This is a genomic window from Lysinibacillus sp. NPDC097214, assembly GCF_050277945.1.
Classification (GTDB): Bacteria; Bacillota; Bacilli; order Bacillales_A; family Planococcaceae; genus Lysinibacillus; species Lysinibacillus xylanilyticus_B.
The window spans coordinates 1-45,894 of sequence record NZ_JBNNSS010000007.1 but is presented as its reverse complement, the minus strand read 5'-3'; the positions used below and the strand labels follow the sequence as shown (position 1 = coordinate 45,894).

Sequence of the window (45,894 nt, the reverse complement as noted above, 5' to 3'; positions counted from 1 at the left end):
TGGCGATGAAATACCCGCGAAAGGGAGACGTATACCCGCGCTTGGCGATGAAATACCCGCGGAAGGAGTGAATACCCGCGCTCCGCGATGAAATACCCGTAGAAGCAGCGTAAATCCCTGCATTTCACTCACAAATACCGCGGCATTTTATAGGTAAGCTTGTAACTCAGTTGCTAAAAACGGCTTGGCATTTAGCAACTTTAAAAACGCATCATAGCTAGCGCGCTGTTCAGTGCTTGGCTTTTTACCAGTATGATAAGCTCTTATTAAAATGTTTTTTGGTGTATTTTCCATATCGATAAACTCCAGCAGTTGTGCCTCATAGCCCACAAGTGATAGAATTTCTGCTCGGATTGCGTCCGTTGCAAGCGCTGAAAAACGCTCGCGTACGAGACCGTGCTGAAGCATGATATCAAGAGCTGGTGTATTTAGCTGGCGATTTAGCTCATGCTGGCAACAAGGGACACTTAAAATAACGCTTGCTCCCCATTTTACGGCGCGGGCCAATGCCATATCAGTGGCAACATCACAAGCATGTAGCGTTACCACCATGTCCACAGCAGACTCATCATTATAATCATTAATATCTCCTACTAGAAATTCGAGTTGCTCATAGCCTAAATCCTGTGCGATTTGTGAGCAATCTTCAATGACTTCCTTCTTTAAATCCAAACCAGTGACACGAATGTCTAAACCTTTTTCGATTTTTAAATAATGGTATAAGGCGAATGTTAAATAGGATTTGCCTGAACCGAAATCTAAAATACGAACCTGACGATCCTTTGGTAAATATGTTAATGCATCATCAATAAATTCGATGAAGCGGTTGATTTGTTTGAATTTATCGTATTTTTGTTTTTTTATTTTTCCTTCTTCCGTTTGTACGCCAAGACGAATTAAAAACGGGTATGGCTTATCCTCTGCTAGTAAATAGTTTTTCTTGCGATTATGCGCTAAATTGACTTGCTTTTGTGTTGGGGATTTATCGGATTTCCATAGTACTTTGTTCTTTTTTGATAGCTGCACTTGTATTTTTTCATCAATAAAATCAATATGTGCTTGGCGGTAATCGTTCAAAAATGCTTCTAGCTTCTCAGGGAAATCTTCTAATAGAACATTTTCATGCTTTAAAATACGTTCAAATTGATATTCAACTTGTATATGGTAAGCATCCTTCAATAATAAAGGTTTTAGCTTTATACGTTTTACTTCGTTTGATTTCATACGTGGTTGACTGATTGTTGCAGTAACAAGTTGCTGTTGTAAAATCCGCTCTATAAGTTGGGTTTTCATTTCTTCAAATGTCATACATTTCGCCTTCTTTATCGTGTTATAGATGGCACTAGTTTAACATACTTTATGAATTGCATTGCTATTATAAATGTCAGAATGCGCTCTTTGAATGATTATAGGTTATTTTGTATATTTGTGTTATTTTAAATATAGAGAATTTTTAATAAAAGGATTGATAGGGAAACTAGGGGGAAAAATATGTCTGCAAACATGTATCAATTACTTGCGATTATTATTTATATGATCGCTATGCTAGGAATCGGTTGGTATGCATTTGTTAAAACAACGAATTTAACGGATTACATGCTTGGTGGGCGTTCGCTAGGCCCTGCTGTCACAGCGCTAAGTGCAGGTGCAGCAGATATGTCTGGCTGGCTGTTAATGGGTTTACCGGGTGCAATCTATTTATCTGGAATTGTTGAGGCCTGGATTGCTATTGGTTTAACGATTGGTGCCTATTTGAATTGGCTACTTGTAGCACCGAGACTACGTGCATATACACAAATTGCTAATGACTCAATTACTATTCCGAGTTATTTAGATAATCGTTTACATGACAGTACAAAGCTAATAAGAATTGCGTCGGGTATTATTATTTTAATCTTTTTTACATTTTATGTTTCTTCGGGAATGGTTGCAGGAGGCAAGTTTTTTGATAGTTCATTTGGCTATGAATACCATACTGGTTTATTGCTTGTATCTGCTGTTGTTGTTGCATACACATTGTTTGGAGGATTTTTAGCGGTTAGTTATACAGACTTTTTACAGGGGCTAATTATGTTTATAGCACTTATTTCTGTCCCGTTATTTGGATTATTTTTAACAGGTGGAATTGGAGACACAATAGCATCTATTAAAGCTGTAAATCCTGAACATCTGAGCTTATTACCTGCAACTGCAACTGCTGCGGCAATCATTTCATCACTTGCATGGGGACTAGGTTATTTTGGACAACCACATATTATCGTGCGCTTTATGGCAATAAGTTCAGTAAAAGAAACAAAGCAGGCACGTCGTATCGGTATTGGTTGGATGATGTTAAGTTTATTCGGAGCGATTGCGACAGCTTTGGTAGGTTTGGCTTATTATGAGCAAAATGCAGGTGAGTTAAAGGACGCTGAGACGGTATTTATTGTACTTGGCCAAATCCTATTCCATCCGTTTATTGCAGGTATAATGCTAGCTGCCATTTTAGCCGCGGTTATGAGTACAATTTCATCACAATTAATTGTTACTTCGTCAGCACTTGTAGAAGACATTTACAAAGCCTTATTTAATAAAACAGCAGATGATAAGCATTATGTTTTTATTGGCCGTGTCGCTGTTTTAGTTGTAGCTATTATCGCAGCAATTTTAGCGTGGAATCCAGATAGTTCTGTTTTAGACTTAGTGGGCTTTGCTTGGGCTGGCTTCGGTGCAGCATTCGGTCCAGTAATATTGCTGTCCCTATATTGGAGAAAATTAACGAATTACGGAGCTCTTAGTGGGATGGTAGCAGGTGCTGCAACCGCCTTTATTTGGGGGAAAATAAAATTCCTAGCTGATACATTATATGAGATTGTACCTGGCTTCGTAGTGTGCCTAATCGTAGCGGTTATTGTCAGCATTTTGACATATAGACCGAATAAAGATATTGAAGACGAGTTCAATCGTACTGAAGTATTGTTAAAAGAAGAACGTAAGTAAATAAATGAATGTAGTGCGCCTTTTGTATAGAAGGCGCATTTTTTTCTATATACATGTTAAACGACACGGTTTAGGACATTATATGGTAAGATGAAGAAAATTTGTCGTAGTAGCATCAAGGCATTGGTGGGAGGTTTTGTGGATGGATAGAATTAAAGAAGTAGATATATTGGTTGAAAAAGCTATTTTAGTTGGCGTAAATTTACGGAATGATGAGCATTTTGATTATTCAATGGAGGAGCTGGAAAATTTAGCTGAAGCTTTAAATGTTGAAGTTGCCGGCATTGTCACACAAAATTTAGAGCGAGTTACGCCATCTCATTATGTTGGAACAGGGAAAATTGAAGAAATAAAAAACTTTTATGATGAAGTACAAGCAAATTTAGTGATTTTTAACGATGAGTTATCACCTTCGCAAATCCGTAATTTAGAGCGCGATTTAGAGACAAAGGTTATTGATAGAACGATGTTGATTTTAGATATTTTTGGACGTCGTGCTAAAACAAGTGAAGCACAGATGCAAGTTGAGTTAGCACAATTGCAATATATGCTACCTCGTTTGGTTGGCTTGCACGCTTCTCTCAGTCGTCAAGGTGGTGGCACTGGTGGTGGCTTTAAAAACCGTGGTGCTGGTGAGACAAAGCTCGAGCTAGACCGTCGTAAAATTGAGGATCAGATTTCGAAAATAAAGAAGGACCTAGAGCATGTAAAGGAGCAACGAGAGACACAGCGTAAACAACGACGTAAAAATGCCGTCCCTGTCGTTTCCATTGTTGGCTATACGAACGCCGGTAAGTCAACCATTATGAATCAGCTACTTACGAAAATAGGGCAGGAAGATCATAAGCAAGTGTTTGAGAAGGATATGCTTTTTGCCACACTTGAAACATCTGTCCGTCAAATAGAATTACCTGATAAAAAGACGTTTTTATTAACAGATACAGTTGGTTTCGTTAGTAAATTACCGCATCATCTAGTAAAGGCATTCCGCTCGACTCTGGAAGAGGCTCGTGATGCCGACTTATTACTCCATGTTGTAGATGTTTCCAATTCTGAGCACGGCTTTATGATGGACGTAACAAATGAAACGCTTAAAGCAGTTGGCGTTGAAGGGATTCCAACAATTTATGTGTATAATAAAGCTGATATAGCAAGCGTTCCATACCCTGTTATCAGCGGTGATAACATTTGGATTTCAGCGAAGGAAGGAACTGGATTAGAGGAATTATTGCAAATGATACGTCAGCATATTTTCTCTGATTATATAACATGTAAAATGCTCATTCCGTATGAACAGGGAAATATCGTTTCTTATTTAAATGAACATGCCTCTGTCTATGAAACAGCGTATGAAGAAAATGGTACGCTGCTAACGCTAGAGTTGAAAGAAGCGGATTATGCAAAATTCCAACAATATGTAATGAAATAATCAATAACATCATTGTTTTAAAAGCATGCTAGAAGCACTTCGTGTTTCTAGCATGCTTTTTTATAATCGAAAAAGCGAATTTATATCGCTGTGAATGAAATTATAGATAATACTAGCTTTTTTGTTTAAAAAGTAAAAAATCTGACTATAAAATATTTTAGAATAATTTAATGGTGGTTTATAATTTAGTAGATATTAAAGAATCAGAAAACTTAGGAATATCAATAGGTTTGGTACAATTTTATGGAAATTAAACTGAATTTAAAGAAAAGGTGTAAAATTCCAACATTTTTTAAAACTCTTGAAAAAGTTTTTAAAACACTTTAGTATGATGAAATAAAGTTTTTATCTTTAATATTGGGTAATAATATTATTATTGAATAATGAAATCGGGAGAGGATATTTTTATGTCTACTAAAGATGAAATTGTAAAATCCGTCCCTCAAGATGGCTTTGTCGGACACCCTAAAGGGCTCTTTACATTATTTTTCACTGAATTTTGGGAACGTTTCTCATACTACGGTATGCGAGCAATTCTGATTTTCTTTATGTATTATGAATTGCATGAAGGCGGCTTAGGCCTAGATCGTGGACTAGCGAACTCAATTATGGCTATCTACGGATCATTGGTTTACATGTCAGGGATTATCGGTGGTTGGATTGCTGACCGAATACTAGGTACACGTAGGACTATTTTCTATGGTGGCGTGTTCATTATGATTGGACATTTCCTGCTAGCGTTACCTGGTGGCGCAAGCATGTTATTTGTTTCAATGTTCTTTATTGTTATTGGGACAGGTTTATTAAAACCGAACGTTTCAAGCATTGTCGGAGATATGTATGCTGATACAGATAGTCGTCGTGATGCAGGTTTTTCAATTTTCTATATGAGCATTAACATGGGATCATTCCTTGCACCATTAATTGTCGGAACAATTGGACAACAGTATAGTTTCCACCTAGGCTTTGGTATAGCAGGGGTAGGGATGTTAATTGGTTTAATAATTTTTAAATTAACAGGAAAAAAATATTTAGGGTTAGCAGGATTACAGGTAAACAACCCGTTATTGCCTGAAGAACGGAAAAAAGTCTTTACACGATTTGGGATTTTAGCGCTACTTATTATTATTGCTGGGGCAATTGGTATCAAAACTGGCGTACTAACAGTGAATGTTTTTGGTTTAATTATTACGGGGCTGGGTATTGTAATCCCAACGGTGTACTTTATTTATATGTATCGCAGTGAGAAAACAACGAAGGACGAGAAGTCTCGCGTGCTCGCTTATATTCCTTTGTTTTTATCGGCTGTAATGTTTTGGGCAATCCAAGAACAAGGGGCGACTATTTTAGCAACGTATGCAGATAGTCGTACACGATTGGATATTGGTGGTTTTCATATTCCATCTTCTTGGTTCCAATCATTAAACCCTTTATTCGTCGTTACGATGGCTCCGTTATTTGCCATGTTATGGATGAAGTGGGGAAATAAGCAACCATCTACACCGCGTAAATTCGCTTATGCATTATTCTTTGCAGGATTGTCATTCTTAGTGATGATGCTTCCAGCGTATTTATCTGGTGGTACAGATTTAGTAAGTCCATGGTGGCTAGTATTATCATTCTTTTTAGTTGTAGTTGGGGAGTTATTATTATCGCCAGTAGGGTTGTCAGTTACTACAAAATTGGCTCCGAAGGCTTTTGCTGCACAAACGATGTCACTTTGGTTTTTAACAAGTGCAGCTGCGCAAGCGATCAACGCACAACTTGTAAAAGTCTATGAAGTGGTAAGTGAATTCACATACTTCGGTTTCTTAGGCTCATTATCAATTGTTTTCGGGATCATCATATTAGCACTTTCGCCATTTATTTCAAAAGCAATGCGAGGTATTAATTAATCAAAAGATGCAAGTACAGTTATTCAAATAACTGTACTTGCATTTTTTTTGCATTAAGGTCATTTACAGTAAAGGTTGGCAACATTCGTGAAAGCTTCACATTGTGCCTCTAGAAACAAAAGTGATGGATAGAACTATTAAATGGAGATAGAATGTCATAAAGCATCCAATCATTATAATGAAGAACCGATTCTATGATCGATTTTTCTTATGATACTAAGTGTTATTTAATTGGCTCGCATCAAAAGTTAGGGATGACATTGTAAAAACCTATGCCGTGTAAATAGGTTGATTGGAGTGTAGGCTGGGCGACTCCTTGGGGATCAGCGATAGGGGAACGAAGGCTAAAACCATCACATCCTGTGATAACGCCTTCGTGACCAACATCCTGTTGGCCCGAGACCCTGGAGCGAGCAACGCGAGTGAAGCGGCTCATCGGACGCCTCCAGGAAAGCGCCCAGCCGGAACGGAAATCAACCACACGTTATGCGATGAGCCATTTATCTACTGTCCAAAAGCATTTGGTTTTATCATGTAGTTAATTTACTGAATGCGGGACGTTTCTGTCTAGAAAAGTTTTCATTTTCATTTATAATAATCTTAATAGTGTGAAAATTAAAAGGGGTTGGATGCTGTGAAGGAAGCTTTGAATCGATTGAGGCCAAGATTACTGGAGATTTTCACGTATTTGCACGCGAATCCAGAAATAAGCTGGCATGAGGTAGAAACAACAAATTATATTTACGATTTACTAACGCAGGAAGGTTATACACCAATACGCTTTAAAAACAGTACAGGGCTTTATGTAGATGTAGGAAATGGTCATCCTAAAGTAGGTTTACGTACAGACATAGATGCGTTATGGCAGGAAGTAGATGGTGAGTTTCGTGCGAATCACTCCTGTGGCCATGATGGACATATGACGATGGCAATCGGTACTCTCTTACTTTTGAAAGAGCTTGCTCCATCGTTCAACGGTACAATTCGTGTGATTTTTCAACCAGCTGAAGAGAAAGGGACAGGTGCTTTTTCCGTTTTAAAAGAAGGTGTCATTGATGATTTAAACTTTTTATTTGGTGTCCATGTAAGACCTGTCCATGAGCTTGAAGACGGTACATATTGTGCCGCGTTACATCATGGAGCCTCTCGATTGATAGAAGGGGAGATCATTGGAGAAGATGCCCACGCTGCAAGGCCACATCTCGGCGTGAATGCCATTGAAGTAGGAGCAACTATTATCGAAGATTTACGAACGATTCATACAGATCCGATGATTCCTGTATCAATTAAGATGACCAAATTCCATGCAGGAGGGGAATCTGGCAATATTATTCCTGGAAGTGCATCGTTCACCATTGATATACGAGCTCAACAAAATGATGTAATGGATGCACTTGCACAGGGAGTAAAGAGGGTTATTGATTCTTCCAAGATCTTGCATAAAGTGCAGATTGAATTATGTACAGTAGCGAATGTAGTAGCTGCTGAGGTAGATCCAACTGCTCAATATCTTATGGAGCAAGCAATCGTGCAAGCAACAGGGTTGTCGAATTTAAGAAAGCCCATTCGTACACCTGGAGGAGAAGATTTTCATCACTATGCTGTGCAACGCCCACATTTAAAATCAACGATGTTAGGTTTAGGCTGTGGACTAACACCAGGACTACATCATCCGAAGATGAAATTTAAGCAGGCGAGGCTGGTAACTGGAGTTGAAATCCTTACAAGAGCAGTATTGTTAGCATTGGAGTCAGGGAATACAAAGGAGGGATCAGCATAATGTTAGAGAGGGTACGTATTCAAAAAATAATGACCCCTACGGAGGTTGCAGAAGTACAAATTTTAAACGAAAGTATTTGGGGGAGTCAGGCTATTCCTTCTCATCAATTGTTAGCGGCTGTACAAAATGGTGGATTAGTGCTTGGGGCGTATTTAGACGAAAAGCTGATTGGCTTTAACTACTGCTTTGTTGGCTATGGTCATGGAAAAATGTATTTACACTCACACATGATTGGTGTAGAGAAAACATATCGTGAACAAGGTGTAGGTGAATTATTAAAGCATGCCCAGCAGGAATATGCCAAAGAACATGAGTTCCAACTTGTGATTTGGCTATTTGATCCACTAGAGGCATGTATGGCTAATTTATCGTTTTTGAAGCTCAATTCCTTTAGTTTTCAGTATGAAAATGATTATTATGGTCCGCTCAAGGACGATTTTAACGATGGGCTACCTTCAGATCGAATTGTCATAGAATGGTGGGTTGAACGCGATCGAGTGGAGGATTCCTTGGATGAACTGGAAGAGGGAGCCGAAGAAATTGTACCATGGTCGCTAACGGTAGATGGCTTACCAGTGCTCGATATTGATGGTGAATTTCAGCAAGAGCAATCCTTTTATAAGGACGCTTATTTATTGCCCATTCCTCAACATTTACAAAAGATGAAAGTGGAGAGTCCTAAGCTTGCAGAAGACTGGCGTTATAAAGTTCGTACCATTTTAACGACATTGTTTGAACAAAATTATGCAATCGTTCGAATGAAAAAGCACAAGGAATATGTCCATAGCTATCTATTAGTCAGACGCTCCTTATTAGCTTTATAATAAGGATAAGGAGTGAAATCTTGTGAAACTAGAACAGATTACAGTTAGACATATAAAAATGCCAATGAAATCACCGTTTACAACGAGTTTTGGCACAATTGATGAAAAGGAACTTCTACTTATAGAAGCGATAGATGAATCAGGAATTGTAGGATGGGGAGAAGCTGTTGCATTTGTAGCGCCTTGGTATACAGAGGAGACATTAAAAACAACATGGCATATGCTTGAAGACTTCTTGATTCCTATCTTGTTACATAAAGAGGTTGGGCATCCAGATGAAGTTAGTGCTTTGTTTTCCTCTATTCGTCGTAATTACATGGCGAAGTCCTCTATTGAAGGGGCTATATGGGATATTTATGCTCAACAAACGAAACAATCACTCGCTCAAGCGTTAGGTGGAGATAAGAAACAAATAGAGGTAGGTATTAGCGTAGGTATTCAATCTTCCACCGAAGCATTAATAGATCTATTAAAAAGTCATGTAAATAAAGGCTATAAACGAGTAAAAGTGAAAATTAAGCCTGGTCACGATGTAGAAGTAATTCGTGCTATACGAGCTGAAATGCCCGATCTGCCATTAATGGTAGATGCTAACTCGGCCTATACATTGAACGATATGGATGTATTGCAGCAACTTGATGCATTTAATCTATTAATGATTGAGCAACCTTTAGCTGTAGATGATATTGTCGATCATGCTAAGCTACAGCGAAAGATAAAAACGCCTATTTGCTTAGATGAAAGCATCACCTCTTATGAAGATGCTCGAAAGGCGATAGGGCTAGGTAGTTGTGGTGTTATCAATATTAAAATAGGACGTGTGGGCGGTTTAACAGAAGCAAGAAGAATTCATGATTTATGTAAGGAAAATAAGATTCCCGTTTGGTGTGGCGGCATGTTAGAGGCCGGAATCGGACGAGCGCATAATATTGCATTAACATCGCTCACTAATTTTATACTGCCGGGGGATACTGCGGGCTCTAGTCATTATTGGTATGAAGATATCATTACACCTGAAGTACTTGTAGAGGATGGTTATATTCGTGTGCCACAAACAATTGGTATTGGATATACCCCTAATATGAAGGTAATTGATAAGCTAACAATCAGCAGAAAGGTCTATCAATAATAGGTTCATCACCAAATGTTGTGAATGACTTTTGGTAAAACGTCTACTATGTAAATAAGTTGATCTTCGTTACGGCTGAGCGACTCCTTTGGGATTAGCAATAGAGGAACGAAGGCTAAAGTCATCACATCCTGTGATAACGCCTTCGTGACCAACATCCTGTTGCCCCGACGCCCCCAGGAAAGTGCCCAGTCGGAACGGAAATCAACCACACGTTTTGGTGATGATCCCGATAATAGGATAAACAGGGAGAGAACTGATTGAAAAAAAGTTTGCAAATCGGTGGTGCCTATGTAGGAATTATCGTCGGTGCGGGATTTGCATCAGGACAGGAAATCGTACTTTATTTTACGAGCTATGGCTTTCAAGGGATATATGGTGCTCTTATTGCCACATTTGGATTTGCTTTAGTAGGAATGTGCATTGCACAAATTAGCTCAAGGTTACGTACGACATCGCACAAGGATTTAATTTATCAAATTTCAGGTAATACTGTAGGTTTTGTGATGGATTATTTACTGTCCCTTTTCTTATTCGGTGTAGCAGTAATCATGTTTGCGGGGGCAGGTGCTACGTTTCATCAAATGTTTGGTCTGCCGGTTTGGCTAGGGAGCATTTGTATGATTGTACTGACTATAGCAACCGTTATGATGAATGTGAAGAGTATTATAAACATTATTGCTATTGCTACACCCTATCTGCTAGCAATTGTCTCGATAATAGCTGTCTATTCATTAGCTACGATGGATTTAACCTTTGTCGAACAAGCTGTTATCGCACAACAAGTACAAGTGAGTACTAAAAGCTGGTGGATTACAGCTTTACTGTATACGTCTTTTAATATCGGTGTATGTTTTTCGCTTTTAACTGTTATGTGTGGATCTATTCGCAATGAGAAGGTGGCTGGGATGGGAGGTATTATTGGTGGGATTTTGCTTGGAGCATTAATTCTTCTTATTAACCTATCCCTTCTTGCTAAAATGAATGTAATCGTTGGTATAGATATACCGATGCTAGCATTAGCAAATGAAATCCATCCTTTAATCGGTCTACTGATGTCCATTTCTTTATTAGGGATGATTTATAATACAGCAGTAGGGATGTTCTACTCATTCATGGTGAGATTTGCAAAACCGAATAAGGCTAGTTTTAAGATAACTGCCGTTTTTATAGGTGGTTTGGGCTTTTTAGCAAGTCTGGCTGGTTTTACGACGCTTGTAGCCAAGCTATATGCTGTGATGGGGTATGTCGGTTTTATATTAATCGTTTTAATTATTTTTGCGTGGCTTAAAGGCGTTCGACGAATAGCATAATTGATTAAATAAGGTGATTGAGAGCAAGTTAGTTTTTTATTCTCAATTACCTTTTTATTTGTGTTAGAAAAGTAGAGGTATTTAACTTTGAAGATCCAAAAAACGTAGGAATTCCGTTAAGAATGCTTGTTTTTTAAGCATTTTCAAATAAAACGAGAATAATTCTCAATTGAAGGTTGACTGAGAATGGAAACGAGCTTATAATGAGAATCGTGAGTAATGATAATCGTTTTCAATGAGAGTTACGAGCAAAAATGAATCTACCGGGGATTACAATGAAAAAAAGATATCTTTTAACAGCAACTGTTGTGTTGTCTATAGTTTCACTATTTATCGGAGTAGTTGATATTAAACCGAGTGATCTTTTAGACTTCGAATCAGAAGAAACTAGACTATTTTTTATTAGTCGTATACCGAGACTTGTAGCAATCTTGTTAGCAGGTGCAGGTATGAGTATTGCTGGTTTAATTATGCAAAGCTTAAGTAGGAATAAGTTCGTGTCACCAACGACAGCAGGTACATTAGATGCTACAAAGTTGGGGGTACTAATTTCGATGATGTTTTTCACAAATGTCACGTACTTTCAAAAAATTTCCTTCGCTTTCATATTTGCTTTAGCCGGCACATTATTGTTTATGCAAATATTAAATCGAATAAAGTTTAAAGATGCGATCTTTATACCGCTTATTGGCTTAATGTTTGGGAATATCCTTTCTTCAATTACAACGTTCTTTGCGTATAAAGCGGATATTATCCAAAACATTTCTGCATGGTTACAGGGAGATTTCTCATTAATGATGAAAGGTCGTTATGAGCTTTTATACATAAGTGTACCCGTGCTGATATTAGCTTACATTTATGCGAACCGCTTTACAGTGGCAGGAATGGGTGAAGATTTTGCAAAAAATCTTGGTCTTTCCTATAAATTCATTGTGAATTTAGGTTTAGTGTTAGTAGCACTTATTTCAACGACGGTGGTACTAACAGTTGGTGTGATTCCATTCCTTGGTTTAATCATTCCAAATATAATTTCGCTGTTCAAAGGGGATAACCTTGCTAAGACATTGCCTCATACCGCACTACTAGGAATGTCGTTCTTATTATTCTGCGATATTATAGGGCGTGTACTGATTTTCCCTTATGAAATTCCGATTAGTATGACTGTCGGTGTCATCGGAAGTGCAATCTTCCTAATTATGTTGTTTAGGGGGAAGGCATATGCGTAACCGTACAAAAATGTTGATTTTACTAGGTTTGGCCGTAGCATCTATTTTACTGTATGTATTTTATGAACTTAATGGTAATTATCATTATGCGTTCCCACGACGTCTCGTTAAAGTGTTTGCTATGTCGTTAACGGGGATTGCGATTGCTTATTCAACCGTAGTCTTCCAAACGATTACACATAACCGTATTTTAACGCCAAGTGTAATGGGACTTGATGCTTTATATATGTTGGTTCAAACGTTCATCTTTTACTTCTTTGGTTCTATGTCAATATTCGTCATTAATGCTAAATATAATTTCTTACTAGCTGTTTCAGCTATGGTTATCTTTGCGTTAATTTTTTATCGTGTATTGTTCAAGGAAGGAAAGCGTCCGATTTATTTCTTACTGCTTGTCGGTATGATTGTCGGAACATTTTTAGGAAGCGTAACTACGTTCTTCCAAGTATTAATAGACCCGAATGAATTTTTAAGCTTACAAAGTAAAATGTTTGCAAGCTTCAATAATGTCAATTCGGATTTAGTATGGCTTGCAGCTGTTGTCATCATCATTACCTTTATTTATGGCTGGCGTCATATGAACCAACTAGACGTAATGTCTCTTGGTCGGGATACAGCCATTAACCTAGGAGTACCATATGACAAGCTTGTACAGCGTATGCTCATAATATCTTCGGTGTTAATAGCCGTGTCTACAGCTCTTGTCGGGCCTATTACGTTCTTTGGCTTAATCGTAGCAAATTTATCGTATCAATTTTTCAAGACGTACAAGCACTCTGTGATCATCGCAGGTTCTTGTGTAATGAGTATTGTAGCTTTAGTCGGTGGTCAGTGGATAGTCGAACGTATATTTAACTTCGATACAACACTGAGCGTTATTATAAACTTTGTAGGTGGCGTATACTTCATCTACTTATTATTGAAGGAAAGTAGGTCAGCAGGATGATCCAAGTAAAAGAACTCTCCAAGTATTTTGGGAAAAAACCGGTCATTCAAGATGTTAGTGTCGACGTTGCACCAGGGAAAATAACATCTTTTATTGGACCAAATGGTGCAGGTAAATCAACATTGCTTTCAATGGTAAGCCGTTTACTTAATGCAGATACTGGAGAAGTATTACTCGACAAGTCAGATGTACGTCGTTGGAAATCAGATGATTTTGCAAAGCGAGTATCCATTTTAAAGCAGTCAAACTATATGAATGTACGCCTAACAATTCGTGAGCTTGTTTCATTCGGGCGTTTTCCTTATTCAAAAGGAAATTTAAAGCCTGAGGATGAGCTAAAGGTAGATGAAGCAATTCAATATATGAATTTAGAGGATCTTCAGCACAATTATTTGGATGAATTATCCGGTGGTCAACGTCAACGTGCATTTATCGCAATGGTTATTGCACAGGACACAGACTATATTTTACTTGATGAGCCACTCAACAATTTAGACATGAAGCACTCTGTGCAAATTATGAAGATTTTGCGTAAGCTCGTTGATGAGCTAGGGAAAACAGTTGTCATCGTTTTACACGATATTAACTTTGCTTCCGTCTACTCTGATCATATTGTCGCATTAAAAAATGGTCGTGTTGTCAAAGATGGTCCAACAAATGACATTATCAACCCTGATGCGCTTAAGGAAATCTATGATATGGATATTCCTGTTCAAGAACAGAATGGCTGTCGCATTTGTGTCTATTTTAACTCGTGAAAATAGTAATAGATGGTGCTACCGTCTAGACTATTAAATAAATTTAAAGGAGCAATTTTACGATGAAAAATTGGAAATTACTTACTGTATTAATGGCTATGATGCTATTAGTATTAGCTGCTTGCGGTTCTAAGGACGAAGCAAAAAAAGAAGAGAAAGATTCTTCAACTGATAACAAGCCTGCTGAGGGGCAAAAGGAAGAAGCTACAGCTTATCCAATTACAATCCCAGGTAGCACACAAGGTGAAAGTACAATTAAAGAAGTAACACTTGATAAAATGCCAGAAAAAGTTGTTGTATTTGACTATGGTTTCCTTGATACTTTAGATGCTTTAGATGTTAAAGTTGCAGGTGTTCCACAAAAATCAGTTCCAAAATATTTAAGCAAATATGCTGATAAATCTTACGTAAATATTGGTGCTTTAAAAGAACCTGATCTTGAAGCAATCTCTAATATGAATCCAGATATTATTTTCATCTCTGGTCGTCAAGCGGCAGCTTATGATGAGTTATCTAAAATTGCACCGACAGTATTCGTAGGTGTAGATGCAAAAGATTTCATGCCATCATTCAAAGCTAACGTTGAATTAGCTGGTAAGATCTTTGGTAAAGAGAAAGAAGCTGCTGATGCATTTGCTACTTACGAAGCAAAAGTAGAGGAAGTTAAAGCGAAAACAGCTGCAGCTAAAGAAAAAGCTTTAATCGTTCTTGGTTCTGAAGGTGCATTATCTGCATATGGTTCTGGTTCACGTTTCGGTGTGATTCATGATGTTTATGGTGTGAAAGCTGCTGATGAAAAAATTGAAGCTTCTACACACGGTGCTAACGCATCATTTGAATATGTACGTGACACAAACCCAGATATTTTATTCGTAGTTGACCGTGATGCTGCTGTAACTCCAGAAGGTGAGACTGGTACAAAAGCTGCAATTGAAAACGAAATCGTTGGAGCTACTAACGCTGCGAAAAACGGTAAAATCTTTTATTTAGATCCACAAGTTTGGTATTTATCTGGTGGCGGTTTAACTTCTGAAACTCAAAAAGCTGATGACATTTTAAAGGCGTTTAAATAATATGTTTGTACAAATTAAACGTATTGTCGTTACGGAAGGGAATTCCGATAAAGTTGTTGAGCGTTTTGGTGCTAAAAAGGATGGTCCAACATTACTTGAACAACAACCAGGCTTTATTGATAAGCAAGTACTTGTAAAAAAAGTACGACGTGGTGATGAGGAAGTGTTAATTGTGGTTCGTTGGGAATCAGAAGAGGCATGGAAAAATTGGGAGAAGAGCCCGGAGCATATTGCTGGTCATAAAGCAAATGCTGGTAAGCCGAAGCCTGATCACATCATCGAAAGCGGACAAGAAGTTTATTATGTAAAAGGTTAATAATTTAGAGGTGTCTCAAAGTCCATTTGAGACACCTTTTTCTTATGAATATGCATGTCTGGTAGAAATAAAACAATAGATAGGCAAAGTGGCGGATGGGAAAATTATGCAATGAACAGATCCACTGAAATGACACATAAAACGTTATTAAGAAAGAAGGAGGCACAAATCTATAACAGTGCCATACCCAATCCAGTTTTATTTCTAGTGTTTAATAGACGATTTATTCCATGCATTAAATGCTGTCGTAATATTAATAGAAATACCATTGTCACTAATGGAGACCTCGGTAAAATGTTTAGGTGCCCAATTAACTTCCTTTACAGCAGCAGTATATTTCCCTAAAGAGGACGTTTCTATTTCTGAATTATAGAGATGCACAGGTAGGTCGACTGTTTCTCCAATATGATTAGCATTAGATGAAGTGCTAGAGCAATTGCCTCTAGCATTTATAATACAAAAGCTTGGTAACGTGTAGATTATAGGTATGTTTAATCCAGAGTTAAATCGACTTACTAAAGGCGCTGTAGACTGACTTTCTTCAGATACTCTTATAATTCCATACGGTTCAATAAAAGCGTCTAACTTTTGCTGAAGAGTATCCTCAAATCCAGGAATATTGCAAATAAAATTTGAAAATGTAGATTTGCTTTTATACACTGCTAATGTTTCTTTATATGCCTGTTGCTCGGCATCAACAATTATTTGCTCTATATATTGCTGTTCTTTCGAAGGTTTTTTAATCGTGATTTCCTCTTCAGACACAGAAATTGTACAGGAGAAATTAGCCGTAAGTATTAAAACGTTTCCATTTACTTCATGTTTCAATTCAATCACTCCCTGTGTTTCGAGTATTTCCTAGTTAATAGATTTAAACAATTCCTATTTAACTTCTTTCAGCGAGTGTCCAAACACCCGCTGAAATAGAGGAACTCAGTCTGAGAACGCCACGTCCTGTGGCAATTTATCTGTGCGAAAGCGTAGCGACAGCAACACACGACTGAGTGACCAACATCATGTTGGCCCAAAGCCTTCGGACGCAATTATGACAAGGCATAAATGATAATGGCTCATCACGATAACGTAAGGGATTTTCATTCCGAATGGACTTCAATATGACTGTATTTCCAAGAAGTTGTCTAGCCTCTTCTCTTCAGTACGTGGCATACGGCCTCATTTCCATTTCTAATTTTTAGCGATGAACATTTTAACTTGAATTAATCAAAAAAATGTACGAACAGAATGCAAATGATCTTATCCTATTTAAGCGTATCATCCATAAGGACGCCATTTCAATGGTGGGTTTACGCCAAAAAATGGCGGTCAATAATATAATACCGCCACTTTTTGGCGGTATTTCGTTAAACAAGATGATGTAAAATATTTACTTATAATTTCAACGTCTAGTATTATTTCCCATTAATCTGTATACTATTTAATAACACATTTGGGGGAGGAGAGGACTATTGCAGGAGCTTGACGTACAAATTAATGAATCATTGGACTTTCTAATCGAGAACGAGATATTAATAGGTCATGAACTACGGTCAATGCTAAAAATTTTTAAGGAAGAAAAAAAGGCAGTTGGCTATTCATTTGGTAAGCTATGTTATTGGCATTACGAAGCATTTACAGATTGTTTGAACGAGGATATCTATAAAGTTGCCGCAGCTATCGAATTTTTAATTTTATCTTTTGATATAATCGATGACTTGCAGGATAAGGACTCAGACTACAGTTGGACTAAAACACCTGAACTATCATTAAATGTGGCTTTAGCTATGCTAATGATGGCTTCTAAAACTATACGTGAGACTTCCTTCGAACACAAAAGTACAGCTATTCAAATACTAGAGTATTATGCATTGCGTAGTATAAATGGTCAGCAACTAGATTTACTTAATACTTGTAGAGATGAGCAAACATATATACAAATGATTGAACAAAAGTCAGGTTCTTTAACAGCAATGGGTTGCTTAATTGGTGAAGTACTTGCAAAAGGTGAGACATCTTCAAAGGTTGAGGAGTATGGAAAATACATAGGTATTATCCAACAAATTAAAAACGATATTCAAAGTTTAAAAACTTGGGGACCTAAAAATGATTTGCTAAATAAAAGATACTCATTGCCTATTATTTATCTTTTATCACAGAAAAATGATATTTCAAAGTCTGTTATAAACTATTATAATGATGATATAGATGCATTTTTGGATAATAACGCTACGGAAAACGAGTTGACAAATGGTGGTGCGATACGTTATGCAGTTACAATGAAAAATGTCTACAAGTTTAAAGCATTTGATATTCTTGAAAATGTAGCTATAAATGAAGTATGTAAAGACTACCTAAAAAAACTAATGAAATGAGGAGAGATTTGTATGATTAATGTAATTCAACATCTAGAAATGAACCCAGACATAGTTGCACTATTAAAGGAACAAAAAGCCTCATTAATTGGAGTTTCAGCTATGGAGCAAAAGGCAATACTTGCCTCATTTGAAGAAGTAGTAAGTAGCTTAGAAGTCGCATTTTGGAACTGAAAATAATTAAACGTATATGGTTTCTACTTGCTATAAGTATTTACATATTGCTAGGATCTTACCTACTATATGTCACTTATAGCATGAATTTTTTTGTTCTAGATTTAAAAGAAGAAAATGGAGAATGGGTAGTAACTAGTTCATACAATAAACAATTAGCGAATGGAGTTCGAATATCTGAAGGAGATGTTGTTTTAAGTGTAAATAACATTCAAACAGAGGATGTCCCTAATGTAAAACATGATCATTTAATACGAACGGCAAGCTTACTAACGATTTTAAAGCCTAACGGACAAATAATTGATGTAAAAATTAGTAGATCAGATTTTCTAGAGCAAGTTATTTATTATATATTGGTAATACCAACCATTTACTTTTTTTTAACATTAATTATTGTGTTTTACCTATATTTTAAACAAAAAAATACATCTCTTTTATGTTTACTTATTTTATTTATGCTCACGGTTTCCATGGCTTATGTTAGCAGCGGTCCATCCGGCGGTCTTAATAATATAGGTGTAATCGTTAACCGTGGTAGCATGTTACTATGCTTAGTGTTATTACTCCATTTTTTAAGAAATTATTATACATTTTTAAAAACAAATTGGTTGCTTTCTAATAATATAAAAATATTTTATATATTCCCTGTGATGGCAATGATACTAGGCGGTATGGGTATTATTTACCCTGCTATTAATAGTTTACTATCGAGTATTGTACTAGCTTCGTTCTTCGTTTTACTTATTACCATACTTAGTATTTTATTGCTAAGCTATTTCAAATATAAAACACCTCAGTTAAAAGTTATATTAATTAGTATACTGATTCCGTTTCTACCATTCCTTTTTCTATATGCGCTCCCTAATATTTTATTTCATCAATCTATACTTTCGGGTGAAAGTAGTGCACTATTTTTATTGCTAATTCCGTTTAGTTTTATTTTTACACAATTAGCAGAACGGCTATTTGATCTCGAATATCATATTACTAGATTACGCTATTATGTAATTTTTTCATTGATATTTACTTTATGGTTTATAGTTGGTTTGTATTGGATTGCAGGAAAAAATTTAACTATCCCCGTAATAACAGGTGTTTCTTTTTTCACTTTTACATCGTTAGTTGTTCTTTTTTACATAAAAGAGAAGGTAGATTATCGAAAACGAAAAATTTTATTTTCGACAAAAGGGGATTATATACATCAGCTATACACTGCTGTCGATAGGATTGGTAAAACGATAAAAATAGATGAGCTTCTAGAGAAGTTTGCTCAAGAGGTTTCATTACATCTTGAGCTAGAGCATGTATTTGTATTAACCTATAACTATGACACAAATCAATTTACTTCAACGATTGAGGGAAGGTTTGCAATTGATCCAGCCCTAATAGAGGATTTAAAATTAGGAGAAATACGGAGAATTAACAAAGTCTACTTAGCCTTCCTCCATCAAGATGCTCATTATAAAAGAGTCTTAGTATTGGAACATAAAAATTCGATTCATTTAAAAGATGAAGAGCTTCTATGGCTTGAATTGCTTTTATTATATGTAAACAATTTTATTGAAAATACAAAGATGGTAGAAGAGCTGCTAGAGGAACTAAAGCATATGAGGCAAGCAGATGATAGTCAACTACCTTGGTTAAGCAAATTATTATGGTTAAGATTTGAAGAGGAAAAATATCAATTAGCTCAAGAATTACATGATACCAATTTGCAAGAGCAGCTCCATATTGCTCGAGAGGTTGATGTCCTAGTCAATACGAAAGATACAACTGATATCCAGCAAAAACTTGAGAAAATTCATCAGCAGATGATTACTTCTTTACATGATTTAAGAGCTTATTGTGAAAATTTAAAGCCTCCATTATTAGATACATTAGGGTTAAACGCTGCGTTAGAAAAGTTAATTCGTAAAGTAATAGAAAGAGCTAGTTTTGAATTAATTTATACGATAGATCGCCTTTATTTAGAGGATGAGCGTATGAATTTAATGATTTATCGACTATTCCAAGAATTACTCAACAATGCTATAAAACATTCCTATGCAACAACAGTTGAAATTCGTTTACAGGAAATGGATGATGGTTTTGAAATCATCTACAAGGATGATGGTGTAGGCTGTAATATTGAAGATATTATTGTCGGAGAGTCTATGGGAATTCAAGGTATGCAAGAGCGTGTAAAGGCCTTTAACGGGCAGTTTTACATCGATTCACATGTCAATGAAGGGATGTTTATTAGAATTACAGTAAAAGAAGGAAGTGATACACTTGATTACGATGCTCATAGTGGATGATCACCCTATTGTGTTAGAGGGAACGAAAAATTTATTTCAAGAAAATGAAGATATTATAGTTGATACGGAAAGTGATGCAACTCATGTCATACAGAGACTTAAAGACAAACCATATGATATCTACTTAATTGATATAAATATGCCGTTAGAAAATGGCATTAATTTAGCACGTAACATTAAAGCTATCCAGTCAAATGCTTCAATTATCCTTTATACTGGTGATGATATTACTGATTACTATCCACTTATTTTAGAACGGAAAATAGAAGGGATTTTGGCTAAAACAGCGTCTAAGGAGCAAATTTTACGAACTGTTCGAGCCATTGTAAATGGTGAAATTGTTTTACCTCAAAATTTCTTAGATTTTCTTGATAATAAATTTAAATTGCAAGATGCAAAACTTGATATTCACTTAAATGAAAAAGAAAAGAGAATTTTAAGACTGATTGCGGAAGGCCATACAAATAAAGCGATTGCTATTGAGTTAAATATTCCTCAGCGAACAACCGAAAGATATTTAACACAGCTGTTTTCTTTATTGAATGTAGATTCACGGACAGACGCTGTAAATCTTGCGGAAAGAATGAATTTACTATAGATTGTCTGTATGTTATACTCATTCCGGTTGGTAGATTTTTCAATAAAAAGGGAGAGTTTAGGTGGTTTTAAATACCATATTTTAACTTAGTTAATTATACCTAAACTTTAAGTCTAAATAGCTATAATTTTCGTGTAACACCGCCAGATTTTGGCGGTGTTTTTTATATATCCGCCAAATCACGCCAAAAATCGGGACAAAGACCGCCAAAAAATTGGCGTAAACCCAACATTGAAATGTCGGTGTAAGTACTGGTACCCTTAAGATAATCGTGGTTAAGTAGATTTGCTATAGTAAGTAATACGATAATATTAGATTTCGATAAGAACCTGGTTATCTAAGAATAAAGTAGAAATTGTAGATTTTTTTAAAGTTACTAGCTAGTCAACATACTTCACTATAAAACTTTATATAAAGGTAGGCGTGTATTTTGAAAGTAGAACTTGAAAATTTATTTTCTATAGATGAATCTAGTCAAGATCAAGTTATAAAAGTTTATAATCGCTATGGTATTTTCGTCGGTGCGCCTGAAATAAGAAAGAGAAATTTAAAGGCATCATTTAATCCTATTTTTACATTAAATGATGATGTAACATATGAACATGTAGCGGCACTATATAAATCATTGGAACATGAATTAGGAATTGTTTCTATCGGAGAACGTTTTTATTTTGACTTTTCAGATGGTGAATATGAGCAAGCTCCATTGTTTACCTTAAATTCGACAGGTAACTCACCTGATATGTTTATAGATGATAAAGGAACGTTATTTTCTATAAGCACCCATTGCCAGCATTGTGGACTTATGGAAAAAGAACAACTTTCGCCATTAGTGATAGATACAACAGAAATGAAAGATCGTCATCTAGTTCATGTGAGCGGGTATTGGGTAGCTTCGCAGGAATTAGCGACATTAATGAAGCAAGAGGATATTAAAGGTTTTGAACTTTTAGAGGTTATTCATCAAGGACCGGAAGAAGGAAAGCGAAAGGCTTTTCAAATTATACCGACACAAGTATTGCCGGAATCTAGCACTGAAAGAGTTAAATTGTATTTTGCGACAGAGCAGCCTCCATGTCGTTGTGGGTTAAGTGGGGTAATTAATGGTCCTGATATTTATCATCGTGAAGATTTAACTAATATAACAAATGATATAGTCCTCTCGGCAGAATGGAGTCATGATGGAAGATATTTATACAGAAAGACTTTATTCAGTAGAAAGTTTAGAGAATTAATTATTAAAAACAATATATCCCGTGAGGTAAGAGGAGAGAAGGATAAAAACTTTGGGCCGAAGGATTGGTTATTCGATCCAGTGTTATTAAAATAATTTAAACCGAAGATGAGGAAGTGTATATTTTGTTTAGAAAAATAATACCTATTGTTGCCATCTTATTTATAGTTGCGTTAGCTTTTTCAAATTATTTTAATAAAGCAGGAGAAAAATCCTTTGTCATACCTCAAGAAAGAGGGAATAGGGTAGGTTAGATAAGGTGAAGACTAATAATCAGTGGGGAGTTTAACCCCCACTGATTATTAGTCTTTACCAATCGGGCATTTAGGGCAACCTGTTAATGCGGGATAAAAAGCAAATTACCTCAAGTAAGCTTAAATATGATATGATGTGAAAAATATAACAGCGTATAGTTTTGAGGTGAAGTATTATATGAAAAAATGGGCTTATCTTTTAGCCGTATTAACGCTCATTACCTTTTTTGTGTTACGAGTTACTTTTCCAAGTAAATTAATCAGTACTTTTGATACAAAAATGGCTGATTTATTTTTCGGTAACCGTTTTATAGAATTTTTTCACTATATAGGAGAACCGGTATTTGTAGTGTTTGTAGCTATCGTCTTAATTGTGTATTTAGCATGGAAGGTGAAAAATAACCGAGGTATATTATTTGTTTTGTTAACAATTGCTGGTGGGAATGTACTTAACCAATTATTAAAAAAATGGGTACAGCGACCAAGACCGGAGATTGAAGATCAATTAACATCCTATAGCTTTCCATCTGGACATTCTATGACCGGTATCTTGTATTTATTTACAATCGCTTATATTTTTTCGGAGAATAATAGCAAGGGACGTAAGACATTACTTTGGCTTGGAGCAGTTGTTTTAACTGTGCTTATTGGTTTGTCTCGAATTGCTGGAGCCCGTCATTTTGCTTCAGATGTATTGGCCGGATGGAGTATGGGGTATACGTGGTTTATCATTTGTGTTTTTTGGTACGAACGTCGAAAGAGACTTTTTAAAGCGAAAAATAAATCATGAACTTTGAAAGGGAGCCATCTAATTGATGGTTCCCTTTGTTATGTAGAAATAAGAGCGTCAATTATGAACATACAGCTTTTATTTTTGGCTCATCTTTTCAATTACATGGAAACAGCCTTATCTGCTTCCATAAGCTTTTTTACAACTTCTAAGCAATCATAGAATGTTTCAAATGGCTCATAAGGAAGATGAAGGTCTTCACACCGTTTAATAAGATGATCCCTAGCAAGTACTAAATCTGCCTGTTTTGCAGCCTCAAAATCAGAGAGTGAATCTCCAATTACGATTTTAAAATGATTGCTCTGTGCAACCTTTTGCATAACGCTTGGTTTGCAACAACCACATCCCTGTGTCTCAAATCTCGCACATTCTTCATCACAGCTGTTTGGAAAGACGAGTTTAATTTGCTGTCCGGAAAAATCAGCACTGTTACAATATATACCAGAAAATGGACCGTATTTTTCTAACAATGGCTCAATGAAAAAGTCGACACCCCCACTAACAATATAAAACGGAATATGCTTCTCTTGAGCAAAACGAACGAAATCACCAAAGCCCTTACGTATAATGGCTGTATCCAATAAATAGTGGATAACAGCATCCTTTTGTGTAGTCGATAATAGCTCGAACATTGCTGAAACGCCATCTTTAAAGGTTATAGTTTGTTCTATCATTGCCTTAGCAATTTTCTCAGATTCCTCTGGAACGAATTGAGTCATTAGTGAGACGATATTATCTGTTTCTGTAATAGTGCCATCAAAATCACAGAAAATAATTGGTTTCAAGCTATTTCCCCCTTCCAAGAAAAAACGTCTACTTTTGTAGTAGACGCCCAAATTTTACCTGTACACCATTTTCATCGGCTTTTGTTAAGATAATTTGATGCTCTAGAAATTGATTTTTCATGGCCTTTACAAAATCTTGCGCAATAGCAGTAGGGATGATGGAAATCATTGTTGGACCCGCTCCACTTAATGCCGTTCCAAATGCCCCATTAGCCTTGGCGGCTGCACGGATTTCTGTATATTGCGGGATTAATTGGGCACGGAAAGGTTCATGAAAAAAATCAGCTTCCATATAACGACCTGCATGCTCAAAATCACGAACCATTAATGATGCTGCTAGCATATTAGCATTTGCAGAGGCTCTCACTGCGTATGCACGGTCAAATTGTTCTGGTAAAACAGAACGAGATTCACTTGTTTTTAGTTCGATATCAGGTACATACACTACAAAGGAAGCTTCTATATCATTGACATGAAATGTATCAACAACACCATTTTCATCCATTGAGGAAATTGTTAATCCTCCTAATACCGAGGCTGTTGCATTGTCTGGATGCCCTTCGATTTGTGAGGATAAATTGAGTTTATCCTGTATAGTTAAGGCTAGATCACATACTTGGTTAGCTAGTTCAATTCCTGCTACGATGACAGCTGCACTACTCCCCAAACCACGGGCTAATGGAAGTTCACTTGCCATTTCAACACGGCAGGCAGGTAGCTGCTTACCGTATTGGTCCGCAATTTTTTTGGCAATCACGTATAGTAAGTGCTCTTCCAGCTCAAACTCTTTAGGACCATTATCATCGAGGTGGATAATTTCCCAATTATCCTGTAAAGACACGGTTAACTTTAAGTAAAGAGACAAGCCAAGTCCTATTGAGTCAAAGCCGGGGCCTAGATTGGCGGTGCTCCCAGGAACTGAGATTTGCCACATGTTACTCATAGAACGTCCTCGATGTATTTTCTAATTTCTTCCTCATCGTTTTTAAGTGAGACGACATCTACAGTCGAGATATTCATTGCAGTATCAGGATCTTTTAATCCATTACCAGTGAAAATCGTAACAACTTTAGAGCCCTTCGCAATTTTGCCATTTTCAACTGATTTAATAACGCCTGCTAATGATGCAGCTGAACCTGGTTCAACGAAAATTCCTTCAGTGCCTGCAATTAATTTATAAGCAGCTAAAATTTCTTCGTCTGTCACCGAGTCAATAATTCCGCCAGACTCATCGCGAGCTGCTTCTGCGAATTTCCAGCTTGCGGGATTACCGATACGAATAGCTGTTGCCACTGTTTCAGGATTAGCGATAGGTTCACCATTTACAATTGCTGCTGCACCTTCAGCTTCAAAGCCGAACATCTTAGGTAAACCAGAGCCTTTTGCTGCATCATATTCTTTAAAGCCCTTCCAGTAAGCAGTAATGTTACCCGCGTTACCAACAGGGATGCAAAGATAATCTGGAGCGGCTCCTAAAGCATCTACAATTTCAAATGATGCCGTTTTTTGCCCCTCGATGCGGTATGGATTCACAGAGTTTACAAGTGCCACTGGAGTTGTTTCACTTACTTGACGAACAATATTTAATGCATCATCAAAATTACCATCGATTTCGATAATCTTTGCACCATACATTGTTGCTTGAGCTAGCTTACCTAAGGCAACTTTTCCTTTAGGGATCACGACTATGGATTGGATTCCAGCACGTGTTGCGTATGCTGCCGCTGCGGCTGATGTGTTACCTGTTGAAGCACAAATAACACATTTGCTACCTTCTTCAATTGCTTTTGCAACGGCAAACACCATACCACGGTCTTTAAATGAACCTGTTGGATTTGCACCTTCGATTTTTCCATAAAGCTCAATGCCAAGTTTCTTAGATAAATTTACTAAATGTATAAGAGGCGTATTGCCTTCGTTTAAAGTTAGAGCAGGTGTACTTTCAGTTACGGGTAAAAATTGTTTATATTCCTCAATTAGGCCTTTCCACATAACGTTTACGATCTCCTTTTGTTCTTATAGGAAGAACAGTTGTTTTTGTATAAAAGACATTTTAACGCAAATTGCCCTATGTTTTCAATAGAATTCGAGAAATTGTCGAAACAATTCGGTAATTTGAATTTTTGCTTGTCACTTTCTTGAAACAACTGTATAGTAAACTTACGATGTAAAGTCAAGTGTAAAGACAGGTGGTTGAAATGACGACAAATACAGTAACAACAAATAAGGTTCAACAAACTATTTCTCGCAATAAGCTTTTGAGGGTAGCAGGAGTAGGCTGGCTCTTCGATGCAATGGACGTAGGAATATTATCGTTCGTTATTGCAGCATTAGCAGTTGAATGGGGATTAACACCAAGTCAAGCTGGTTGGATAGGTAGTGTCAATTCAATCGGGATGGCTGTAGGAGCTCTTATCTTCGGCGTACTTGCCGATAAAGTAGGGCGTAAGCAAATTTTTATGTGGACGCTTGTATTATTTTCGATTGCAAGTGGCTTATCTGCATTTACAACTACATTATCTGCTTTTATGGCACTACGTTTTTTAGTAGGTATGGGACTTGGGGGAGAATTGCCAGTCGCATCGACGTTAGTTTCTGAGAGTGTAGAAGCTAAAGAGCGTGGGCGAGTGGTTGTTTTACTGGAAAGCTTCTGGGCGGCAGGGTGGTTAATCGCTGCATTGATTTCGTATTTTGTTATTCCATCATGGGGATGGCGTATTGCTTTATTGTTAACGGCAATTCCAGCAATTTATGCAATTTATCTTCGCTGGCACTTACCAGATTCTCCTCAATTTGTAGTAAAGGCAGAGTCTAAGAAACGTAGTGTTGTGCAAAATGTTCGAGAAGTATGGTCGAAAAAATACGTACGCTCGACACTTATGTTATGGGTGTTATGGTTTACGGTTGTTTTCTCATATTACGGTATGTTTTTATGGCTACCAAGTGTCATGGTTAGTAAAGGGTTTGATATGATCACGAGCTTTAAATATGTTCTCATTATGACGTTTGCACAGCTACCAGGTTATTTTACAGCCGCGTGGTTTATAGAAAAATTTGGGCGGAAGTTTGTACTTGTTTCCTATTTAATTGGTACAGCTGTAAGTGCTTTCATTTTTGGTAATGCTGAAACGATGGTAGTACTATTAACATCAGGAATGTTTTTATCGTTCTTTAACTTAGGAGCATGGGGTGCACTCTATGCTTATACACCAGAGCAGTATCCAGCAGTTATTCGTGGAACAGGTGCAGGAATGGCAGCAGCTGTTGGGCGTATCGGTGGTATTTTTGGACCTTTGTTAGTAGGATTTTTATTAACGGCAGGCTATGATATTGGCTTCATCTTCGCGATTTTTTGCGGAGCTATTATTATCGGGGTTGTTGGGGTAATTTTCTTAGGACAAGAAACGAAACAAATACAATTAGATTAAAAAAATCATGTCTTGGATGAGCGATAGTCTAGTCCAAGACATTTTCTATTATTTAATTACATAAAAATTAGCGAATATTAATTTTTATACAAATGTTTTTAAAAATCTGTTAAAATCAATTCATTAAAAAACTTAAGGGTAGAACAATTTTATGAAACTATCATATTAGTAAGTTAAAGTGTTAAAGATTTTTCAGAAAAGTCATTGTATTCAGACTGCAATCGTGATACTGTATTTTTAACTTCTTTTAGCAGGTGTCTTTTGTACCGAAAAAGCGTAGCGACAGGTACAGGTATCCAAACACCCGCTGAAATAGAGGAACTCAGTCCAAGAACGCCACGTCCTGTGGCAATTTGTCTGTGCAACAACAGCAACAACAACACACGACTGAGTGACCAACATCACGTTGGCCCAAAGCCTCCGGCGGATGTCACGGAATCGGAAATGAGTTCACATAGGATGTTAGACTAAAATCATCGCATCCATGCGATAACGGCTAACTGACCTGCATCGGTAAAAACGCCACGTCCTGTGGCATTACCGAAATGACCGACATCGTGTCGGCCCTCATGTTGCTAACGCTACGTTAGCACTGCGCTTTCGCACAAAAAACATCTGTTAGAGTCAGTAGGAAACAATCTCCATTCGTGATAATTTCATTGAAAGAAAGGTTGTTAGAAATGAGCATTAATGAAGAAATAGAAAGAAGATTTGTTAGGCTATCGAAGGGGCAGCGTAAAGTTGCACAATTTGTTATGAATAACCCTACAGTTATAATTGGTAGCGGAGCAGCAGAAGTTGGTAGACAGGCTAATGTTAGTGAATCGACAGTTATTCGTTTTTGTTATGCGATGGATTTATCGGGCTATGTAGAGCTTCAAGACAAGGTTAGAAGCTATTTAATGACTCAAAATGATGGTGAGAGTATTCAACCTACATATTCTTCAAGTAAGCGGAATATACCGAGTTTTGGTAAAGTGATGCAACGTGATATTCAAAATATTCAAGATACGATTCATTTGATTAACGATAATATGCTACAAAAAAGCTCAAAATGGATGCATGAAGCAGAGAACGTGTATATTTTAGGTACTCGTCAATCTGCATCCATTGCAAATTGGTTATCGTCTACAATGAAAACTTTACGTCCAAATGTAAAACAGCTTCGATCAGAATCCGACGATATTGTACAACAAATTAACAGTATGGGGGAACAGACGACATTAATAGTTTTCTCATATGACAAGCATTCAAACGACATTCAAACGATTGTAGAAATTGCCAAGAAGAAAAAGGCTAAAATTATTGCCATTACTGGTTCGGCTTTGTCTTCTATTCGGGAATATGCAAGTGCATTATTTACACTTGGTCTGAAAAAGCAATCTTCATTGGACGTTACTCCAGTTTTGTTCTCTTTTTTACATGCGTTAATTGAGGAAATGGTCAGTCAGGACAAGACGCAATATGAGAAATATCAGCAATCCTATGAACAAGTAGAAAGTAATTTGTTATTTTTAGAGGCAGTAAGAGAGAAGCAAGTTTTCTAATCATTTACAACGCTACTCATAAAAAAGATGTCCAAATAAGTTTTAGACATCCTTGAAAAAGAAACTTATAAAATTTTGCTTAAACTATATTCGTTAATAAAGGTATCATTGAATTTAATGGCGTTTTGTCGGATGCCTTCTTGCTGAAAACCTAATTTTTTGAACAAATTTAAAGCACGATCATTATGCTCCATGACAGATGCTTCTAAGCGTGAAATATCGCGCTGTATAGACCAGCGTTCTACTGCTTCCATCAGCGCTGAGCCGAAACCTTGTCGCTGATGCTCTTCCTTAACAGCTAGGTGAACTGTTGCAACATGTTTAGCTTTAGAATGTTTATATCCATGGATAACGGCATAGCCAGCAAAAGTGCCATTTGCTATACAACATAAAATCATACGGTTTTTCAATTGTTTCCAATAGACCAAATCTTTTCGAAGTTGTTGAACTGTGAGGTCTAATTCATTTTCCATATTATACATGAAGTCAGTTTGTTGGAAAATTTCTTCTTGCAAATGAATAAATGATCTGGCGTCTGATGCTTCAATTGATCGAATTATGTATGCAGGTGGGTTATCGTCATTTGTAGAGATATTACTCGTAGTCTTCATTTGTGTACGCGAGAAAGTTATACTAGTACCGAGCTTAACATCAATGACATAATAACCTGCATTTGTCCATGACAAATAGTGAGAGAGAGGGGGCTTTGTTTTTTTCCACCAGCTCCTATTCAAGTAAGCTGCATTTGGCAAGGCTTGTCCCATAATATTTTCGAGTTCGCTAAATGATAAAGTAATTTCTTGCTGTAAAGCTACTTCAAAATAATTTGCTAAAGGAATATACTTTTTTTCCATCTTCTTTGTCATCGTGATCCCCATTTCCTGTATATCCTAAAAAAATATAGACCATCTGATGATAGCATAAAATTATGGTTTCTTAAATATGAAAACACAACTATATATCTATTTATAGTAAAAATTTTTTATAAAATATGTATTTTTATTATCAAATGTTATAAATAGGATGTTATTAACAGATAAATATATTAAATTTAATAATAATCTATAAATGTTATAAATAGGTAATGCGTTTCATCTCCGTTCTGACGGTGTGATTTCCAAGATGCCACACCTTTAGACTTCGTTCCTCTACTGGCTCACTCCAAGAGCTATGGGGCATACATTTAACTTCTTTCAGGTCATTCTGGACTCAATTATGCCGAAGTATATTAAATCAGAAATCCCCCTCGAGTTTCCCATTTTGCGTTGAACTATAAAAGCCTTTATTCTAGCTTCTTTTATGTATAGGAAAAGTAAGTAACACATGAAGATGTAGTTATCCTAGAATAGGAGATTTTAGATGTATATTGGCAGTAGATCCTTTATAGATAAACTTTCACTTTATAACATGTTTGTTCATAAGATATGATAAAATAAACTATAAAGGTAATTGCCATTTAGGAGGAATAAATTCAATGAGTAAAGTTTTAATTTTTGGTCATAAAAATCCAGATACAGACACAATTACGTCTGCAATTGTATATGCATATTTAAAACAGCAAATTGGTGTTGATGCTGAGGCGGTACGTCTTGGTGATGTAAATAATGAAACACAATTTGCTTTAGATAAATTTGGCTTTGAGGCACCTCGATTAATTTCATCAGTAGTTGGAGAAGCAGAGAGAGTAATCCTTGTAGACCACAATGAATTCCAGCAATCTGCTGATGGAATTGAAGAAGTACAAATTGCAGAAGTGATTGATCATCACCGTATTGCAAACTTCCAAACGGCTGATCCACTATACTACCGTGCAGAACCTGTAGGCTGTACTGCAACGATTTTAAATAAAATCTTCAAAGAACATGGCGTAGCAGTTCCTGCAAACATTGCAGGTTTAATGCTTTCGGCCATCGTTTCTGATACATTATTATTCAAATCTCCAACTTGCACAGAGCAAGATGTACAAGCTGGTGAAGAGTTAGCGAAAATTGCAGGTGTTGATGCCGCTGAATATGGATTAGCTATGCTTAAAGCAGGTGCAGATCTTTCAGATAAATCATTAGAAGATCTTTTATCATTAGATGCGAAAGAATTCCAATTCGGTGAATATAAATCTGTAGTAGCCCAAGTAAATGCTGTCGATATTAACGATGTACTTGGCCGCCAAGAGGAATTAGAAAATTTATTAAATAAAAATGTAGCGCAAAATGGCTTAGATTTATTCTTCTTTGTTGTAACGGATATTTTAAACAATGATTCAACTGCGGTTGCAATTGGACAAGTAGCAGAGGCTGCAGCAAAAGGATTTGGCGCAGAGCTTGTGAATAATCGAGTTGTTTTACCGGGTGTTGTATCTCGTAAAAAACAAATTGTTCCAGTATTAACTGATGCATTGAAATAATGAAAAAGAGGTTGCCTCGAAATGGGCAACCTCTTTTTTTATTGTTGAAAAACTATTGTGTCAATGAAATTAAAGTGTCCTATAAAATAAAGTATACTCTTCGGCAAAACGTGGGGTTGATTTCCGTTCCGGCTGGGCGCTTTCCTGGGGGCGTCCGATGAGCCGCTTCGCTTCGCTGTAGGGTCTCATCTGTGACGCTAATCCCCGAGGAGTCGCCCAGCCTCCACTCCAATCAACTACTTCACACAACATGCGTTTTAACAAAATGATATCCAACTTTTTGGTTTATCGAAACACTTTCAGGAATTATTGACCAACTTTTAATTTTTATCACATCAACCTTCCCGCAGTGAAAACTAGTAGCCTAGAACGGAAGCCAATCTCATCTAAAAAGCCACAACATTCACAAAAATTCCCTTGATCATTTTGTTTTTCAATCTAGCTTTAAAGGATGTACAGCAGGACCTTCCAGAACTTCCCCTTTGGCATTAAAGCGAGAGCCGTGACAAGGGCAATCCCAAGTTTCATCTGCTTCATTCCATTTTGTTTTACAGCCTAAATGCGTGCAAGTTGGTGTATTGGCACGTTTCACATAACCTGTTACGAATTCCTTGGCTACAAAGCCTCCTACCTTTAACATCTGCATAAATTGAGCCCCAAATTTCGTACGTGTTGGCGAATAAAGAGGAATTGCGCCATCCTCATTCCCAGCGCCTGTTATTAAGGAGGACAGTAGATCCCCAGCTACAAAAGAATTGGAAATTCCCCATTTTCGATAACCAGTTGCAATGAAAACATTAGGTAAGGAAGGTGTAATCCTGCCAACATACGGGACCATATCAGGTGTTTCGATGTCCTGCGCTGACCAGCGATAGATTGGATCCTGATCGAAGTGAGTCTTCATTTCATTTTGAATAGCATCATAATAGGGCTGAGTATTGGTTGTTTCACCTGCAATATGATTAGCTCCACCTAATACTAAATAATGCTCACCGTTAATGGTAGCTGTTCGAATAGAGCGTGTAGGATTATCTACGCATAAGTATTGACCTTGTAGTGTATCAGTAATTTTACCAGCAACCATATAGGAGCGACTATTAGAAAGTTTGAAAAGATGTAGTCCTCTAAAGGCTTCGATTGGATAGTGTGAGCATAAAATAAGCTTGTTGTATTGAACCGACATGTCATTTGCGGTATGTAAGCTATTTTGTGGTATGTTTAATTGCTGAACACGGGTATTTGTATAGATTTTTGCGCCCATTGATAAAGCTTCTTTTACAAGGAAATTACACACTTCTACAGGATGAATTTGTGCCTGCTGGGACATGCTAAGTGCTTTTGTAATTGGAAAGGGAAGCTCTGTGTCAGAAGAGATTTTTGCCTTAATATTTAATACTTTATAGGCATTCCATTCTTTTAATAATTGGGCATAGCCTTCTTTTGTTTGGCAATAAAGCAATGAATCTACTTGTTGAATGCTTTCTTTAGGGAGTAACTGTAATGCTTTTTCTACAGCTATTTGATTGAGCTGATAATAAAGACGCGCCTCATCTACAGAAAGTTTTTCAATAAGGTTGGCATAAACTAAGCTATGCTGTGCAGTTAATTTTCCTGTTGAATGACCGGTCGTACCATGACCGATATGGGAATTTGCCTCAAGCAAGACCACATCTACACCTGATTTTGCTAAGACATAGGCTGTATATAGTCCCGTCAAGCCTCCACCAATAATACATACATCACAAGTGGTTGAAGCAGGAAGAGATGGTAGGGAGACGGGATCAATTGTTCCGAGCCAAAGAGATTGTGTCATACATAACCCTCACATTGTTTTTACGTTCAGTATGTAGATTGATTTGAGAAATTATGCAATGAAGCATAAAAATTGCCTTGTAATCATTACTATCGCTACAATGTAGCAAAAGGAGCGTGACTAGCTATGAAAATTGAAATTTGGTCAGATTATGTATGTCCGTTTTGTTATATTGGGAAAAAGCAACTAGAGCAAGCGATTCAGGAAACTGGTTTTGCAGGGCAGGTAGAGCTCGTTTATAAAAGCTATCAACTTGACCCAACAACACCGGTGGATACAACTGTGTCTACATATGAAGCATTGGCGAAAAAGTATGGGCTGTCGCTAGAAAAAGCGAAGGAAATGACGCAAGGTGTTGCTGCTCGCGCAAAAGAAGTTGGTCTAGATTATAACTTTGATCATTTAATGGAGGAAAATACATTAAAAGCACATCGTCTAGTAAAGTGGGCAGAACAACGAGGGGATGTTACAGCGCTTGTTGAAGCATTATTATACAATTATTTTATTGAAGCAAAGCGTATTGGTCAGGATGATGTATTAATCGATATTGCTGAACAAGTAGGTCTAAATCGTGAAGAAGTTGCAAAGGTTCTTTCAAACGATGGTTTTAAATCAGAGGTAGAGGCTGATATACAAGAAGGGCTACAACTGGGCGTACGAGGGGTACCGTTCTTTGTGTTAAATCGTAAGTACGGTATTTCTGGGGCACAACCTCAAGAAGTATTTGAAGAAACTTTACGTAAAGTTGCAGAAGAAGAAGGCTTACAACCAGGATTAAAGATGGCAGGCTCTGAAGATGGTGGGGTTTGTGCGGACGATAGTTGTAAATTTTAACTTTTTTGAAGCAGATCAGATTAGTAAGGTACCTATTCATATCTAATATATATGCTTTAATAGCTTATTATAAAAAGGGATGACCTATGTAAAAACGCATATCATATGGAAAAGTTGATCTTCGTTACGACTGGGTGACTCCTTGGGGATTAGCGTCACAGATGAGACCCTGGAGCGAGCAGAGCGAGTGAAGCGGCTCATCGGACGCCCCCAGGAAAGCACCCAGTCGGAACGGAAATCAACCCTACGTTATGTGTGAATATTTTGAGATACCCTCATTTCAGTCAAAAGTCTGAGTATACTAACATTGACTTTTTACACAAAGTTTTTTAATATATTCATATATCTTGAATTCGAGATATTAAACTTTGAAATTTAAGGGAGAATTTATATAATGAATGTATTAGTAGTAAAAGCAAACAACCGTCCAGATGGTATTTCAACAAAAATGTACGACACATTTATGGAAAATGTACAAGGTGTAAACGTAACGACTTTTGACGTATTCGCAGAAGATATGCCTTATTTCGGTCAAGATCTTTTCAATGCTTTTGGTAAAGTTCAAAACGGTGAAACGTTAACTGACATTGAATCACGTCTTTTAGCAGCAAAACAAAAAGCTATGGATGCTTTAACTGCAGCTGATGTTGTCGTATTTGCTTTCCCACTTTGGAACTTAACAATCCCAGCAAAATTACAAACTTTCATTGACTATGTATTCCAAGCTGGTTATACATTTAAATATAATGAAAACGGTCAATTAGAAGGCTTAATGACTGACAAAAAAGTAGTTATTCTAAATGCTCGCGGTGGTTACTACTCTGCACCTGAAGCACAACCAATGGAAATGTCAGTTAACTACATCAAAAATGTTGTTGGCATGTTCGGTATGGAAATTATCGAAGAGGTTATCATTGAAGGTCATAACGCTTCACAAGATAAAGCGCAAGAAATTATTGCAAACGGCCTAGAAGCGGTTAAAAAAGTAGCTCAATCTTTACAAACTGTAACTGCATAATAAATTATATTCTCTAGCTTGTTGATTAGGGAAATATAGTAGTGTTTTTAAAAAAGTTCTCTCAATTTGAGAGAACTTTTTTTGTTTCCTTCATAGAGGTACGGTAGTGGTAAGGAGGTCTAATCTATTGGTATTATGCACATACTTCTGATTTACATTTACTAACATCCGGTTGTGTAAATGATATTAATCTATTATTTTTAGAAGAAGAGTTTTGCTATTCGTTTAAAAATACATACAATTAGGACTATTTATTCAATTAAATTATTAATTAGTATAATATAATGAAAAATGTAGGAAAATATTAGAGTTATAAGGAGGTTGTTACCATGGATAAGAAGTTTATTACTAAATTCTTAGCGATGTTACTTGTTCTATTCGCGGTGTTGCCATTTGGATTATCCGCGAATGCTGCATCAAACGATGTGACACGTGGGGATTACGTGAAAGAGTTAGTAGAAAGCTTAAATGTAGAGCTAGGGGATGGTTCAAAAACTGCCTTCACTGACATCTCTAAGGAGTTAGCTCCGTATGTAGAAAAGGCAGTAGAATTGAATCTTATTAAAGGTAAAACAGCGACATTGTTTGGTCCAAATGATAAATTGACACGACAACAAGCATTTGTTATTTCTGCTCGTGGATTGGCCAAAGATAACGCACCACTTACTGTATTAGATAAGTTTAAAGATGCGAATCAAATTGCTACAACACATAAGCAAGATTTAGCAAATGCCGTTGCAGCAAACTTATTACAAGGATTTGAGGATAACACAATTCGTCCTCGTGCCTATGTAACAACTGAGCAAATGCAAAGTATTATTAAACGCTTTGTAGCCGAATACAAATTATCAACATCTACAGTAGATCTTCAAATATTAGGAACAACAGATATTCATACAAACCTTGCCAATTACAATTATTTCTTAGATGCTGAATCAGCTGATGTAGGTTTAGCAAACACGGCTACATTAATTGAACAGGCCCGTACTGAGAACCCAAATACATTATTATTTGATAACGGTGATTTAATTCAAGGAACGCCACTAGGTTCTTATAAAGCGTTAGAGAACCCTTTGAAGCCAGGTGAGGTTCATCCAGCTATTGCTGCACTAAATGCATTGAAATATGATGGAGGAACTTTAGGAAATCACGAGTTCAACTATGGTTTAAAGTTTTTAGATGAAGTATTAAATGATGCAAAATATCCAGTCGTAAATGCAAACACATACGACGCTAAAACAAAAAAGCATATGTACACACCTTATGTAATTCTTAATAAAGAGGTTGTAGACAATACAGGTAAAAAGCACACGCTTAAAGTGGGCGTTACAGGGATTGTACCTACGAAAATCGTTGAATGGGATGCTATTCATTTAGCAGGCAAAGTAGAAATGCAAGAACCAGTTGAAGCGGTAAAAGAAGTTGTACCAGAAATGCAAAAAGCAGGTGCAGACGTAATTGTAGTACTTTCACATTCAGGTATTGGTGAGGATAAATATGAAAAAGGTAACGAAAACGTTGGGTACCAAATCTCTGAGATTAAAGGTGTCGACGCTTTAATTACAGGTCACTCTCATTTAACATTCCCAGGCGACTATAAAAATCTGAAAAATGTCGATCAAGAAAAAGGGACAATTAACGGTGTACCTACTGTAATGGCAGGAAGCTATGGTAGCTATCTTGGAGTCATTGATTTACAACTAGAACAAAAAGGCTCTAAATGGATTGTAAAGGATGGACAAGGTTCTATTCGTTCTATCAAACAAGAAGGCCTAAAACCATCTAAAACAGTTTTAAATGCAATTAAAGAAGCGCATGAAGGTACGTTAAAGTATATTCGTCAGCCTGTTGGTGAGACAACTGCACCAATCCATAGCTACTTCTCAATGGTTCAAGACGATCCTTCTATTCAAATTGTGACACAAGCTCAAAAATGGTTTATTGAAAAAGAATTAAAAGGTACTGCTGATGAAAACACACCGCTTCTTTCAGCTGGTGCACCTTTCAAAGCGGGATCTCGAAATAATCCTGCAGATTACACAAACATTCCTGTAGGTCCGCTTGCGATTAAAAATATGGCAGACATTTATTTTTATGATAATACGCTTGCAACGATTAAAGTAACTGGTGCGCAAGCTATTGAATGGTTAGAAATGGCTGCTGGTGTTTTTGCAACAATTGATCCAAATCAAACTAAAGAACAAAATATTATTGACCCAGAGGCACGTTCTTACAATTTTGATGTATTAGATGGCTTAACTTATCAAATCGATGTAACATCACCAGCGAAATATGATAGTCGAGGTATTCTACTAGACGAAAAAGCGAATCGTATTAAAAACGTGCAATACAACGGTAAACCAATCGATCTAAAACAAGAATTTATCATCATTTCGAACAATTACCGCGTGGGTGGTTCTTATGGTGCTACATTTAAAAAGGCAGATGGCTCTAACTTAAGAAACTATGCTTATGAAAATCGCCAAGCTGTAATTGACTACATTATGACAAACAAAACAATTAATCCTGCTGCGGATAACAATTGGTCATTTGCACCATTCCCAGCAAATACAAAAGTTATTTACAATTCTGCAAAGGATGCACAAAAAGTCATTCCTGCAGGCAGCAATATTGAATATTTAGCCGATACAGAAGGCGGCTTTGGTAAATATTTAATTAAGTAATACTGAAATGTAAAAAAGGAGAGTGCGTTGGTTAAACGCTACTCTCCTTTTTTTGTCGTTCAAATGCATGATAACGTGTTCCTTGAAACGATAATAAACCAAAGTCACCATCTGCAAGCTGTCCATAATCACGACCGTTCATTTTTAACTTATTTCAGCGGTTGTCCAAACGTCCGCTGAAATAAGTTAAAGCCTCCGGCGGATGTCAAGGAATCGGAAAGGAGTTCTTTGTGCAAGCACAAAGCCGATTCCGGACGCAATTATGCCGAGGCATAATTGATCTCTAGCCGATCCCCACTTTGTACTTCGAATGTGACATAGTACGATGTATGAGCACTAGGGTTACCAGAACCTCCACTAGTATTAGACCGTTTTGTAACGACTTTAGCGGGTACAGTTAGTAATGGTTCATTGTTGTTTTTTGACCATTGTAAAATACTTTTTATAATAGAAAATGCGATAACACCGAATACGATAAAAAACATCATTGAAATAAAAGTATGTGCAAAAGAGAGTTCATCAAACCCAACCATAAAAGTCCTCCGTTCTACGAAATATTGTGCTTGAAGTTGTTATAAAGGATATATATACTTCAAGATCCACTACAATATCAACTACGACAATACACCACCTGTTTCTAAGAGAGTGTTATAAACTGTTCCTTCATCAGGAATCCATTCTGATTGCGCCCATGTATTTACACTGTTCCCTGTATACACTGTTGTAAAAACGATAGGCTTTGTTATATCCTTAATAGTCAAATTTCCATGTAAAGCAAACTTCTTATCTTATAATTTTTCAATATATGTAGACGTAAATAAAATTTTTGGATAAATGTCAGCGTCAAAAAAATCGAAGATACAAGATGCATATCATGATCAAAGTTTTTCGTTTGAAACACTAGCAACAGCGATTTTGAATGAAATCAATCGCATACTTTTTCATGGAAAAGCCCCTTAAAAACCGTATCTTACACGAATAATAAATTAAACAATTCAGGTTTTCAATGCGTTTTTAGAAAAAATGGTAAAATATTACGCCAGCGAAAGTTTATTTTATGAATGTTTAAAGTAAATATAAAAAATAGGCTCCTTGAAAGTCAGGTTTGTCAATATAACGTCATTACAGTACGGTAACTTGTCTTCTACAAAGGGGTGCAACAATAGAAGTAGTCATAATAATAAAATCATATGCATCTATTATAGAAGTAAGTGGCCATTTTTTCTTAAATAGTAGGCTACCATGACTACTCTCTGATTGGGCGGCCATGGCTAATTTTTTATGCCATCATTAGCTTTTATACGGTGTTGAATCAAAGGCTAATGCTAAAAATGAAAAAACACTATAAGTTACATTTAGTAATCAAATGAAAAATGGTAAATAGATTACTAGTGGTAAATAAGTTACTTCAAATTTACTTTTTTAAAAATAATCGTTACAATAGAGTACATAAGAGGTGAAAAAAATGAGTGAGTCAAATTTATGTCCTCGTTTAGCTAAAGCAATGGATTTAATCGGAAAACGCTGGACAGGGCTGATTTTATATCAATTATTAGATGGACCACAGCGCTTTAATGAGATTGAAACTGCATTACCTGTAAGTGGCCGTTTACTATCCGAACGTTTAAAAGAGCTAGAAAAAGAAGGGCTTGTTAAAAGAAAAGTATATTCAGAGGTACCAGTGCGTGTTGAGTATTCTTTGACGGATAAAGGTTGGGCACTAGAAGGAGCAATTCGCAATATCGAATCGTGGGCAACGAGTTGGCTGTAAAAGTGTGAAGTCTATCTCGAAATCTCTGATGGATAGATAAACATTGGACATATGTAATACTAATGACCATTATTTTTCTTTATCCTATTCATCATCTCTGCACGGACGTTAAGGCGAGATAAAAAATTACCCTGCATTTTTACTTGTCAAATTAGGGTTCTAAATCCATACTAGTGTAGAGTAAGAAGGACGTTAGAAAGGAATTAGCTCTCATGACAAAAGAACAATGGGCGGCGGATTTAGCACAGAGTGTTAATCCAGCCAATATTAAGTTAAATGAATCATTACAGCAATATACTATGACAAAATTAGGTGGTAAAGCGGATGTTTTCGTTCTCGTTGAAACTGAGGAAGAGGCAGCAACGGTTATTCGCTATGCTCACAAAAATAATATACCTTTATTAATGTTAGGTAACGGATCTAATATGGTCGTTCGTGATGGCGGTCATCGAGGGATCGTTGTTACATTTTCGTTTTTAGATGAAATTCGCATTAATGGTGACCATGTTTATGCACAAAGCGGTGCACTTATAAAAGATGTATCGAAACTGGCAGCAACAGCCTCTTTAACAGGTTTTGAATTTGCTTGTGGCATCCCTGGCTCAGTTGGTGGAGCTATGGCAATGAATGCCGGTGCATATGGCGGTGAAATTAAGGATATTATTATTTCATCGAAAGTGTTAACAAGAGAAGGCGAAATTTTAATACTATCTAAAGAAGATCTTGAACTTGGTTATCGTCAAAGTATCATTGCCAAGAAGGGATACTATGTATTATCATCCGAATTTCAATTAGCAAAAGGTGTGCAGGAAGAAATTGATGCAAAAATTGCTGATTTAACGTTTCAGCGAGAATCTAAGCAGCCGTTAGAATATCCATCTGCAGGGAGTGTTTTTAAGCGCCCACCTGGTCACTTTGCTGGTAAGCTTATTCAAGATAGTGGCTTACAAGGAAAAGGCATTGGTGATGCAGAGGTATCAACGAAGCATGCAGGCTTTATTGTTAATAAAGGTAATGCAACGGCTACTGAGTATATTGCAACAATTCAAATGGTACAACGAGAAGTTAAAGAAAAGTTTGGCATCGATTTAGAAACAGAAGTAAAAATCGTTGGTGACGACTTATAGGATACTACGCCCTTCGCTAATGGTGGAGGGCGTTTTTTGAGGAGTGAAAACAGAAATGAAGTTTATATCATGGAATGTTAATGGAATTCGAGCCTGCTTAGGTAAAGGGTTTTTAGATTTCTTCAATTATGTAGATGCAGATTTTTTCTGTATTCAAGAAACAAAATGTCAGGCAGAACAAGTGGAGATTTTACTTGAGGGATATGAGCAATATTGGAATTATGCACAGAAGAAAGGCTATTCAGGTACAGCTATTTTTACAAAGCATACGCCGCTTTCAGTACGTTATGGCGTTGGTGAGGATGAATCACAGGAAGAGGGGAGAATTATTACACTTGAGTATGAAGATTTTTACTTAGTGAATGTTTATACCCCAAATTCACAACGTGATTTAGCTAGATTACCTCTTCGTTTAGAATGGGAGGATCGATTAGCGCTTTATTTAAAAGAGCTAGATTCCAAGAAACCTATAATTTACTGTGGCGATTTAAATGTCGCACATATGGAAATTGACTTAAAAAATGCAAAATCGAATGTTGGTAATTCAGGTTTTACATATGAAGAACGTGCACAAATGACGGAGCTATTGGCAAGTGGTTTTGTAGATTCATTCCGCTATATGTATCCAGATACAACAGACCACTATACATGGTGGTCTTATATGAATAAAGTACGCGAGCGCAATATTGGATGGCGTATTGACTACTTTATTGTGTCGGAGAGACTAAAGAACAACATTAATGTGGCAAATATTCATTCACAAATTATGGGCAGCGATCATTGTCCGATTGAATTACAGCTTAATAAGGGTTTATGAACCATAAAATGATCAATTAAAGTATGACTCTTCGGCAAAACGAGGGGGTTGATTTCCGTTCCGGCTGGGCGCTTTGTTGTTGCTGTCGCTCCGCTTTCGCACAGATAAAACAATTGCTGCCGCTCCGCTTTCGCACAGATAAAACAATTGCTGCCGCTCCGCTTTCGCACAGATAAAACAATTGCTGCCGCTCCGCTTTCGCACAGATAAAACATTTGCTGCTGACGCTTCGCTTTCGCGCAGAGCAGAGCTTCCTGGGGGCGTCGGGGCAACAGGTGTTTTTTGTGCGAAAGCGCAGTGCAACGTAGCGGCAGCAGCAGGATGTTGGTCACGAAGGCGTTATCACAGGATGTGATGGTTTTAGCCTTCGTTCCTCTATCGCTGATCCCCAAGGAGTCGCTCAGTCGTAACGAAGATCAACCTCTTAGCATGCTTTATTAATCTCAACTTTGTTTAATATGTCACCATAATTTCATTAACACAACAACATGCAAAGCTATCACATTGAAGTGATGGCTTTTTTACGTTTATATTTATAAGGTATCAATTTAAATAAATGTATTTTTAAATTTGTGATATAAATCATTTACATTCAAATATTCATTTGAATATGATGGAATATTATGCTATATTGAAAACAATCAAACAAACATTTGAATGAGGTGAGGAAATGCCAAAAGAAGTATGTGAGATAACACATGTTCATGAAGAAGCTGTCATTATGGTGCAACAGCAAATGCCAGATCTATCAGGAGTAGCTAAATTTTTAAAGGCATTATCTGATGAAACAAGACTTAAAATTGCGTATGCCTTAACGGTCGAAGATGAATTATGTGTTTGCGATGTGGCCTCCATTATCGGTTCGTCAGTAGCAACAGCATCGCATCATTTACGATATTTAAAAGATAATAATTTAGCGAAGTCATATCGAAAAGGAAAGCAAATGTATTACTCTTTAGCTGATGAACATGTGTATCAAATTGTAACGATTGCTTACGAACATGTGAAAGAGGGGATTGCAAATGGCAGCAACACCAACTAAACAAGAATATAGGTTGCAAAACTTATCCTGTGCCAGCTGTGCAGCAAAGTTCGAAAAAAACGTGAAGGCTATTCCAGAGGTTCAGGATGCACAAGTGAATTTTGGTGCTTCTAAAATAACGGTTATTGGTGATATTGACGTTGATCAACTTGAAGAAGCTGGTGCCTTCGACGGCATAAAAGTATCCCAATCAACGGCAAGAACAATTGAAAAATCAACACCTTTTTATCGAAAAATAGAAAATATATTAGCTGGAATCTCTTTGTTATTCGTAGTGCTTGGATATATGTTTGGAACAATGCGTGGTGAAACGGATCCGCTAACTATTGGGATGTTTATTATCGCAATTCTAGTTGGGGGAATTGGAATTTTTAAAACAGGCTTCCGCAATTTAGCACGCTTTGAATTTGATATGAAGACGCTGATGACTATTGCAGTAATAGGTGCAGCTATTATTGGGGAATGGGAAGAAGCGGCTGTTGTTGTCTTTTTATTCGCAGTAAGTGAAGCGCTTGAGGCGTATTCAATGGATAAAGCGCGCCAATCGATTCGTCAGCTCATGGATATAGCTCCTCCAACGGCGACGATAAAACGTGCACATGGCGAGCATTTCCATGAGATGGAGCTTCCAACTGAGGAGATTGAAATTGGTGACATTTTAATCGTTAAACCTGGTCAGAAAATTGCTATGGACGGAATTGTCGTTAGTGGACTATCAGCGGTGAATCAGGCAGCGATTACAGGTGAATCTATTCCGGTCAGCAAAACAATCGATGACGAAGTATTTGCAGGAACTCTGAATGAAGAAGGGGCCTTAGAGGTTCGTGTGACCAAGCGAGTAGAGGACACAACAATTGCCAAAATCATTCATCTTGTTGAAGAAGCACAGGCAGAAAAAGCACCTTCACAGCAGTTCGTTGATCGCTTTGCGAAATACTACACACCTACAATTATGCTTGTTGCTTTACTTGTAGCGGTTCTACCACCTTTATTTATAGGTGATTGGCAACATTGGATTTACCAAGGATTGGCGGTCCTTGTTGTAGGTTGTCCATGTGCATTAGTCGTTTCTACACCAGTTGCTATTGTTACAGCAATTGGGAACGCTGCTAGACAAGGTGTTCTTATTAAAGGCGGTATTCATTTAGAGCAGCTTGGTCATATTGAAGCAATAGCATTTGATAAAACTGGCACACTTACAAAAGGTCAACCTGCTGTAACGGATATTTTAACATCGCAGGAAATGTCTGAGGATTATGTTTTACAGCTAGTAGCGGCTGTTGAAAAACAATCACAGCATCCATTAGCTAAAGCTATTTTGCAGGCTTTGCATGAAAAAAATTTGACAGAGTTTATACCAACAGACTTTCAATCCGTAACAGGCAAGGGTGCCTATGCAACGGTTGACGATCAAACAATCTATGTAGGAAGCTTAAAATGGATAGCTACATTAACGACTGTTGATGAAATGATAAAAGAACAGGTTCATAAACTTCAACAACAGGGGAAAACAGTTGTAGCAGCTGTTAGTAATGATCGGTTTATTGGGATGATTGGTATCGCTGATCAATTACGTCAAGAAAGTAAAGATGTTTTAAATAAATTAAATGGTTTAAAAGTGAAGCATAAAGTTATGCTAACAGGTGATGCAGAACCAACAGCACAGGCCATTGCAACTTCTTTAAATATGACAGATGTAAGAGCAAGTTTATTACCAGCAGAAAAATTAATGGCTATTAAAGATTTACGTGCACAGTTTGGTGCAGTGGCGATGGTAGGAGATGGTGTCAATGATGCACCTGCACTTGCCGCAGCCGATGTTGGTATTGCAATGGGAGGCGCTGGCACGGATGCAGCACTAGAAACTGCGGATATCGCATTAATGAGCGACGATTTAACGAAGCTGCCGTATACAATTGGCTTAAGTAGAAAAACATTACGTATCATTAAAGAGAACATTATATTTGCCCTAGCCCTAAAATTAATTGCCCTGTTACTTGTTATCCCAGGCTGGCTAACATTATGGATTGCCATCTTTGCAGATATGGGTGCTACATTACTAGTTGTGTTGAACTCATTACGATTAATTAAGTCCGAGAAATGGTAAAAAGGATTTAATCCGGTGGAAGAGTGTAGAAAAAAAGTCATTCTGAGGAGCTAGTGATATTAATGATATAGATGTTACTAGCGATTCTTGAAAAAAGACTTTGTTAACGCTATTATGGTTTCAGGAATAATGTAACAATTAAATATAAATGAGGCGAAGGTTTGAATATGTCAGATCCTATTTTAGTAAATGTTACAGAGGAAATTGTGCGTGGTTTAGTAAGTTTTCTACTACGAGGACCGGAATATCAAACATTTTGTAAATGTGAAATCTGTGAACTTGACGCAGTGGCACTTACACTGAATGCATTGCCTAGCAAGTATGTTACATCTATGGAATCCCGAGATGAAGCATTTAAAATGATGAATACTCCTGAAAATATTGAACGAATCAATAAAGAGATTATTCATGCATTACATGTGGTAAATAAGTATCCTCGACATAAGGAAGAGCCAACTTCTATATGAAGTTGGCTCTTCTTGTTTTTAAAAAACAAATGATCAAGGCAATCTTAGTGAATGATGTGATGCTTTAAAAGTTGGTGATTTCCGTTCCAGGCTACTCGCTTTGTCGCTGACGCTTCGCTTTCGCGCAGAGCAGAGCTTCCTGTGGGCGAGTGACGAGCCGCTTCCTTCGCTACGTTGCTGCCGCTACGTTAGCACTACGCTTTCGCACGAAAACATTCGCTCCGTGCAGGGTCTCGTCTGTCTCGCTTTCCCAAGGGAGTCGAGTAGCCTTCCACTCCAATCAAAAAATAACGTAGAACTTTAATAAATTTTTTTCATGTTAAAAGAGAACGTTAGGGCTATTCAAATAATCGAATAGTCTTATAACAAACGCCATTGTACATTTGTTGCCGCTGTCGCTTCGCTGTCGCGCAGAAAACATTTGTTTCCGACGCTACGTTAACACTTTGCTTTCGTACAAAACACATCTTTCTGAAACTTTATTTAAATTAGAGTGTCATGCCAGAAGATACACGCTAAGTGAATTGGTTGATTGGAGTGGAGGCTGGGCGACTCCTAGGGGATTAGCGATAGGGGAACGAAGGCTAAAACCATCACATCCTGTGATAACGCCTTCGTGACCAACATCGTGCTGCTGCCGCTACGTTGCACTCACGCTTTCGCGCAAAA

43 protein-coding genes are annotated in these 45,894 nt (G+C 37.0%); 32 read left to right on the top strand and 11 right to left on the bottom strand.

The window, feature by feature from the left end; translation table 11 throughout:
* Nucleotides 1–147: 147 nt before the first annotated feature.
* On the bottom strand, nucleotides 148–1,308 hold the full coding sequence (locus ACQKMI_RS16575) for a class I SAM-dependent methyltransferase (RefSeq protein WP_427490693.1): 1,161 nt from the start codon (nucleotides 1,306–1,308) through the stop codon (nucleotides 148–150).
* 183 nt (nucleotides 1,309–1,491) lie between these two features.
* Here ACQKMI_RS16575 and putP point away from each other — a divergent pair, with 183 nt between their 5' ends.
* The 12 genes from putP to ACQKMI_RS16515 all read left to right on the top strand — a co-directional run bounded on the left by putP (nucleotide 1,492) and on the right by ACQKMI_RS16515 (nucleotide 15,668).
* Complete coding sequence (gene putP, locus ACQKMI_RS16570) at nucleotides 1,492–2,979, top strand: sodium/proline symporter PutP (RefSeq protein ID WP_427490691.1); 1,488 nt, start codon at nucleotides 1,492–1,494, stop codon at nucleotides 2,977–2,979.
* Between the two features lie 142 nt (nucleotides 2,980–3,121).
* Nucleotides 3,122–4,408: a GTPase HflX gene (hflX, locus tag ACQKMI_RS16565; protein ID WP_323647729.1), complete on the top strand. Its 1,287-nt coding sequence runs from the start codon at nucleotides 3,122–3,124 to the stop codon at nucleotides 4,406–4,408.
* 407 nt (nucleotides 4,409–4,815) lie between these two features.
* Complete coding sequence (locus tag ACQKMI_RS16560) at nucleotides 4,816–6,303, top strand: peptide MFS transporter (protein WP_427490689.1); 1,488 nt, start codon at nucleotides 4,816–4,818, stop codon at nucleotides 6,301–6,303.
* A gap of 634 nt (nucleotides 6,304–6,937) precedes the next feature.
* On the top strand, nucleotides 6,938–8,083 hold the full coding sequence (locus ACQKMI_RS16555) for a M20 peptidase aminoacylase family protein (RefSeq protein ID WP_427490687.1): 1,146 nt from the start codon (nucleotides 6,938–6,940) through the stop codon (nucleotides 8,081–8,083).
* Complete coding sequence (locus ACQKMI_RS16550; protein ID WP_427490685.1) at nucleotides 8,083–8,907, top strand: GNAT family N-acetyltransferase; 825 nt, start codon at nucleotides 8,083–8,085, stop codon at nucleotides 8,905–8,907. The genes ACQKMI_RS16555 and ACQKMI_RS16550 overlap by 1 nt, the downstream gene beginning before the upstream one ends.
* A gap of 22 nt (nucleotides 8,908–8,929) precedes the next feature.
* Nucleotides 8,930–10,036, top strand: a complete 1,107-nt coding sequence (menC, locus tag ACQKMI_RS16545; protein ID WP_427490683.1) for an o-succinylbenzoate synthase — start codon at nucleotides 8,930–8,932, stop codon at nucleotides 10,034–10,036.
* Between the two features lie 260 nt (nucleotides 10,037–10,296).
* Nucleotides 10,297–11,349 carry a YkvI family membrane protein gene (locus ACQKMI_RS16540; RefSeq protein ID WP_427490681.1) on the top strand — a complete coding sequence of 351 codons (1,053 nt, stop codon included), beginning with the start codon at nucleotides 10,297–10,299 and terminating at the stop codon, nucleotides 11,347–11,349.
* 275 nt (nucleotides 11,350–11,624) lie between these two features.
* Nucleotides 11,625–12,575, top strand: a complete 951-nt coding sequence (locus ACQKMI_RS16535; protein ID WP_323647721.1) for an ABC transporter permease — start codon at nucleotides 11,625–11,627, stop codon at nucleotides 12,573–12,575.
* Nucleotides 12,568–13,521, top strand: a complete 954-nt coding sequence (locus ACQKMI_RS16530; RefSeq protein ID WP_427490679.1) for an iron chelate uptake ABC transporter family permease subunit — start codon at nucleotides 12,568–12,570, stop codon at nucleotides 13,519–13,521. Before ACQKMI_RS16535 ends, ACQKMI_RS16530 begins: the two co-directional genes overlap by 8 nt.
* Nucleotides 13,518–14,279: an ABC transporter ATP-binding protein gene (locus ACQKMI_RS16525; protein WP_427490677.1), complete on the top strand. Its 762-nt coding sequence runs from the start codon at nucleotides 13,518–13,520 to the stop codon at nucleotides 14,277–14,279. The genes ACQKMI_RS16530 and ACQKMI_RS16525 overlap by 4 nt, the downstream gene beginning before the upstream one ends.
* Before the next feature lie 62 nt (nucleotides 14,280–14,341).
* Entirely contained in the window at nucleotides 14,342–15,352 is a 1,011-nt protein-coding gene (locus ACQKMI_RS16520; RefSeq protein WP_427490675.1) for a siderophore ABC transporter substrate-binding protein, read from the top strand.
* A gap of 1 nt (nucleotide 15,353) precedes the next feature.
* Complete coding sequence (locus ACQKMI_RS16515; RefSeq protein ID WP_427490673.1) at nucleotides 15,354–15,668, top strand: antibiotic biosynthesis monooxygenase family protein; 315 nt, start codon at nucleotides 15,354–15,356, stop codon at nucleotides 15,666–15,668.
* Between the two features lie 204 nt (nucleotides 15,669–15,872).
* Here the strand turns inward: ACQKMI_RS16515 and ACQKMI_RS16510 are convergent, their stop codons facing one another.
* A complete protein-coding gene (locus ACQKMI_RS16510; protein WP_427490671.1) occupies nucleotides 15,873–16,496 on the bottom strand; it encodes a hypothetical protein in 624 nt (207 codons plus the stop codon).
* 401 nt (nucleotides 16,497–16,897) lie between these two features.
* On the opposite strand from ACQKMI_RS16510, the gene ACQKMI_RS16505 reads away from it, so the two are divergent.
* The 8 genes from ACQKMI_RS16505 to ACQKMI_RS16470 all read left to right on the top strand — a co-directional run bounded on the left by ACQKMI_RS16505 (nucleotide 16,898) and on the right by ACQKMI_RS16470 (nucleotide 23,384).
* The gene (locus ACQKMI_RS16505) at nucleotides 16,898–17,047 is read left to right on the top strand and encodes a hypothetical protein (RefSeq protein ID WP_427490669.1); all 150 of its coding nucleotides are present in this window, start codon (nucleotides 16,898–16,900) and stop codon (nucleotides 17,045–17,047) included.
* A gap of 87 nt (nucleotides 17,048–17,134) precedes the next feature.
* Nucleotides 17,135–18,037, top strand: a complete 903-nt coding sequence (locus tag ACQKMI_RS16500; RefSeq protein WP_427490667.1) for a polyprenyl synthetase family protein — start codon at nucleotides 17,135–17,137, stop codon at nucleotides 18,035–18,037.
* 12 nt (nucleotides 18,038–18,049) lie between these two features.
* A complete protein-coding gene (gene comX / locus ACQKMI_RS16495; protein ID WP_427490665.1) occupies nucleotides 18,050–18,211 on the top strand; it encodes a competence pheromone ComX in 162 nt (53 codons plus the stop codon).
* Nucleotides 18,212–18,294: 83 nt separating this feature from the next.
* Nucleotides 18,295–20,508 (top strand): sensor histidine kinase, encoded by a 2,214-nt coding sequence (locus ACQKMI_RS16490; RefSeq protein ID WP_427490663.1) that lies wholly within the window; start codon nucleotides 18,295–18,297, stop codon nucleotides 20,506–20,508.
* The gene (locus ACQKMI_RS16485) at nucleotides 20,492–21,106 is read left to right on the top strand and encodes a response regulator transcription factor (protein WP_323648043.1); all 615 of its coding nucleotides are present in this window, start codon (nucleotides 20,492–20,494) and stop codon (nucleotides 21,104–21,106) included. Before ACQKMI_RS16490 ends, ACQKMI_RS16485 begins: the two co-directional genes overlap by 17 nt.
* 430 nt (nucleotides 21,107–21,536) lie before the next feature.
* Complete coding sequence (locus ACQKMI_RS16480) at nucleotides 21,537–22,436, top strand: hypothetical protein (RefSeq protein WP_427490661.1); 900 nt, start codon at nucleotides 21,537–21,539, stop codon at nucleotides 22,434–22,436.
* A gap of 29 nt (nucleotides 22,437–22,465) precedes the next feature.
* Entirely contained in the window at nucleotides 22,466–22,594 is a 129-nt protein-coding gene (locus tag ACQKMI_RS16475) for a hypothetical protein (protein ID WP_427491016.1), read from the top strand.
* A gap of 178 nt (nucleotides 22,595–22,772) precedes the next feature.
* Nucleotides 22,773–23,384, top strand: coding sequence for a phosphatase PAP2 family protein (locus ACQKMI_RS16470; RefSeq protein WP_427490659.1), 612 nt, complete (start codon nucleotides 22,773–22,775; stop codon nucleotides 23,382–23,384).
* Between the two features lie 101 nt (nucleotides 23,385–23,485).
* Here the strand turns inward: ACQKMI_RS16470 and ACQKMI_RS16465 are convergent, their stop codons facing one another.
* Genes ACQKMI_RS16465 through thrC form a run of 3 tightly spaced genes read right to left on the bottom strand, consistent with a single transcriptional unit; the run spans nucleotide 23,486 to nucleotide 26,161 of the window.
* The gene (locus ACQKMI_RS16465) at nucleotides 23,486–24,169 is read right to left on the bottom strand and encodes a 2-hydroxy-3-keto-5-methylthiopentenyl-1-phosphate phosphatase (RefSeq protein ID WP_427490657.1); all 684 of its coding nucleotides are present in this window, start codon (nucleotides 24,167–24,169) and stop codon (nucleotides 23,486–23,488) included.
* 28 nt (nucleotides 24,170–24,197) lie between these two features.
* Entirely contained in the window at nucleotides 24,198–25,112 is a 915-nt protein-coding gene (gene thrB, locus ACQKMI_RS16460) for a homoserine kinase (protein ID WP_427490655.1), read from the bottom strand.
* The gene (thrC, locus tag ACQKMI_RS16455) at nucleotides 25,109–26,161 is read right to left on the bottom strand and encodes a threonine synthase (RefSeq protein WP_323647703.1); all 1,053 of its coding nucleotides are present in this window, start codon (nucleotides 26,159–26,161) and stop codon (nucleotides 25,109–25,111) included. The genes thrB and thrC overlap by 4 nt, the downstream gene beginning before the upstream one ends.
* A gap of 206 nt (nucleotides 26,162–26,367) precedes the next feature.
* Between thrC and ACQKMI_RS16450 the strand changes: the two genes are divergently transcribed.
* Nucleotides 26,368–27,597, top strand: a complete 1,230-nt coding sequence (locus ACQKMI_RS16450) for an MFS transporter (RefSeq protein ID WP_427490652.1) — start codon at nucleotides 26,368–26,370, stop codon at nucleotides 27,595–27,597.
* Nucleotides 27,598–27,770: 173 nt separating this feature from the next.
* Here ACQKMI_RS16450 and ACQKMI_RS16445 read toward each other — a convergent pair whose 3' ends face one another.
* A complete protein-coding gene (locus ACQKMI_RS16445; RefSeq protein ID WP_427490650.1) occupies nucleotides 27,771–27,962 on the bottom strand; it encodes a hypothetical protein in 192 nt (63 codons plus the stop codon).
* 315 nt (nucleotides 27,963–28,277) lie between these two features.
* Here ACQKMI_RS16445 and ACQKMI_RS16440 point away from each other — a divergent pair, with 315 nt between their 5' ends.
* Complete coding sequence (locus ACQKMI_RS16440) at nucleotides 28,278–29,144, top strand: MurR/RpiR family transcriptional regulator (RefSeq protein ID WP_427413936.1); 867 nt, start codon at nucleotides 28,278–28,280, stop codon at nucleotides 29,142–29,144.
* Between the two features lie 65 nt (nucleotides 29,145–29,209).
* Here the strand turns inward: ACQKMI_RS16440 and ACQKMI_RS16435 are convergent, their stop codons facing one another.
* A complete protein-coding gene (locus tag ACQKMI_RS16435; protein ID WP_427490648.1) occupies nucleotides 29,210–30,010 on the bottom strand; it encodes an N-acetyltransferase family protein in 801 nt (266 codons plus the stop codon).
* A gap of 608 nt (nucleotides 30,011–30,618) precedes the next feature.
* Between ACQKMI_RS16435 and ACQKMI_RS16430 the strand changes: the two genes are divergently transcribed.
* The gene (locus ACQKMI_RS16430) at nucleotides 30,619–31,545 is read left to right on the top strand and encodes a manganese-dependent inorganic pyrophosphatase (RefSeq protein ID WP_427490646.1); all 927 of its coding nucleotides are present in this window, start codon (nucleotides 30,619–30,621) and stop codon (nucleotides 31,543–31,545) included.
* Nucleotides 31,546–31,978: 433 nt separating this feature from the next.
* Here ACQKMI_RS16430 and ACQKMI_RS16425 read toward each other — a convergent pair whose 3' ends face one another.
* Nucleotides 31,979–33,358, bottom strand: a complete 1,380-nt coding sequence (locus ACQKMI_RS16425) for an FAD-dependent oxidoreductase (RefSeq protein ID WP_427490645.1) — start codon at nucleotides 33,356–33,358, stop codon at nucleotides 31,979–31,981.
* Between the two features lie 126 nt (nucleotides 33,359–33,484).
* On the opposite strand from ACQKMI_RS16425, the gene ACQKMI_RS16420 reads away from it, so the two are divergent.
* The 3 genes from ACQKMI_RS16420 (at nucleotide 33,485) to ACQKMI_RS16410 (ending at nucleotide 37,894) form a co-directional block, all read left to right on the top strand.
* The gene (locus ACQKMI_RS16420; RefSeq protein WP_427490643.1) at nucleotides 33,485–34,192 is read left to right on the top strand and encodes a DsbA family oxidoreductase; all 708 of its coding nucleotides are present in this window, start codon (nucleotides 33,485–33,487) and stop codon (nucleotides 34,190–34,192) included.
* A 394-nt stretch (nucleotides 34,193–34,586) separates the two neighbouring features.
* Nucleotides 34,587–35,210, top strand: a complete 624-nt coding sequence (locus tag ACQKMI_RS16415; protein ID WP_427490641.1) for an FMN-dependent NADH-azoreductase — start codon at nucleotides 34,587–34,589, stop codon at nucleotides 35,208–35,210.
* Between the two features lie 329 nt (nucleotides 35,211–35,539).
* Nucleotides 35,540–37,894 carry a bifunctional 2',3'-cyclic-nucleotide 2'-phosphodiesterase/3'-nucleotidase gene (locus ACQKMI_RS16410; protein ID WP_427490639.1) on the top strand — a complete coding sequence of 785 codons (2,355 nt, stop codon included), beginning with the start codon at nucleotides 35,540–35,542 and terminating at the stop codon, nucleotides 37,892–37,894.
* A gap of 260 nt (nucleotides 37,895–38,154) precedes the next feature.
* Here the strand turns inward: ACQKMI_RS16410 and ACQKMI_RS16405 are convergent, their stop codons facing one another.
* Nucleotides 38,155–38,427, bottom strand: a complete 273-nt coding sequence (locus ACQKMI_RS16405) for a DUF2500 domain-containing protein (protein ID WP_427490637.1) — start codon at nucleotides 38,425–38,427, stop codon at nucleotides 38,155–38,157.
* Between the two features lie 81 nt (nucleotides 38,428–38,508).
* The gene (locus ACQKMI_RS16400; protein ID WP_427490635.1) at nucleotides 38,509–38,655 is read right to left on the bottom strand and encodes a hypothetical protein; all 147 of its coding nucleotides are present in this window, start codon (nucleotides 38,653–38,655) and stop codon (nucleotides 38,509–38,511) included.
* 704 nt (nucleotides 38,656–39,359) lie between these two features.
* On the opposite strand from ACQKMI_RS16400, the gene ACQKMI_RS16395 reads away from it, so the two are divergent.
* The 3 genes from ACQKMI_RS16395 to ACQKMI_RS16385 all read left to right on the top strand — a co-directional run bounded on the left by ACQKMI_RS16395 (nucleotide 39,360) and on the right by ACQKMI_RS16385 (nucleotide 41,609).
* Entirely contained in the window at nucleotides 39,360–39,665 is a 306-nt protein-coding gene (locus ACQKMI_RS16395) for a winged helix-turn-helix transcriptional regulator (protein ID WP_427413943.1), read from the top strand.
* Nucleotides 39,666–39,877: 212 nt separating this feature from the next.
* Nucleotides 39,878–40,792, top strand: coding sequence for a UDP-N-acetylmuramate dehydrogenase (gene murB / locus ACQKMI_RS16390; RefSeq protein ID WP_427490633.1), 915 nt, complete (start codon nucleotides 39,878–39,880; stop codon nucleotides 40,790–40,792).
* Between the two features lie 55 nt (nucleotides 40,793–40,847).
* Entirely contained in the window at nucleotides 40,848–41,609 is a 762-nt protein-coding gene (locus ACQKMI_RS16385) for an exodeoxyribonuclease III (protein WP_427490631.1), read from the top strand.
* Here ACQKMI_RS16385 and ACQKMI_RS16380 read toward each other — a convergent pair.
* The gene (locus ACQKMI_RS16380; protein WP_427490629.1) at nucleotides 41,570–42,001 is read right to left on the bottom strand and encodes a hypothetical protein; all 432 of its coding nucleotides are present in this window, start codon (nucleotides 41,999–42,001) and stop codon (nucleotides 41,570–41,572) included. The two genes, ACQKMI_RS16385 and ACQKMI_RS16380, sit on opposite strands and share 40 nt — an antisense overlap.
* Nucleotides 42,002–42,279: 278 nt before the next feature.
* Between ACQKMI_RS16380 and ACQKMI_RS16375 the strand changes: the two genes are divergently transcribed.
* The 3 genes from ACQKMI_RS16375 to ACQKMI_RS16365 all read left to right on the top strand — a co-directional run bounded on the left by ACQKMI_RS16375 (nucleotide 42,280) and on the right by ACQKMI_RS16365 (nucleotide 45,225).
* Nucleotides 42,280–42,651: an ArsR/SmtB family transcription factor gene (locus ACQKMI_RS16375; protein ID WP_427490627.1), complete on the top strand. Its 372-nt coding sequence runs from the start codon at nucleotides 42,280–42,282 to the stop codon at nucleotides 42,649–42,651.
* Entirely contained in the window at nucleotides 42,632–44,758 is a 2,127-nt protein-coding gene (locus ACQKMI_RS16370) for a heavy metal translocating P-type ATPase (protein WP_427490625.1), read from the top strand. The genes ACQKMI_RS16375 and ACQKMI_RS16370 overlap by 20 nt, the downstream gene beginning before the upstream one ends.
* A gap of 167 nt (nucleotides 44,759–44,925) precedes the next feature.
* On the top strand, nucleotides 44,926–45,225 hold the full coding sequence (locus ACQKMI_RS16365) for a late competence development ComFB family protein (protein WP_427417346.1): 300 nt from the start codon (nucleotides 44,926–44,928) through the stop codon (nucleotides 45,223–45,225).
* The last annotated feature ends 669 nt before the right edge of the window (nucleotides 45,226–45,894 follow it).

What these genes read in the sequence shown, in the direction of transcription:
- ACQKMI_RS16575 (WP_427490693.1), bottom strand. Translation starts at nt 1,308, where the DNA reads ATGACATTTGAAGAAATGAAAACCCAACTTATAGAGCGGATTTTACAA.
- putP (WP_427490691.1), top strand. Translation starts at nt 1,492, where the DNA reads ATGTCTGCAAACATGTATCAATTACTTGCGATTATTATTTATATGATC.
- hflX (WP_323647729.1), top strand. Translation starts at nt 3,122, where the DNA reads ATGGATAGAATTAAAGAAGTAGATATATTGGTTGAAAAAGCTATTTTA.
- ACQKMI_RS16560 (WP_427490689.1), top strand. Translation starts at nt 4,816, where the DNA reads ATGTCTACTAAAGATGAAATTGTAAAATCCGTCCCTCAAGATGGCTTT.
- ACQKMI_RS16550 (WP_427490685.1), top strand. Translation starts at nt 8,083, where the DNA reads ATGTTAGAGAGGGTACGTATTCAAAAAATAATGACCCCTACGGAGGTT.
- ACQKMI_RS16535 (WP_323647721.1), top strand. Translation starts at nt 11,625, where the DNA reads ATGAAAAAAAGATATCTTTTAACAGCAACTGTTGTGTTGTCTATAGTT.
- ACQKMI_RS16530 (WP_427490679.1), top strand. Translation starts at nt 12,568, where the DNA reads ATGCGTAACCGTACAAAAATGTTGATTTTACTAGGTTTGGCCGTAGCA.
- ACQKMI_RS16525 (WP_427490677.1), top strand. Translation starts at nt 13,518, where the DNA reads ATGATCCAAGTAAAAGAACTCTCCAAGTATTTTGGGAAAAAACCGGTC.
- ACQKMI_RS16520 (WP_427490675.1), top strand. Translation starts at nt 14,342, where the DNA reads ATGAAAAATTGGAAATTACTTACTGTATTAATGGCTATGATGCTATTA.
- ACQKMI_RS16515 (WP_427490673.1), top strand. Translation starts at nt 15,354, where the DNA reads ATGTTTGTACAAATTAAACGTATTGTCGTTACGGAAGGGAATTCCGAT.
- ACQKMI_RS16505 (WP_427490669.1), top strand. Translation starts at nt 16,898, where the DNA reads ATGTACGAACAGAATGCAAATGATCTTATCCTATTTAAGCGTATCATC.
- comX (WP_427490665.1), top strand. Translation starts at nt 18,050, where the DNA reads ATGATTAATGTAATTCAACATCTAGAAATGAACCCAGACATAGTTGCA.
- ACQKMI_RS16490 (WP_427490663.1), top strand. Translation starts at nt 18,295, where the DNA reads ATGAATTTTTTTGTTCTAGATTTAAAAGAAGAAAATGGAGAATGGGTA.
- ACQKMI_RS16485 (WP_323648043.1), top strand. Translation starts at nt 20,492, where the DNA reads ATGCTCATAGTGGATGATCACCCTATTGTGTTAGAGGGAACGAAAAAT.
- ACQKMI_RS16470 (WP_427490659.1), top strand. Translation starts at nt 22,773, where the DNA reads ATGAAAAAATGGGCTTATCTTTTAGCCGTATTAACGCTCATTACCTTT.
- thrB (WP_427490655.1), bottom strand. Translation starts at nt 25,112, where the DNA reads ATGAGTAACATGTGGCAAATCTCAGTTCCTGGGAGCACCGCCAATCTA.
- thrC (WP_323647703.1), bottom strand. Translation starts at nt 26,161, where the DNA reads ATGTGGAAAGGCCTAATTGAGGAATATAAACAATTTTTACCCGTAACT.
- ACQKMI_RS16450 (WP_427490652.1), top strand. Translation starts at nt 26,368, where the DNA reads ATGACGACAAATACAGTAACAACAAATAAGGTTCAACAAACTATTTCT.
- ACQKMI_RS16440 (WP_427413936.1), top strand. Translation starts at nt 28,278, where the DNA reads ATGAGCATTAATGAAGAAATAGAAAGAAGATTTGTTAGGCTATCGAAG.
- ACQKMI_RS16435 (WP_427490648.1), bottom strand. Translation starts at nt 30,010, where the DNA reads ATGACAAAGAAGATGGAAAAAAAGTATATTCCTTTAGCAAATTATTTT.
- ACQKMI_RS16430 (WP_427490646.1), top strand. Translation starts at nt 30,619, where the DNA reads ATGAGTAAAGTTTTAATTTTTGGTCATAAAAATCCAGATACAGACACA.
- ACQKMI_RS16425 (WP_427490645.1), bottom strand. Translation starts at nt 33,358, where the DNA reads ATGACACAATCTCTTTGGCTCGGAACAATTGATCCCGTCTCCCTACCA.
- ACQKMI_RS16420 (WP_427490643.1), top strand. Translation starts at nt 33,485, where the DNA reads ATGAAAATTGAAATTTGGTCAGATTATGTATGTCCGTTTTGTTATATT.
- ACQKMI_RS16415 (WP_427490641.1), top strand. Translation starts at nt 34,587, where the DNA reads ATGAATGTATTAGTAGTAAAAGCAAACAACCGTCCAGATGGTATTTCA.
- ACQKMI_RS16410 (WP_427490639.1), top strand. Translation starts at nt 35,540, where the DNA reads ATGGATAAGAAGTTTATTACTAAATTCTTAGCGATGTTACTTGTTCTA.
- ACQKMI_RS16405 (WP_427490637.1), bottom strand. Translation starts at nt 38,427, where the DNA reads ATGGTTGGGTTTGATGAACTCTCTTTTGCACATACTTTTATTTCAATG.
- ACQKMI_RS16395 (WP_427413943.1), top strand. Translation starts at nt 39,360, where the DNA reads ATGAGTGAGTCAAATTTATGTCCTCGTTTAGCTAAAGCAATGGATTTA.
- murB (WP_427490633.1), top strand. Translation starts at nt 39,878, where the DNA reads ATGACAAAAGAACAATGGGCGGCGGATTTAGCACAGAGTGTTAATCCA.
- ACQKMI_RS16385 (WP_427490631.1), top strand. Translation starts at nt 40,848, where the DNA reads ATGAAGTTTATATCATGGAATGTTAATGGAATTCGAGCCTGCTTAGGT.
- ACQKMI_RS16375 (WP_427490627.1), top strand. Translation starts at nt 42,280, where the DNA reads ATGCCAAAAGAAGTATGTGAGATAACACATGTTCATGAAGAAGCTGTC.
- ACQKMI_RS16370 (WP_427490625.1), top strand. Translation starts at nt 42,632, where the DNA reads ATGGCAGCAACACCAACTAAACAAGAATATAGGTTGCAAAACTTATCC.
- ACQKMI_RS16365 (WP_427417346.1), top strand. Translation starts at nt 44,926, where the DNA reads ATGTCAGATCCTATTTTAGTAAATGTTACAGAGGAAATTGTGCGTGGT.